The organism is Acidiferrobacter sp. (genome assembly GCF_054609335.1).
The window spans coordinates 1-41,352 of record NZ_JBTRWP010000025.1 but is presented as its reverse complement, the minus strand read 5'-3'; the positions used below and the strand labels follow the sequence as shown (position 1 = coordinate 41,352).

48 protein-coding genes are annotated in these 41,352 nt (G+C 62.6%); 38 read left to right on the top strand and 10 right to left on the bottom strand.

Annotated elements, in window-relative coordinates; translation table 11 throughout:
* The 6 genes from ACYCTF_RS08430 to ACYCTF_RS08405 all read left to right on the top strand — a co-directional run.
* Nucleotides 1-426: aminotransferase class III-fold pyridoxal phosphate-dependent enzyme (locus ACYCTF_RS08430; protein ID WP_461283518.1), on the top strand; the 426-nt coding region annotated here is incomplete at its 5' end.
* Nucleotides 427-606: 180 nt separating this feature from the next.
* The gene (gene bioD / locus ACYCTF_RS08425) at nt 607-1,311 is read left to right on the top strand and encodes a dethiobiotin synthase (RefSeq protein ID WP_461283517.1); all 705 of its coding nucleotides are present in this window, start codon (nt 607-609) and stop codon (nt 1,309-1,311) included.
* Between the two features lie 365 nt (nt 1,312-1,676).
* Nucleotides 1,677-1,949 (top strand): BrnT family toxin, encoded by a 273-nt coding sequence (locus ACYCTF_RS08420; RefSeq protein WP_461283516.1) that lies wholly within the window; start codon nt 1,677-1,679, stop codon nt 1,947-1,949.
* On the top strand, nt 1,909-2,178 hold the full coding sequence (locus ACYCTF_RS08415) for a BrnA antitoxin family protein (protein ID WP_461283515.1): 270 nt from the start codon (nt 1,909-1,911) through the stop codon (nt 2,176-2,178). Before ACYCTF_RS08420 ends, ACYCTF_RS08415 begins: the two co-directional genes overlap by 41 nt.
* A gap of 25 nt (nt 2,179-2,203) precedes the next feature.
* Entirely contained in the window at nt 2,204-3,289 is a 1,086-nt protein-coding gene (locus ACYCTF_RS08410; RefSeq protein ID WP_461283514.1) for an L-threonylcarbamoyladenylate synthase, read from the top strand.
* 471 nt (nt 3,290-3,760) lie between these two features.
* Nucleotides 3,761-6,238, top strand: a complete 2,478-nt coding sequence (locus ACYCTF_RS08405; RefSeq protein WP_461283513.1) for a DEAD/DEAH box helicase — start codon at nt 3,761-3,763, stop codon at nt 6,236-6,238.
* Nucleotides 6,239-6,283: 45 nt separating this feature from the next.
* Here the strand turns inward: ACYCTF_RS08405 and ACYCTF_RS08400 are convergent, their stop codons facing one another.
* On the bottom strand, nt 6,284-7,036 hold the full coding sequence (locus tag ACYCTF_RS08400) for a phosphatase PAP2 family protein (RefSeq protein WP_461283512.1): 753 nt from the start codon (nt 7,034-7,036) through the stop codon (nt 6,284-6,286).
* A gap of 397 nt (nt 7,037-7,433) precedes the next feature.
* Between ACYCTF_RS08400 and purE the strand changes: the two genes are divergently transcribed.
* Entirely contained in the window at nt 7,434-7,925 is a 492-nt protein-coding gene (gene purE / locus ACYCTF_RS08395) for a 5-(carboxyamino)imidazole ribonucleotide mutase (RefSeq protein WP_461283511.1), read from the top strand.
* The gene (locus ACYCTF_RS08390; protein WP_461283510.1) at nt 7,922-9,007 is read left to right on the top strand and encodes a 5-(carboxyamino)imidazole ribonucleotide synthase; all 1,086 of its coding nucleotides are present in this window, start codon (nt 7,922-7,924) and stop codon (nt 9,005-9,007) included. The genes purE and ACYCTF_RS08390 overlap by 4 nt, the downstream gene beginning before the upstream one ends.
* Here the strand turns inward: ACYCTF_RS08390 and ACYCTF_RS08385 are convergent.
* Together ACYCTF_RS08385 and ACYCTF_RS08380 are read right to left on the bottom strand one after the other, a co-directional pair.
* A complete protein-coding gene (locus tag ACYCTF_RS08385) occupies nt 9,004-9,531 on the bottom strand; it encodes a DinB family protein (RefSeq protein WP_461283509.1) in 528 nt (175 codons plus the stop codon). The two genes, ACYCTF_RS08390 and ACYCTF_RS08385, sit on opposite strands and share 4 nt — an antisense overlap.
* 119 nt (nt 9,532-9,650) lie before the next feature.
* Nucleotides 9,651-10,949 (bottom strand): sigma-54 interaction domain-containing protein, encoded by a 1,299-nt coding sequence (locus ACYCTF_RS08380; RefSeq protein ID WP_461283508.1) that lies wholly within the window; start codon nt 10,947-10,949, stop codon nt 9,651-9,653.
* 219 nt (nt 10,950-11,168) lie between these two features.
* Here ACYCTF_RS08380 and ACYCTF_RS08375 point away from each other — a divergent pair, with 219 nt between their 5' ends.
* Genes ACYCTF_RS08375 through ACYCTF_RS08360 form a run of 4 tightly spaced genes read left to right on the top strand, consistent with a single transcriptional unit; the run spans nt 11,169 to nt 13,617 of the window.
* Complete coding sequence (locus ACYCTF_RS08375) at nt 11,169-11,558, top strand: DsrE/DsrF/DrsH-like family protein (protein ID WP_461283507.1); 390 nt, start codon at nt 11,169-11,171, stop codon at nt 11,556-11,558.
* A 15-nt stretch (nt 11,559-11,573) separates the two neighbouring features.
* A complete protein-coding gene (locus tag ACYCTF_RS08370) occupies nt 11,574-11,804 on the top strand; it encodes a sulfurtransferase TusA family protein (RefSeq protein ID WP_461283506.1) in 231 nt (76 codons plus the stop codon).
* Nucleotides 11,805-11,838: 34 nt separating this feature from the next.
* The gene (locus tag ACYCTF_RS08365) at nt 11,839-12,975 is read left to right on the top strand and encodes an NAD(P)/FAD-dependent oxidoreductase (RefSeq protein ID WP_461283505.1); all 1,137 of its coding nucleotides are present in this window, start codon (nt 11,839-11,841) and stop codon (nt 12,973-12,975) included.
* A gap of 12 nt (nt 12,976-12,987) precedes the next feature.
* Nucleotides 12,988-13,617 (top strand): hypothetical protein, encoded by a 630-nt coding sequence (locus ACYCTF_RS08360; RefSeq protein ID WP_461284779.1) that lies wholly within the window; start codon nt 12,988-12,990, stop codon nt 13,615-13,617.
* On the opposite strand, the gene ACYCTF_RS08355 is transcribed toward ACYCTF_RS08360, so the two are convergent.
* The 5 genes from ACYCTF_RS08355 to nifA all read right to left on the bottom strand — a co-directional run bounded on the left by ACYCTF_RS08355 (nt 13,532) and on the right by nifA (nt 17,635).
* Nucleotides 13,532-14,260 (bottom strand): cupredoxin domain-containing protein, encoded by a 729-nt coding sequence (locus ACYCTF_RS08355; protein WP_461283503.1) that lies wholly within the window; start codon nt 14,258-14,260, stop codon nt 13,532-13,534. The two genes, ACYCTF_RS08360 and ACYCTF_RS08355, sit on opposite strands and share 86 nt — an antisense overlap.
* 52 nt (nt 14,261-14,312) lie before the next feature.
* The gene (locus ACYCTF_RS08350) at nt 14,313-14,684 is read right to left on the bottom strand and encodes a hypothetical protein (protein ID WP_461283502.1); all 372 of its coding nucleotides are present in this window, start codon (nt 14,682-14,684) and stop codon (nt 14,313-14,315) included.
* A gap of 76 nt (nt 14,685-14,760) precedes the next feature.
* Entirely contained in the window at nt 14,761-15,135 is a 375-nt protein-coding gene (locus tag ACYCTF_RS08345) for a DUF3024 domain-containing protein (protein ID WP_461283501.1), read from the bottom strand.
* Between the two features lie 83 nt (nt 15,136-15,218).
* Nucleotides 15,219-15,842: a 4Fe4S-binding leucine-rich repeat protein gene (locus ACYCTF_RS08340; RefSeq protein ID WP_461283500.1), complete on the bottom strand. Its 624-nt coding sequence runs from the start codon at nt 15,840-15,842 to the stop codon at nt 15,219-15,221.
* Between the two features lie 185 nt (nt 15,843-16,027).
* Nucleotides 16,028-17,635, bottom strand: coding sequence for a nif-specific transcriptional activator NifA (gene nifA / locus ACYCTF_RS08335; protein ID WP_461283499.1), 1,608 nt, complete (start codon nt 17,633-17,635; stop codon nt 16,028-16,030).
* A gap of 760 nt (nt 17,636-18,395) precedes the next feature.
* Between nifA and nifV the strand changes: the two genes are divergently transcribed.
* Genes nifV through ACYCTF_RS08305 form a run of 6 tightly spaced genes read left to right on the top strand, consistent with a single transcriptional unit; the run spans nt 18,396 to nt 23,464 of the window.
* Nucleotides 18,396-19,541, top strand: a complete 1,146-nt coding sequence (nifV, locus tag ACYCTF_RS08330) for a homocitrate synthase (protein WP_461283520.1) — start codon at nt 18,396-18,398, stop codon at nt 19,539-19,541.
* Nucleotides 19,538-19,900: a nitrogenase-stabilizing/protective protein NifW gene (nifW, locus tag ACYCTF_RS08325; RefSeq protein ID WP_461283498.1), complete on the top strand. Its 363-nt coding sequence runs from the start codon at nt 19,538-19,540 to the stop codon at nt 19,898-19,900. The genes nifV and nifW overlap by 4 nt, the downstream gene beginning before the upstream one ends.
* Nucleotide 19,901: 1 nt before the next feature.
* Nucleotides 19,902-20,765, top strand: coding sequence for an electron transfer flavoprotein subunit beta/FixA family protein (locus ACYCTF_RS08320; RefSeq protein ID WP_461283497.1), 864 nt, complete (start codon nt 19,902-19,904; stop codon nt 20,763-20,765).
* The gene (locus tag ACYCTF_RS08315; protein ID WP_461283496.1) at nt 20,762-21,865 is read left to right on the top strand and encodes an electron transfer flavoprotein subunit alpha/FixB family protein; all 1,104 of its coding nucleotides are present in this window, start codon (nt 20,762-20,764) and stop codon (nt 21,863-21,865) included. Before ACYCTF_RS08320 ends, ACYCTF_RS08315 begins: the two co-directional genes overlap by 4 nt.
* A gap of 16 nt (nt 21,866-21,881) precedes the next feature.
* Nucleotides 21,882-23,180, top strand: a complete 1,299-nt coding sequence (locus tag ACYCTF_RS08310) for an FAD-dependent oxidoreductase (RefSeq protein WP_461283495.1) — start codon at nt 21,882-21,884, stop codon at nt 23,178-23,180.
* Nucleotides 23,177-23,464 carry a ferredoxin family protein gene (locus tag ACYCTF_RS08305; protein WP_461283494.1) on the top strand — a complete coding sequence of 96 codons (288 nt, stop codon included), beginning with the start codon at nt 23,177-23,179 and terminating at the stop codon, nt 23,462-23,464. Before ACYCTF_RS08310 ends, ACYCTF_RS08305 begins: the two co-directional genes overlap by 4 nt.
* 278 nt (nt 23,465-23,742) lie before the next feature.
* On the opposite strand, the gene erpA is transcribed toward ACYCTF_RS08305, so the two are convergent.
* A complete protein-coding gene (gene erpA / locus ACYCTF_RS08300) occupies nt 23,743-24,093 on the bottom strand; it encodes an iron-sulfur cluster insertion protein ErpA (RefSeq protein ID WP_461283519.1) in 351 nt (116 codons plus the stop codon).
* A gap of 487 nt (nt 24,094-24,580) precedes the next feature.
* On the opposite strand from erpA, the gene nifB reads away from it, so the two are divergent.
* The 9 genes from nifB to ACYCTF_RS08255 all read left to right on the top strand — a co-directional run bounded on the left by nifB (nt 24,581) and on the right by ACYCTF_RS08255 (nt 30,871).
* The gene (gene nifB / locus ACYCTF_RS08295; protein ID WP_461283493.1) at nt 24,581-26,134 is read left to right on the top strand and encodes a nitrogenase cofactor biosynthesis protein NifB; all 1,554 of its coding nucleotides are present in this window, start codon (nt 24,581-24,583) and stop codon (nt 26,132-26,134) included.
* Nucleotides 26,135-26,172: 38 nt separating this feature from the next.
* Nucleotides 26,173-26,391, top strand: coding sequence for a 4Fe-4S dicluster domain-containing protein (locus tag ACYCTF_RS08290; protein ID WP_461283492.1), 219 nt, complete (start codon nt 26,173-26,175; stop codon nt 26,389-26,391).
* A gap of 10 nt (nt 26,392-26,401) precedes the next feature.
* A complete protein-coding gene (locus ACYCTF_RS08285; RefSeq protein WP_461283491.1) occupies nt 26,402-26,764 on the top strand; it encodes a HesB/IscA family protein in 363 nt (120 codons plus the stop codon).
* 46 nt (nt 26,765-26,810) lie between these two features.
* On the top strand, nt 26,811-27,107 hold the full coding sequence (locus ACYCTF_RS08280; protein ID WP_461283490.1) for a nitrogen fixation protein NifZ: 297 nt from the start codon (nt 26,811-26,813) through the stop codon (nt 27,105-27,107).
* A gap of 46 nt (nt 27,108-27,153) precedes the next feature.
* Nucleotides 27,154-28,311: a cysteine desulfurase family protein gene (locus ACYCTF_RS08275; RefSeq protein ID WP_461283489.1), complete on the top strand. Its 1,158-nt coding sequence runs from the start codon at nt 27,154-27,156 to the stop codon at nt 28,309-28,311.
* A gap of 29 nt (nt 28,312-28,340) precedes the next feature.
* The gene (gene nifT, locus ACYCTF_RS08270) at nt 28,341-28,553 is read left to right on the top strand and encodes a putative nitrogen fixation protein NifT (RefSeq protein WP_461283488.1); all 213 of its coding nucleotides are present in this window, start codon (nt 28,341-28,343) and stop codon (nt 28,551-28,553) included.
* A 4-nt stretch (nt 28,554-28,557) separates the two neighbouring features.
* On the top strand, nt 28,558-28,815 hold the full coding sequence (locus ACYCTF_RS08265; RefSeq protein ID WP_461283487.1) for a hypothetical protein: 258 nt from the start codon (nt 28,558-28,560) through the stop codon (nt 28,813-28,815).
* On the top strand, nt 28,812-29,924 hold the full coding sequence (locus ACYCTF_RS08260) for a DegT/DnrJ/EryC1/StrS family aminotransferase (RefSeq protein WP_461283486.1): 1,113 nt from the start codon (nt 28,812-28,814) through the stop codon (nt 29,922-29,924). Before ACYCTF_RS08265 ends, ACYCTF_RS08260 begins: the two co-directional genes overlap by 4 nt.
* A gap of 68 nt (nt 29,925-29,992) precedes the next feature.
* A complete protein-coding gene (locus ACYCTF_RS08255) occupies nt 29,993-30,871 on the top strand; it encodes an SIR2 family NAD-dependent protein deacylase (protein WP_461283485.1) in 879 nt (292 codons plus the stop codon).
* 1 nt (nt 30,872) lies between these two features.
* Here ACYCTF_RS08255 and ACYCTF_RS08250 read toward each other — a convergent pair whose 3' ends face one another.
* Nucleotides 30,873-31,298 carry a hypothetical protein gene (locus tag ACYCTF_RS08250; protein WP_461283484.1) on the bottom strand — a complete coding sequence of 142 codons (426 nt, stop codon included), beginning with the start codon at nt 31,296-31,298 and terminating at the stop codon, nt 30,873-30,875.
* Nucleotides 31,299-31,686: 388 nt separating this feature from the next.
* Here ACYCTF_RS08250 and nifH point away from each other — a divergent pair, with 388 nt between their 5' ends.
* From nifH to ACYCTF_RS08195, 11 genes are read left to right on the top strand one after another with little or no spacing between them, the layout of a single operon-like run.
* Nucleotides 31,687-32,571, top strand: a complete 885-nt coding sequence (nifH, locus tag ACYCTF_RS08245) for a nitrogenase iron protein (RefSeq protein ID WP_461283483.1) — start codon at nt 31,687-31,689, stop codon at nt 32,569-32,571.
* A gap of 53 nt (nt 32,572-32,624) precedes the next feature.
* The gene (nifD, locus tag ACYCTF_RS08240; protein WP_461283482.1) at nt 32,625-34,085 is read left to right on the top strand and encodes a nitrogenase molybdenum-iron protein alpha chain; all 1,461 of its coding nucleotides are present in this window, start codon (nt 32,625-32,627) and stop codon (nt 34,083-34,085) included.
* A gap of 42 nt (nt 34,086-34,127) precedes the next feature.
* A complete protein-coding gene (gene nifK, locus ACYCTF_RS08235; RefSeq protein WP_461283481.1) occupies nt 34,128-35,684 on the top strand; it encodes a nitrogenase molybdenum-iron protein subunit beta in 1,557 nt (518 codons plus the stop codon).
* A gap of 52 nt (nt 35,685-35,736) precedes the next feature.
* Nucleotides 35,737-36,087, top strand: coding sequence for a 2Fe-2S iron-sulfur cluster-binding protein (locus tag ACYCTF_RS08230; protein ID WP_461283480.1), 351 nt, complete (start codon nt 35,737-35,739; stop codon nt 36,085-36,087).
* Between the two features lie 29 nt (nt 36,088-36,116).
* Entirely contained in the window at nt 36,117-37,511 is a 1,395-nt protein-coding gene (gene nifE / locus ACYCTF_RS08225) for a nitrogenase iron-molybdenum cofactor biosynthesis protein NifE (protein WP_461283479.1), read from the top strand.
* On the top strand, nt 37,508-38,935 hold the full coding sequence (gene nifN, locus ACYCTF_RS08220) for a nitrogenase iron-molybdenum cofactor biosynthesis protein NifN (RefSeq protein ID WP_461283478.1): 1,428 nt from the start codon (nt 37,508-37,510) through the stop codon (nt 38,933-38,935). Before nifE ends, nifN begins: the two co-directional genes overlap by 4 nt.
* Nucleotides 38,936-38,941: 6 nt before the next feature.
* Nucleotides 38,942-39,358: a nitrogen fixation protein NifX gene (gene nifX, locus ACYCTF_RS08215; protein ID WP_461283477.1), complete on the top strand. Its 417-nt coding sequence runs from the start codon at nt 38,942-38,944 to the stop codon at nt 39,356-39,358.
* Nucleotides 39,345-39,821 carry a NifX-associated nitrogen fixation protein gene (locus ACYCTF_RS08210; RefSeq protein ID WP_461283476.1) on the top strand — a complete coding sequence of 159 codons (477 nt, stop codon included), beginning with the start codon at nt 39,345-39,347 and terminating at the stop codon, nt 39,819-39,821. The genes nifX and ACYCTF_RS08210 overlap by 14 nt, the downstream gene beginning before the upstream one ends.
* A gap of 4 nt (nt 39,822-39,825) precedes the next feature.
* Nucleotides 39,826-40,047: a CCE_0567 family metalloprotein gene (locus ACYCTF_RS08205; RefSeq protein WP_461284778.1), complete on the top strand. Its 222-nt coding sequence runs from the start codon at nt 39,826-39,828 to the stop codon at nt 40,045-40,047.
* Nucleotides 40,040-40,357, top strand: coding sequence for a ferredoxin III, nif-specific (gene fdxB / locus ACYCTF_RS08200; RefSeq protein WP_461283474.1), 318 nt, complete (start codon nt 40,040-40,042; stop codon nt 40,355-40,357). The genes ACYCTF_RS08205 and fdxB overlap by 8 nt, the downstream gene beginning before the upstream one ends.
* Before the next feature lie 4 nt (nt 40,358-40,361).
* Nucleotides 40,362-40,898: a nitrogen fixation protein NifQ gene (locus tag ACYCTF_RS08195; protein WP_461283473.1), complete on the top strand. Its 537-nt coding sequence runs from the start codon at nt 40,362-40,364 to the stop codon at nt 40,896-40,898.
* Nucleotides 40,899-41,352: the final 454 nt, after the last annotated feature.

The window sequence follows — 41,352 nt, the reverse complement described above, 5'->3', positions numbered from 1 at the left end:
GCCGCGACTATGACGACCGCCGAGATCGCCACAGTGATTGGGCGTGGCGAGGCCGGCTGCCTCATGCATGGGCCGACGTTCATGGCCAACCCGCTGGCGTGCGCGGCTGCGGTGGCCAGCATCGATCTGCTGATTGCGAGCGATTGGCAGGCCCGGGTCGGGCGGATCGCCGACCAGTTGGCGCGCGAGCTCGACGCCTGTCGCGGACTGGCCGCGGTCGGTGATGTCCGGGTGCTGGGTGCGATCGGGGTCGTGGAGACCCGCGAAGCCCTCGATCTGGCCGCGCTTACGGCACGGTTCGTGGACGCCGGCGTGTGGTTGCGTCCTTTTGGCCGGCTGGTCTATCTGATGCCTCCCTATGTCATAAGTCCGGAGGATCTGTCGACCTTGACCGCGACTATCGCGGCCGTGCTGTCGGATATCTGATAGAGGGCGAAAAGCTGCATTCGTCGAGGCTAAGCATTCGGCCGCAATGCGCGGGATGCGGGGTTTTCTGGACAGCGGTTTCTTGATGGTGGGCCACGGTTGCTGAACGGTCCGCATGCGGGCCTGTGCGCAATGCCGTGGGGAGATTCAGTCATGGGTGGTCAAGAGCGGGGAGGTGCGATGCGGGGGGTGTTTATCACAGGGAGCGACACGGGCGTCGGCAAGACCGTTGTCGGTGCCGCGCTGGCTTGGCGATTGTCCCTCGAGGGTCTCGCCGTGCGGCCACGCAAGCCCGTGGAATCGGGCTGCACCGCGGAATCGGGCGGCGTCCCTTCCGGCGACCGCGAGGCTTATTATACGGCGATCGGGGGCCGGGAGGCGCTTGCGCGTATCGGGCCTTACCGGTTTCGCGCACCGCTCTCGCCCGAGCGCGCGGCAGCCTTGGAGGGGCGGACTCTGCGCCTGGACGACTTGATCGAGGCGTGTCGTGCAGAGGTCTGCCCTGGGGATTTTCTGTTGGTGGAGGGCGCTGGCGGATTCTATTCGCCGCTCACGGCCGATGCCCTGAATGCCGACCTAGCCGTGGCCCTCGGCCTGCCGGTGCTGATCGTAAGCGCCGACCGGCTCGGCGCCATCCACCAGGCCCTGCTGACCGTCGAGGCTGTCGCGCGTCGCGGGCTGGTCCTGGCCGGGGTCGTGTTGAACCAGACAACGCCGGGTGGCGACCCACAAATGGATAACGGTGCCGATCTTGCCCGTTGGCTTCGGATTGATCCGGTCGTCATCCCCTATCACGATACCGAAGGCGACACTGGAGTCTGGCGTGCAGTCGCCCCTTCCTTGACGGCGATTATCGCCGCACTCGCCCAGGGTACCCACGAATGACCCCGGTTCAGCTTGATGGTGCGCCAGGGCTCAGGCGCCGGATCAAACGTGTCCACGTTGCGGGCGGTGGAACGTCTCGACCCTTGCCGAAGGGCGCTGTTCCTGCGAACCCATGTCGCCTACGAAACCCAACGATATTCGATGGGGGCGCTGGTTACCATAGGAGCGGCACGAGCCGGTGGGAGGCGCGTCCCCGGTATTCGTTGTACCCATCGGGACACATACCTTGCCCAGCGCGACACCGGTCGAGCGGGAGCCGGTACTGGCGGGGGGCGGGCGCGACTGTACAGCTTGGGTGTGCGTCGTGGTGACAGCCACCGTTCATGAGTTGACGACCATAATTATTGTAACTACACTAATTGCTCATGGAGATCGATTTCGATCCTGACAAGCGCGACAAGACCATGATTGAGCGGGGCCTGGATTTTGCCTGTGCCGACGAGGTGTTCGCGGGGCGGCACTTCACAGCCGAAGATACCCGCGAGGACTACAGCGAGCCGCGCTACATCACGGTCGGAAAGCTGGATGGCCGGATGGTGGTCATGGTCTGGACGCCCCGCGGCGAAGCGCGCCGCATCATCAGCATGAGGAAAGCCAATGAGCGCGAACAAACACGGTACGCCCACCGAGTGGATTGATCCGGACGATGCGCCGGAACTGAGTGACGAGTTCTTCGAACAGGCAGACGAGTATGTCGGCGGCAAGCTGGTGCGCCGAGGCCGTCCGAAGGCCGAAGCGCCCAAGCTAGCATTAACGGTACGGTATGACGCTGATGTGATAGAAGCCTTCAAGGCCACTGGCAAAGGCTGGCAGACGCGCATGAATGCCGCCCTGAAGGACTGGCTCAAGACCCACTCCCCGGCCTGAGCTGGGACTTCCAGAGTACCGATGAATGAACCCGGTTCAGCTTGATGGTGCGCCGCGGCCCGGGTGCCGGGTCGTGGAATCGGAGATCGCGCGCGCCGCCGGAATCCTGGATCGCGGCGGTCTGGTCGCGTTTCCGACCGAGACGGTCTACGGTCTGGCGGCAGACGCGCATAACGCCCTGGCGGTGGCGCGCGTGTTTGCAGCCAAGGGGCGTCCGGCCGACCATCCTCTGATCGTCCATATCAGCGATGCCGATCAGATGCGCCACTACGCGCGTGACATCCCGCCTGTCGCTTGGCGGCTTGCCGAACACTTCTGGCCGGGACCCCTGACGCTGATTATGCGTCGTGCCCCAGGTCTCTCCGATAGCGTCACGGGGGGCCAAGACACGGTCGGTCTGCGCGTCCCGGCGCACCCGATGGCGCTTGCCCTGCTCAGGGTCTTCGGGCGCGGACTCGCCGCCCCCTCGGCCAATCCCTTTGGCGGCGTGAGCCCGACCACCGCCGCGCATGTCGCTTATGGCCTCGGGGGCGCGGTGGATATGATCCTCGATGGCGGCGCTTGTGCAGTCGGCCTCGAGTCCACCATTCTCGATCTCAGCGGACCCGTGCCGTACCTCCTGCGTCCGGGGGCGGTGGCGCCACGGGCGCTGGCCGCGGTCATCGGCCGGACACCGATATTATTAGCGATCGGCGGTCCACGCGCCCCCGGACGTCTCCCTTCCCATTACGCGCCCGCGACGCCCTTACGGCTCATCACCGACCCGGATCGCGAGTGGCGCCATGCGCCCCGGCCCCTGGCGGTGATGGCCCTCCATCCTCCGGCCCGGAGACCTGTGCGGTGCCGCTGGCTGGTGATGCCGCGGGCGGCCGACGCCTATGGTCGCGCGTTGTATGCGCGCCTGCGCGCGATCGATCGCTGGGCTTGCCGCGTGGTTCTGGTCGAGCGGCCGCCCGCCACCGAGGCATGGGACGCGGTCCGTGACCGCCTGGAGCGCGCCGCCAGGGGCGATTCCACCCGCGAGACTCGGGCGCGCCAGGGGTCCGGCGTGGCGCGCGGCCCGAGGGGTCACGGTTTTCATGGTCGCCCTATCCGATCGCCCAAAGAATAGTTGCGGGCTGCACCGGCGATGGCGGGGCTCGGCGCGATGGCCGCCAGGGGGCCTGATTGCGCCTGTGCTTGTGGGCCCTATCCGGCGGGCACCCCGGATCTTCGCTACCATGGGGCGGCCGGACCTCAAACAAGGCGCGCCCGGACCGGTCGCTTGTCTCCAGGGCGTCCCTCCTGGGCTGAGACATCGACGTGGCGGTCCTGGTTGTGCAATCCTCTGGGGGAACCGGTATCGTGCGCATGTCGCGTGGCAATAAGGAAGGCGGCGCCACGATCCTTGGATGATCGGGTCCGCCGCGAAGGAGATTGAGGCGCGCGGCACATACTGGACGTGGACCGTGCGGATGCGTGGTCTCGACCGCCGACCGCACGGTGAAGGGTCGGCTGAGACTGACACACTTGTCCGTGACATGGAATGGTCTGCATCACCCGACCCGTCGCCGACATCACGGATAAGCTTCCTGAGGAATCCATGAGAACTGAAAGTTCCAAGACCCGTTCGCGCCCCAAGAGGCGCGCGCCACCGAAGATATCCCACACCCACAAACCCGCCGACCTTACCCCCGCTGACTGGCAGCGCGCTTTGCGCCGGCAATTCGGGCGCGAGCAGGCGTTTCGCTGGGAAAATCTCGGGGATGAGCCGATATTCTCCGACTACCAGGTGACCAATCCGGCGAGTCGATCCCGCTATCGGGTAGCGATTCGAGGATTGGATGTGGACGACAACCGTTGCTCCTGCCCGGACTTCGCGACCAACGAGTTGGGCACCTGCAAGCATATCGAGTTCGTGCTCGCTAGGCTCCTGAAAAAGCGGGGCGCCAAGGCTGTCTTCGCGCGCGGCTATCGGCCGGCATTTTCGGAGCTAGTTTTGCATAATGGCGATCATCGGTGGGTCCGTTTTCGCCCCGGTACCGACTGCCCGACGGCTTTGCACAAGGAGGCTCGCCGATTTTTCGAGGAAACGCATGGGGACTTGCGCCCCGACCGTGTCGGCGAACTGGAGTCATTTATCGCCGCTGCGGCCAAGGTGGGGCATGAGCTGCAGGTCCCGGAGGAGGTTCGGGATTTTGTCGCCGGACTGCGCGATGCCGCGCGCAGGGCCCAGATTCTCGACCACCTATTCCCACGTGGCGCCGCCGATTGGGGTCGCGCGCGGCTCATGAAGCTTGCGCTTTACCCTTATCAGGTCGAGGGCGCTTTGTTCGCGGTGCGCGCGGGGCGCGCCCTGATAGGCGACGAGATGGGGCTTGGCAAGACCGCGCAGGCGATCGCCGCCGCCGAGATCCTGGCGCGGCACTTCGGGGTCTCGCGTGTGTTGGTGATCTGCCCTACGTCGCTCAAGTATCAATGGCAGGGCGAGATGCTGCGTTTCGCCGGCCGCAAGGCGTGCGTGATAGCGGGAGGCCGCGCGCAGCGGCAGAAGGATTATGCGCAGGACGACTTCTGCAAGATCACCAATTATGAAAAGCTCAACCCCGACCTCGAGCTTATCGCCGACTGGGCGCCGGAACTCGTTATCGTCGACGAGGCGCAGCGCATCAAGAACTGGAACACGATCGCGGCACGCGCCTTGAAGCGTATCGACAGTCCCTATGCCATCGTGCTCACCGGGACGCCACTCGAGAATAAGCTTGAGGAATTGATTTCGATCGTTCAGTTTGTGGATCAGCACAGGCTCGGGCCCACCTGGAGGCTATTACATGAGCACCAGGTGCGCGACGAGGTGGGACGGGTAACCGGCTATACCGGCCTTGAAAGAATTGGCCAGACGCTTGCGCCCATCATGATCCGGCGGCGCAAGGCCGAGGTCCTGCGCCAGCTTCCGGGCCGTACCGATAGCACTGTCCTCGTCCCCATGACGGAGGCGCAGCTGCGTTATCACGAGGAAAACGCGGACATCGTCGCGCGTATCGTTCAGCGCTGGCGTAAGACGCGCTTTCTGTCGGACAAGGACCAGAGACGTCTTACCTGCGCCCTGCAGAATATGCGCATGGCCTGTAACAGCACCTATCTCCTTGATCAGGAGAGCGATCATGGCGTAAAGGCCGACGAATTAGTAGCGCTGATAGACGACCTTGCGGCGCAAAAGGGCAAGGCCGTGGTCTTCTCCCAGTGGACGCGCAGTCATGACATCGTCATTCGCAGACTCAAGGCCCGCGGTGTGGGGTATGTGAGCTTTCACGGTGGGGTCCCCTCGGAGAAACGTCCCGCGCTCGTCCGCAGGTTCCGCGAGGATCCGGACTGCCGGGTTTTTCTGTCCACGGATGCTGGCAGCACGGGTCTCAACCTGCAACACGCCAGCACCTTGATCAACATGGATCTGCCCTGGAATCCCGCGATCCTCGAGCAGCGCATCGCACGCATACACCGTATGGGGCAAAAGCACCCGGTGCGTGTCGTGAATTACGTGGCCAAGGGGACCATAGAAGAGGGCATGCTCTCGGTGCTTGCGTTCAAACGCTCGTTGTCCGCCGGCGTACTGGACGGGGGAACGGGCGAGGTGTCGCTCGGCGGCTCGCGCCTCAACCGCTTCATGAAAGATGTCGAGAATGTCACCGGGCGTATGGGTGAGGCGGAGCAGGTGACGCCCGCCGAGGAGCACGCTTTCGAGAAGACGGAGCCGGAGGTGGGCGTGGGATCGGAGGCAGTCCATTCCAAAGATGGCGCCGACCGTCCGCAGGCGACGCGGGGCGGGGAGGCCAAGTCCAGTCGAGCCCCATCGGGTGTGGCGCGCGATCCCTGGACCGCGCTTATCGGTTTGGGGCGCGAATTTGTAACGGCTATGGCGGCCGCTCGCGATGACGGTCCGGCCCACCCGTGGGTCGAGCGCGACGTGGTTACGGGTCAGTCCTCGCTCAAGATACCGCTTCCGTCGCCCGAGACGACTCGTGAACTCGCCGCCGCACTTTCGCGATTGGCGGAAATGCTGAGTCCCCGCGAGACGTCCTGATGATTCATGTTGGCGATTTTCGGACGACGCGCCGAGCCTCTCAGCTTAGAAGGCGGTCTTCAGGCCCATGTAGAAGCCGTGCGGGAGCAAGCTCAATATGAAGGGGCTATGGCGTTCGTGGGCGTAGTAGCCGCTTAGCGCACCGATTGCCGCACCGGCTGCCACATCGGTTTCCCAATGTCCGTGGGCCTTGACCCGCGCCACCATGTCGAAGGCCGGGACCAAGGCGAGCGCCCAGATCGCGGGATCGCGTCGTTTGTAGGTGAGGATAAGCGGCGTGACCAGCGCTGTGATCGACGAGACGTCGCCGCTCGGGAAGCTTTGCGAGTGGAGGCCCTGAAACCAGAGGTTTGGATTGTTCGGGCTCTGCGAGGGGCGGTTGCGCTGGAAGGTGAATTTCAGGATCTGCGTGGAGACGCCGGCGAGCGCCGCGGCGTCAAGGCTTTGCCAGAGCGTGTGCCCCAGGCGCGTCTGACCGCCTTCCCAGATCGCGCCGCCGAGGGTCACCATGATGAGCTCGAACGGAAAATTTGGGGTTTTGGCGATCGCGTAGACGCCGTGATTGTCTTGCGCAACGGGGTGATCGAGATTGTGCAGGCCCGCATAATCCAGAAGGCCGAGACCCACACCCATCAAGGTTGTGTCGCCCAGGGCGCCGAGTGCCGAGGATGGGTGCGTGAAGTCCCGGGCGATGCTTTGGTTGGCGGAGGGTGCGGTTTTGGCCTGGGCAGGCGCGAAGGGCGCCGTCGCAAGATTCAACACGAGCACCCATGCGGCGAAGTAGCGAATGGTTTTCACAGGCATCCCTTCCCATTTCGTTCTGTCGAAGCAATGTCTTCCTTGACCGGAACCATAAAGCCTGCGGCCTCGACATGCAATCTGTCGCCGCGCACCGGGCCGACATTTCGGTCTTGCCACCCGCGTCGCGAGACCCCGTCGGGGGCCGGATGCGGTCCCGGGCCTGTGATCTTGCGCTTCCTGCGCACCTTGGGGCCCGGGGCCTGCGCGAACTGCGGGCCTGGCCTTTCGGCTGGGGCGTGGTATGGTCGACGGGCGACTCGCGGCCGTTTGGGTCCGGCCGTGGTTGATGCGTGGGGGACACGAAGGCGCGCCGTATGCCACAATATTGCCGATCCGTGGGTCCACAGTTCGTGGCGGACCGTCACGCTGGCCGGATTCGATTGGTGGGGGGGCTATGTCGGCGCTTGTGGGTATCATCATGGGATCGCGTTCCGATTGGGACACGATGCAGCATGCCGCGCAGATACTGACCGATCTGGGCGTGGCCCATGAGGTCCAGGTCGTCTCGGCGCACCGTACGCCCGACCTGCTCTTTCATTACGCCACGGAGGCCGCGGGGCGCGGACTCCAGGCCATCATCGCCGGGGCGGGTGGGGCCGCTCATCTCCCGGGCATGGTGGCGGCCAAGACCACCCTTCCGGTGCTGGGCGTGCCCGTACAGTCCCGGGCCTTGCAGGGGCTGGACTCGCTCTTGTCCATCGTGCAGATGCCGGCCGGCGTTCCGGTCGCGACCTTCGCCATAGGCAAGGCCGGGGCGGTCAATGCGGCCTTGTTCGCGGCGGCGCTTTTGGCCGCGCATGACACAACGATCCATGAGGCCCTTGCAGATTTCCGCGCGCGCCAGACCGAGACGGTGCTTGGGCACCCGGACCCGCGCGTCCCATGATTGTCGGTGTTATGGGCGGCGGGCAGCTTGCCAAGATGCTGGCCCTGGCCGGCCAGCCGCTCGGCATCCAATGCCTGTTTCTGGATCCAGCCGCTGATGCCTGCGCGCGTAGCGCGGGGGAACTCCTTCGCGGGGATTATGGTGACGAGGAGTTGCTCGATCAGCTGGCGCGCCGCGTCTCGGTTGTAACTTACGAGTTCGAGAATGTGCCGGAGGCGAGCCTGCGCCGTTTGGCGTCACGGGTCGCCGTGCACCCCGGCCCCAAAGCCTTGGCCGCAGCCCGCGACCGTTGGCACGAGAAGCGGCTCTTCGCCGATCTCGGCATTCCGACGCCGCCGTTTGTCGCAGTCGACACACGCGCCGACCTCGAGCGGGGACTTATGGCCGTGGGCAGGCCCGCGGTCCTGAAGACGCGGACCATGGGCTATGACGGCAAGGGGCAGCGGGTTTTACGCGATGCGGCGGATGCGGAGAGTGCGTTTGCGGCGCTCTGCGGGTCGCCCCTCATCCTTGAGGGTTTCGTGGCTTTTGATCGCGAGGTGTCCTTGATCGCCGTGCGGGACCGTTTAGGTGACGCGCGCTTCTATCCTTTGACGGAAAACGTCCACAGAAACGGCGTGCTGGTGCAATCCGTGGCGCAGCCCGGCGACCCGATGACGGCCCAGGCCTGGGACTATGCGCGGCGCCTTCTCGAGCATCTCGATTATGTGGGGGTCCTGGCTGTCGAGTTTTTTCAGAAGGGTCGTGATCTGATCGCCAACGAGATGGCCCCGCGGGTCCACAACTCCGGCCATTGGACGATCGAGGGCGCCGAGACGAGCCAGTTCGAAAACCATTTGCGCGCCGTTACGGGCCTGCCGCTTGGCGCCACGCGCCCTCTGGCGGCGGCGGGCATGGTCAATTTCGTGGGGTGCCTGCCCGAGGCCGCGGCGGTTCTCGCGGTGCCAGGGGCGCACCTGCATGTCTACGGCAAGGCGCCGCGCCCTGGCCGCAAGGTGGGGCATGCCACCGTGCGCGCGCCGGGGGAGGCCGAGTTGCGGGAGTCGTTGGCGCGGCTTGCTGCCCTCGGGGCCCTGGCCTAACCCAGGATCCGGTCCTTTTCACGCCATTCCATGTATTCGGGCGCCTCCAGGTCCTGTTGCCGCATCAGAAGATCCATCTGGCCCAGATGGTAGGCGTGGTGGCCCATCACCGACCACAAGAAGCCCATGCCAGTGTAGCGGCGCCCGGCGAACACGAGCGGCTTGCCGAGGTCCTTTTCGCGCAAGGCCGCGAGCCGACCCATGTTTTCTTGGTGCCGTTTTTCGTAGATCGCTATAAAACTCGGGACTGTCTTCACGGCCTCAATCGCGGGGTCTTTCTCCGCCATGGGCATACTGCCATTGTCGGGGACCTGCGGTAAGCGACTGATCCAGTGCGATTCGGCGGTCGCCAAGTGACGGGCCAGTGCCGCGATGGTGATTTTGTTAATGCGTGTGCCGAGATAGAGGGCCTCCGAGTCCCGCGGGATACCACGCCACTGCGACTCATCGATCAGTTGCAAATAATCGAAGGCGTGCAACACTTCTTGGTCGAAAAGCGACCGGAATCGTTCGAGTTCAGTCATGCGGCCTCCGTCTGCTGGGGTGGCATCTTCCTAGGTATACGCCTGAGGATAGTCCCGACATGGACCCGGGGCGACGGGCGATAGTCTCTTGTCCGGCGCGGGCCGCCATTAAAGGCGCCTTAGGCGTCTGTACTTCGCGTCGCGAGTTTGTGGCGCCCCAGGCGCCGATAAAGCGTGCGTTCGCTGACGCCCAGGGCATCGGCCATCGCCCGGCGGTTGCCGCCATAGCGTTCGGCGAGCGCCGCGAGCTGTTGGTGGTCGCCGTGGTTTCGGTCGGCCGCGGCAGCCGGCATCGTCGGCACGGCCTCTTGTTCGAGACCGAGATCTTCGGGCTCTATCGTTTGGCCGTGACAGAGTGCCACCGCGCGTTGCAGGATATTGCGCAATTCACGCACATTGCCCGGAAAGTCATGGCGCATGATGCGCGCCCAGGCCTGTTCACTTAGCCGGGCGTGGCGCCCGTTGGCGGCGTTGATGCGGGTTAGCAAGGCCTCGACCAAGAGCGGAATGTCGGCGCGCCGTTCACGCAGCGACGGCAGGCTGATGGTCACGCAGGCGATGCGGTAGTACAGGTCCTCGCGGAAGCGACCGGTGGCGACCGCGTTCTTCATGTCCCGGTTGGTCGCAGCCACGAGGCGAATGTCGGCATGCAGGATCTCGCGTCCTCCGACCCGGCGGAAAGTCCCCGTCTCCAGCGCTCGCAGGAGTTTGGCCTGCATGGCAAGCGGGATCTCGCCGACCTCGTCTAGGAAAAGAGTGCCGTCGCGCGCACCCTCGAACAGTCCGATTTTGCGGCCGACGCAGCCCGTGAAGGCGCCGACTTCATGGCCGAACATCTCGCTCTCGAAGAGACCCTCGGGAAGCGTCGTGCAGTCGACCGCCACAAACGGACCACTGCGGCGCGGGCCGCGGTCATGGAGATAGCGGGCCGCGAGTTCCTTGCCGACCCCGCTTTCGCCCGAGAGAAGGACCGGCGCTGGGCTTGCGGCCGCACGACTCAATTGATCGATCGCGTGCAGTAAGGGGCGCGACCTTCCGACCATGCGCATCTCTTCGCAGTCTAGTTCGCCGGGCGGCGCAAGCCGCTGGATCGATTCCCCGAGACAGGTCTCACCGTTGGGAAGCTTTACCGGGTACCCCTTGATTCCGACGTATTCGGGCCGGCCCTTCGCGTCGAAATGCGTGTGTACGACTCGTTGAATCTCGCCGCGCGCGAAGACCTGCTGATGCGGGCAATCCTCGCCATGCAGATGGCAAGGCGAGTCGCGGTGATGGGAGACCTCGTAACAATGGCGGCCGATCAGCTGTTCGCTTTTCAGTCCATAGGTGTTCCGGTAGGCGCGATTGGCCGCGACGATGCGATAGCTGCGGTCAATGAGCACTGCCGGGTGCTCATGCATGTCGATCAGCGATTGCACCGACTCATGCGTGGGGGGTAGGGAGCTCTCTGACATGGTGTCATGACACCACTGCCAGGGCTGTCATGTCAACCCGACCCACAAGACCTCGTCAGGCCCCACATATTGGGTTTTTGCGCCCTTCGGGCCCCAAGGGGTTCGTGGCACGGCAATTGCTCTCTGTGCGATGTCTCAATTGTCGCGCGACTTTCAGGAAGCGCGCAGTCTTTCGGGAGTCCCATGTCTGATCGCTTATGCATCATAGTTACCTCCGGTACCCGCGAGAAATTGCAAATGGCGGCCATGACTGCGGCCGTCGCCGCCGCCGGCGGCAGTGACGTGGGCCTGTTCGTGTCCATGAACGCGCTCGCGTTTTTTCGGCGCGAAGGTGCCCCCGAGGCGCCCGCCGAGGGCGAGGTGGGCCGCTTGCTCAAGGCGCGCCATGCGCCACGTTTCCAGGACCTGTTTGCGCAGGCCGTAGATCTCGGGTCCGTGAAGATCTACCCGTGCTCCATGGCCATGGACATCCTTTCCCTGGGGCCGGGCGATCTCCTGCCGTATCTCGATAAACCGACGGGGCTCACGAAGTTCCTGGCGGAACTGGAAGGCAGCCATGTCCTTACCTTTTGAGCGAATAGGGGAAATATGAGCGAAGCGAAGATTGTCGATGCCCGCGGGAGCTTCTGTCCAGGGCCCCTTATGGAGTTGATCGCCGCGATGAAGGCGGCGGGCGTCGGAGAGGAGCTCGAGGTGTTGTCGACGGATCGTGGCTCGGCCGAGGACATTCCGGAGTGGATCAAGAAGGTCGGACACACTTTGATATCAAGCTCGGAGGAGGCAGGCGTCTTCCGTCTGCGTGTTCGCAAGGCCAAGTGATTGGTGTTTCGGGAGCTGGAGGAGATCAAATCTCATGAAAAGAATACTCATAATCGGTGGTGGGACGGGCGGCACGATCCTGGCCAACAATCTGGCGCGCAGACTCCGTCGCGAGATGGACGCGTCGCACGTCTCTGTGACCGTCCTCTCCGCCAGCCCGCGCCATATGTATCAGCCGGGCCTCCTTTATGTCGCGTTTGGCAAGATGGCCGCGTCGGATCTTTATGTCGACCAGGAGACGCTCCTGGACCCGTCCATCCACTTCCATGTGGATCCGGTTGAAACCTTCGACTTGGACCACAACGAGGTGAAGGCCAAGAGCGGCAAGACGTATGGTTACGACTATCTCGCTATATGCACGGGGTCGCGGCCGACCCTGAATGCCGTCCCGGGCCTCATGGAGAGCGCGCACCATGTGTATACGGAGGAGGCGGCGCTCAAGACTGCCGAGGCCTTGCGGACCTTCGAGGGGGGGCGGATCGCGATCGTGACCGGTGTGCCCCACAAGTGCCCCATGGTGCCGCTCGAACTCACCTTTATGATGTATGACTATTTCAAGGATCGCGATCTGCTCGACAAGGTCAGCTTCAAGTACACCTATCCGATAGGACGCATCCATTCGCTCGAGAATGTCGCCAAATGGGCAGCGCCCGAGTTCGATCGTATGGGGGTGACCTACGAGACCTTGTTCAACGCCAAGGAGGTCGACGGTGCCCAGAGACGGGTCCATAGCGAGGAGGGGAGCGTCGTGGAATACGACCTGCTGATCGCGGTGCCGCCTCACAAGGGCATGGAAGTCGTAGAGCAGAACAAGCTCGGGGCGTCGGGCTGGATCCCCACCAACCGCGCCACACTCGCCATGGAGGGGCGCGACAACGTCTTCGTTCTCGGCGACACCACGAATCTGCCGATCAGCAAAGCCGGGTCCACCGCGCATTACGAGGCCGAGGTCTTGGGGGAGAACCTCGCGCAGCTTGCAACCGGGGGCGGACCGATGCGCTCCTATGAAGGAAAGGTCTTTTGCTTCATCGAGGCCGGCAAGGACCGCGCAACCTATGCGTCCTTTGATTACAAGAACCCGCCCAAGCCCCAGCCTCCGACGCGCGCCATCCATTGGTTCAAGCTTGCCTACAATCGCTTGTACTGGAATAGCGTACGCGGCCTTCTGTAAGGAGCGATCACCATGTCGACCGATAAGATGAACGCCGCAAGTGCCGCCGAGGTCTTGAGCGAGGCCGCTTTCGAAACCCTGACCGACGAGATGATCGGGCGACTGGCCCAAGCGGCAAGCCAGGGGCTGGATCTGCTTGACGATGTGCAGCGTCACAGGATCGCAGAGATCCTCCCGGTCTTGGGCCAACTGGCCGCCTCGGGAGACTTGGCGCGTCTTGCGCATCTCGCGCGACTCCTAGGTGCCGCGGAGGACGCCCTAACCGACGATCTCGTGGTCCGCCTCGCGGGCCTTGCCAGTCGGACTATGACGCTCATGGATCGCCTAGGACGGTTGGATGACGGCTACTATGCCCGCATGTGGGGACACATCGAGGAGCGCCTCACCCCGGCACTCCTTGATCGTGGTTTGCAGGCACTCCCCGTTGTATTGGACCTTCTCGAGCGTGCGTCGGAGGGTGGGGCGCTTGCGAATTTCGTCGATGCTGCCACCAAGCTCCCCCAAGATCTCGCCACCGTACCCCGGCCTTCGGGTGGCATCGCTGGGCTTTGGACGCTTATGAAGGACGCCGAGAATCAGAGGGTGTTACAGGCCTTGTTGCTGTATGCGCGTCGGGCTTTGAAGATCGGGGGCACGTCTTGAGGCCGGCCGGATAGACAATGAAGCGGCCATACATTCGAAAGGCCAGGGCATGGCCTGGGACCGGGCAGATGTAATAGTAGATCCCGGGGCGTCCGGCGATGAAGCGGACGGTCTGTTCGGCATAGCGCGCCGTCTGTAGGCGAGCGCGCGATCGGGGCGGCAGGGGCGGGATATCGGCCAGGACGTGAGGCAGGTGTCGCCTGAGTCGTGCGGGATAGGGGGGCTTGGCCGACGTAATGACAAGGCCGTGAGCCATCCCGGGACCGTAGTCCATGTTCATGACCTCGAGCGTCACTTGGGCGCCCTGCGATACGCAGAGGGTGGGGTTGGTGAGACCTCCGGTCTCGAAGCTCATGTCTGGATGGCGCGGGGCATGGGCGACGAGCGCGATGGCGACCCGTTTGCCCCGGAATATAAGCGTCCGGCCCCCATGATGGACGCCCGCGAGCTCGGAGTTACGCAATACCATCCGTCCCCGCCTCCAGGAGAGGCGCGAGCCCGCGACGGGCGCAGGGCCGCTGGTCGCCATCATCATGGGTGTCGCAGTGTTGGTGGCGCTCATGGCGGCGTGAACCCCTGTCACGGGGAAGGCGAGTATGGCGAGTATGGCGAGCAGGGCTTGGGTGTGCGAACGCGGGTTCATGGGAGACGTGGCGAATTATGGAGCGTCATCATAGCAACCCTCTTCGTGCCGGTCAATACGAGGCTAGGCCATAGTTTGCCAAGATCTGCGGCGGTTGCGCGTCGAGACCCAAAGCCCGGCGTTGCAGCGTGGCCTCGGTCGGTGGCGGGAGCGGGGCCTTGGCAACCAGCGTCTCGGCATCCTCTTCGCCCCCAAGCCGCCGACAGGCGGTGGTGAGAGAGTCTTTGGACAACCTTGTCCACAAGGAGCCCGCGGAAGAGGCGCGGCCCCCTACCATATAGACGCGCGGCAGTCCGCGCGCCGCGAGCGCCTTGAGTAAGTCTTTGCGCATCATTTGCGCATCCGGGTCCACCTTGCTCGTTTCTATGCCCGCCCCATGGGCTGCGCGAGCCTGGGCCGCGTCCAGGCGCGGACTGATCGCCATGATCGCGCCCGGGTGCGCGTCCTTAGCCGTCGCGCGCCATCGACTGGGACCAGAGGTTTGGCCCGGCAGAGGCCTTTCACGCCCAGAACACACGCGCCGGATCATTATTGAGTTCGGCTACGGCCTCGGTAAGGCTAGCTTGCGCGCTCTGGATCACCCAGGCCTCGGTTGCGTGATCGCGTCGGTAGAGGTGCCAGATGTTATGTTCGCTACGATAACGTAGCCACGCGATGTCTATCACGCCGCCGGTGCCGTCGATTCGACGTGAGCAGCAGGGGCTGCGCACGATGTAGCCGTCAGGGCCCGGAAGGACGACAGGCTGGGTATAGCGGTACCGGCGCCGATTCTTGAGAAGCCGTAGAATACGGCGCCTATCCACGTCATTCGGGTGGACAGGGCGCGTCGGCGGGCTTGGGGCCGACGTTTCGTGGGAGTGGCGGACGTCGTTCACGAGTCTATAAGCCAGCGGGCGGTTGCCGCTGTCCTTTCGATCTCCGTCGCGTACTCGAGGCGAAGCGCGGCCGCATTCATGGTCTACTCGAGGCGGGAGGCTTGCGCGGCCCATTGTAAACGGCCCGCGACTATGGCCCGAACGTCGGCGACGGGATCCTCCGCCAGGATCGTGAGCCAGGATGCATCTATGCGTCGTGCCAGGACGCGCCGGACATGGTGGTCTGTGTCGCTGAGCATGAGCGGCAGCATGTAGGCCGTGACCCGCGATGCCACGATGCGACGAATGGCGACCTCCGGGTCGTCCATCATAATAATGAGATCATGGCCCAGGAGCTTGCGCGCCACGGCGGCCCGGACGCCGGGGTCGCTATCCTCGCGCAGCGGCGCGATGTGTTCTCGCGCCGCGCGTTTGATCGCTTGGCGCCGTACATGACGATCCGGATCGTGGAGAAGCTCGGGTGCGAAATAGGGGTGGGCGCGGGCGGCCGCGGCGCGTCGCACCGTTTGTGGCCATTCGGCCGTGGCGCAACGCGTGCCGAGCAGCGGGTTGTATCGGAAAAAGCGGTGGACACCCCAGGGGTTCTGCGCGAAGAGGCAGGCGGATCCAGGTCGGCATTGTGGTGGCCAAGGCCAGCCGCGGGCGCGGCATGCCGAGCAGGCGTCCTCACCCTCCGTTACCGTGCTTTGCTCTCTATCGATCGTCATTGGCCCTCTCCACGACCGGTCATCCTCTGGGGAAGAGAAATTAAGCGTAGCCGGCGTGCGTGTTGCCACCGACAGGGGTCTACGCAGCAAATAGCGTACCAGGCAAGCAATCCAGGGCGGTCGTGCTAGGCGCGGGTGTGCCACGTGCGCGGGAAGTTTTCGACACGGGGGGGTTGGTGGTTACCTTACAGGCGTCGCAGCGGGATGGCGTATTTCTTCAGGGCGTAGCCCACCTGGCGCGGCGTGAGATTGAGGAGGCGCGCGGCCTTCGCCTGGACCCACCCGCATTGTTCGAGCGCCCAAACGAGGCGATCGCGCTCCGAGGCCGGCGATTGTGTGGGCCCGCCGTTTGCGCTCGCAAGTCCCGGCCGTCCATCCGTGCGCGTTAGGGGGTAGGCGGCGCCGCGGGTAGCCGAGCCCTCCTGTAGGGCACCCGAAAAACACTTTCCTTGCTGACAAGAAAGATCCGGCAGTTCGATGACGTCGCTCTGTGCCATGGTCGCAGAACGTTCCACGCAGTTCTCGAGTTCGCGCACATTGCCGGTCCAGTTGCACTTAAGGAGCGTACGCATCGCCTCGGGCGCCATGCGCACTTGTCGGCCGTTTTCCGTGTTGAATTTGTCGAGGCAATGTTCGACCAGGAAGGGGATGTCCTCATGGCGCTCACGCAAGGGCGGCAGAAAGATCGCCACAACGTTGATGCGATAATACAGGTCTTCGCGGAACGAGCCGTCGGTAACCGCCGCCTCCAGATCACGATTGGTGGCGCAGATCAGACGCACATCGACCCGGATCGACTTGTTGCCGCCGACCCGCTCGAACTCGCGCTCCTGGAGCACCCGCAGGAGCTTGGTCTGAAAGGCCGGTGAAATCTCACCGATCTCATCCAGAAAGAGTGTGCCGCCGTGGGCGGACTCAAAACGTCCTTTGCGTTCCTGCGAGGCACCGGTAAAAGCGCCCTTTTCGTGACCGAACAGTTCGGACTCGAGTAAGGTTTCAGTAAGTGCTGCGCAGTTGACGCGGATGAAGGGCTTATCCTTGCGTGGGCTCAGGTAATGAATGGCGCGCGCGATCATCTCCTTGCCGGTCCCTGACTCGCCGCGCAGCAACACGCTTGCGCGCCCGGGCGCGACTTTGTGGACCTCCGCAAACACCTCCTGCATGCGTTTGCCATAGCCTATGACGTTGTCGATGCTGTAGCGGCCCTTCAAGGCGGTCTCAAGCTGCTGCTTCTCGGACAGGAGTTCGGCCTTTTCGGCGGCGATGAGCCGGTATTGCCGGACTGCGTGGCCGATCAGAATGGCGATCATTTTGAGGAATCGCACGTCCTGCTCAAAGCGTGGGGATCTTTGCGCGGCATCGGTCTCGCGGTCTACGCTCAAGACGCCTATGGTGTCGCGGCCTGCTTTGATCGGGACGCAGATGAAGGCGATCGCGTGTCCTTTTCCCAGGTCGCGCGATCGTGTGCGGTTCAAAAAAAGCGGCTCGTCCGCGACATTCGGTATGACGATGGGTAGGCCGGTTTTGAGGGTTCGGCCGATGATGCCCTCGCCTTTCAGATAGCGTCCGCGTTCCTTTTCCTGGCAATTCAAGCCATGTGCGCTGACGGTCTGCAAGGCCCCATCGTCCTGTACGAGCGCCACCATGCCGCGCTGCATATGGAGATAAGACGCGAGAATCTCGAGCGTCGCGCGCAGGGTCTTGGTGAGATCGGCGCAGGCGTTCAGTGCCTTACCGATCTCATACATGGCAAGCACTTGCGCCGTCGCGTTACCTTCTGGCCGCTTGGTCATGACACCATCCCCATCGCGTGTCGAGTGCCCTTAAATAGTGATTCTACCGCTATCCAAGGCAATTTATGTACCGTCACGAGGGCTGCCCGCCATTCGCGTTGTTATGGGGGGTATTGAGTCCACTCGTGAAGGGCCAACGCGGTTTGCGAGGCGGGACCAGCACGCCAAGTGCCCCAGCGCTTCGAATCGGGCCTTGTCGTTTTTCAGACAAATAGCGCCACTTTGTCGAGATATTGTCGGCTTTACGACATAGGCCGTGGACTCCTATGACTTGTTGAGGCGGCACAAGACTTGCTCGGACGGGGTCGCGGGGTGAGCGGGGGCACGTGGTGGCAAGGGGCGCACCCATCGTCGCCGCTCCGCGCACCCCGCACCGCGCCCGAGCCAGACCCCTGCATCGAAGCCGAAAGGTCCCTCAAAAGGTCTATCGCTCAGACGCCTGCTGTGATCGAGCGCCCGCCAGGCGATCGGAGCCCCCCGCTCGGGGCGCGCGCGACTCAGGGTTTGGGAGGCTCCGTGTTTACGCCACGCGTCTGCCGAGCCTTCTTGTGGGCACCCGGGCCGGGCGCGGCCGGTTTTGCGCGCGCCCCCCTTCGATGGGCGGTACGTCCGGTTTGCGACAGACGTGTCGGTCGCAAAGCCCACATCGCGGGACTCCTTTACTGCGCGCTATGGCGGCGGCCCGCCTTTTCACGCCATTCCAGTCCTTGGCATGGGGCTTGCTATCGGGAGTTCGTGGGCGATCATGGGGGTTTGCGACATGGATCTTGCGGTAGGGATCAACGATACCACTTTGCGTGATGGGGAGCAGACGGCCGGCGTAGTCTTCAGTGCCGAGGAAAAGATCGCCATCGCCTGCGCCCTGGATCGCGCCGGAGTCGCCGAATTGGAGGTCGGCATACCGGCCCTGGGCCCCGAGGAACGCGAAACGATACGCGCGCTTGGTGCGCTCAAGCTCGGCGCGCGCCTTATGGTGTGGGCGCGCATGTGCCGCTCTGACCTCGACGCCGCCGCTCTTTGCGGGCCGGTACTCGTCCATCTTTCGATCCCGGCATCGGACATCCAGATCCACCGTAAGCTTGGGCGTAACCGCCTTTGGGTCTTGAAGACCGTGACGCGTTTCGTGGAAGACGGCGTCGATCGGGGCATGACGGTCTCGGTCGGGGCCGAGGACGCCTCGCGCGCTGATCCAGACTTCCTGCGTCGGATCGCCGATGCGGCGCAAAAGGCAGGGGCTTGGCGGCTACGATTTGCTGACACCCTTGGCGTGCTGGACCCGTTCACCACACACGAGCGCATCGCTGCGCTTGTTCACAATACCGACCTGCCGATCGAAATCCACGCGCACGACGACCTTGGCCTTGCCACCGCCAATACCCTGGCGGCGGTGCTTGCCGGCGCCCGTTATGCCAACACTACCGTAAACGGTCTGGGTGAGCGGGCCGGTAACGCGAGTCTGGAGGAGGTGGTGCTCGCGCTGCGCGTGATCCATCAACGCCCGACAGGTATCGACATGACGCACCTGCCTCTGATCTCAGAACTTGTCAGCCGGGCCTCCGGCCGCCCGACCCCCGCCCAGAAGAGCGTCGTCGGCGATGCAGTCTTCACTCACGAGGCCGGTATTCACGTCGACGGGCTATTGAAGGATGTCCGCACCTATCAGGGCTTCGACCCGGCGGAGGTGGGGCGCGCACATCGCGTCGTGCTCGGTAAGCACTCAGGTTCGCGCGCCGTGGCCTACATCTACGACAAGATGGGCATTGCGCTAAGCCGCGAGCAGGCGCAGGAGATCGTGACTTTGGTCCGTGCCCACGCCATGCGTACCAAAAACCCGCCGAGCGATCAGGATCTGCGCGGCTTCCTTGGCGAGACCGGCGCCCTGGTGGCGGCGATGGTAGCCATATGAGCGGCCCATCCCAGGGATCGGCAAGCCAGAGGCTCTTTCGTGAGTTGAGCCAATTATCGGCGGCCGAGGAGTTCTTCGAGTATTTGGCGGTGCCCTACGACAAACACGTCGTGAACGTGAACCGTCTCCATATCTTAAAACGTTTCCGCCAATATCTAGCGATTGCCCTCGACGACGCGTCTGCAGACGGCGAGGACCTGCACGCCTTGTGCGCGTCCCTCCTAGAGAGGGCTCATGGCGATTTCGTGCGCTCGAACGCACGCATCGAGAAGGTCTTCCGGGTTTTTCAGGATCAGACAGCGGAGGTCGCGGTCAAGACGATCGGGCGTACTCCCGCGGTGCGCCCTAAAGGAGAGTGAGATGCATATCCTGGTTTGCATAAAACAGGTCCCCGACAGCGCACAGATCCGCGTGCACCCGGTTACCAATACAATCATGCGCCAAGGGGTGCCTGCGATCGTGAACCCCTACGATCTCTATGCTCTCGAGGAGGCGTTGCGCCTGAAGGATCGCTACCGGGCGCGCGTGACTGCGCTATGCATGGGGCCGCCACCGGCCGAGGCGGCGCTGCGCAAGGCCCTGGCGTTTGGTGCCGACGAGGCCATCCTGCTGACTGATCGGGCCTTCGCGGGTGCCGACACCCTGGCCACGAGTTACGCCTTATCGGCGGCGATACGCCAGGTTCATAAGGGCCTGCCGGTCGATCTTGTCTTTGCCGGCAAGCAGACCATAGACGGCGACACGGCACAGGTGGGGCCTGGTATCGCCACGCGTCTTGATATGCAGTTGCTTACGTATGTGAGCAAGATCGTCTCCCTCGATCCGGCTGCCGGAGAGATCGTCGTGCACAGACGGTCCGAGGGCGGGGTGCAGGTTTTGAAGACCCAGTTGCCGGCGCTCATTACCGTGCTTGAGGGCATCAACGAGATGCGCTTCGCTTCCTTGACCGACATGCTTCGTGCCGAGCGCCATTCGCTCGCGATATGGAGCAAAGACGACGCCCATATCGATGATGCCACCAAGATCGGCCTGAAGGGGTCGCCGACTGCCGTCTCCAAGGTCTTTGCGCCTACTCCCACTAACCGTCGCGCGGAGATCATTGAGACGCAGAGCGGTCAGCCGATCGATCTGGCGGCGACCTTGGTTGCCAAGCTCTTCTCGAACCGCCCGGATGTGGCGCTTGCCATCAACCCTTCCCCCACGCCCGACGGGAGTTCCCTATGACATCCTCACCAGCACAACAAAAGCAGGCACCGCGAGCCGCCGGCCGCCGCGTCATGAAGCTTGACGAACGTCTGGCAGGCTATAAAGGGGTCTGGGTCTTTGTCGAATACGAGCGCGGGCAGGTCCATCCCGTATCCTGGGAATTGCTGGGCGAGGGCCGCAAGCTGGCCGATGCCCTGAATGTGGAGCTCGCAGCGGTCCTGCTCGGCTCCCCCAGTGACGCCATCCGGGGTTGCTGCGATCAGGCTATACACTTCGGCGCGGACGTCTGTTATCTCGCCTGTCATCCGGTCCTCAAAGACTATCGCAATGCCCCATACACGACCGTGCTCACTGAGCTTGTCAATCGCTACTGCCCGGAGATCTTGCTTCTGGGGGCGACGACGCTCGGTCGCGACTTGGCCGGCAGTGTCGCCACGACTCTAAAGACAGGGCTTACTGCCGATTGCACGGGCCTTGTGATTGACCCTGAGAACCGGGGTCTCGCGGCCACTCGCCCGACTTTCGGCGGCAGCCTCTTGTGCACTATCGTGACCTTGAACTACCGCCCGCAGATGGCGACCGTGCGCCCGCGCGTCATGGCCATGCCGGCCGCCGACGCCACCCGTACCGGCCGCGTGGTCGAGCATCCGGTTACGGCGGTCGAGGAGTCGATCGCCACAAAGATCCTGGAATTTATCCCTGACGACCGTGTCACAGAGGCCCAGCTCCCATTCGCCGACATCATCGTAAGCGGTGGGCGCGGCATGAAGCGCCAGGAGAACTTCCGCCTTATACACGATCTCGCGCGCGTACTGGGCGCGGAGGTGGGTGCGAGCCGTCCGGTGATCCAGGCGGGATGGGTGGGCGCCGAGCGGCAGGTGGGGCAGTCTGGAAAGACAGTTCGGCCGCGGCTCTACATCGCGGCGGGTATATCGGGGGCCGTTCAGCATCGCGTCGGCATGGACAAGTCCGACGTGATCGTTGCAATCAACGAGGACGCCAACGCCCCGATATTCGAGTTTGCGCACTACGGCATCGTCGGCAACGCCATGACCATCCTGCCGGCCTTGACCCAGGCGTTTACGGAGCACTTAAGGGCCCGGAAGCGGGCCGGCTGACGGTTAAGGAGGTTTTATGTCGGAACATTTCGATGCCATTGTCGTAGGCGCGGGCCCCGCCGGAAACAGTGCCGCCTATACCCTGGCCCAGGCCGGCCTCAAGGTCCTGCAAATCGAGCGCGGCGAGTACTCAGGGTCCAAGAACGTGCAGGGGGCCATTCTCTATTCTGATGCCCTGGAGAGGATCATACCGGACTTCCGCGAGGATGCGCCGCTGGAGCGTCATGTCATCGAGCAGCGCATGTGGGTCTTGGATGATGAATCCTATATCGGCGGCACTTATCGATCGGCCGATTTCAGCAAGCCCCCCTATAACCGCTACACCATCATCCGTTCCCAGTTCGATCGCTGGTTCTCCAAAAAAGTCCGCGACGCTGGGGCGCTCGTCGTTTGCGAGACCACGGTGCTCGACCTGCACATGGATGGGCACCGCGTGGTGGGGGTCCGCACCGACCGTGAGAACGGTTCGGTGTATGCCGACATTGTTATTCTGGCTGATGGCGTCAATTCCCTCCTTGCACGCAAAGCGGGATTCCATGGCGAACTGAAACCCAAAGATGTGGCCCTAGCCGTCAAGGAGATCCACTTCCTACCCGAGCAGACGATAGAGGACCGTTTCAACGTCAAAGGGACCGAGGGTGTCGTCATCGAGATGGCTGGCAAGATTACCCAAGGCATGGTGGGCACAGGCTTCCTCTACACAAACAAAGAGTCTGTGACGATCGGAGTCGGTTGTCTGCTCTCCGACTTCAAAAAGAGCAAGATTGCCCCTTATGCTTTGCTCGAGCGCATGAAGGCCCATCCGGCCATAAGGCCGCTGCTCGAAGCGGGCGAGATGAAGGAATATACCGCGCATCTGATTCCAGAAGGCGGCTACAACGCCATCCCAGCCGTTTACGGCGACGGCTGGCTCATGGTCGGTGACGCCGGCATGTTCGTTAATGCCGTGCACCGGGAGGGGTCGAATCTGGCCATGACCACCGGGCGCCTTGCGGCCGAGACTGTCATCGACCTAAAGGCACGGAACAAACCCATGACTGCGCAGAATCTGGCGGCGTACCGCAAAGCTCTGGATGAAAGCTTCGTCATGAAGGACATGAAAAAATATAAAAATGTCCCGAGCGTCATGGACAAGAACCGGCAATTTTTTATCGACTATCCTCATCTCGTAAGCCAGGCGGCTCATACCCTCTTGACGGTAGATGGGGTTGACAAAAAAACCAAGGAGCGCGCGATTCGCCAGGAATTCACGCGCGCGCGATCGAGATTTGGGTTGTTCGCCGATGCGTTCAGGCTGTGGAGGGCGTTCGAATGATGCGCATAGAGGAAAAGCTCTTCCAGAACCGGTACCGCGTGGACGCTGGACGCGCCCACATCGAGATCACCGATGGGGACATCTGCGCCGTTCATTGCAAGGAAAAGCCTTGTACCTTCTGTTGCCCGGCGGGATGCTATGCAGAGGACAATGCCGGCCGCGTGACCTTGATCACCGATGGCTGTCTTGAGTGTGGGACCTGCCGCGTCATATGTGGCGAGCACCGCAACGTTCGTTGGGAATACCCCCGAGGGGGCTACGGCATATTGTTCAAGTTCGGCTGATATCGAAGCTGGGCGTGGCCCCTTGACGGGGCCGACCCGGGGAGGGGATCTTCGGGAGTTTGCGGCAAGCCGTGCCGCGGTATAAGCCGCTGCCCGCGTGCCTTTCCTGTCCTTGCGCTCCCTAGAGCCCCACCATGGCTGCACCGGCCTCTGCGTACAAGGCTCCGCGGGGGGCGGTCCCCCGGTCGGCTCGCAATTTCAAAGGCGCGTTATCTTTACGAGAAAAGGCGGCGCCACCATCCGCCCAAAGCGGCCGGATGGCGCGACGCATCCCCAATTTAGGCCGAAAACGAGTTACCGCAGCCGCAGGTCGAGCGCGCGTTGGGGTTCTTCACAACAAAACGGGCCCCTTTAAGGTCGTCTCGGTAGTCGATGTCGACTCCCATGAGGTAGGGAAGACTGAGCGGATCGATCACGACGCGCACCCCGTCTTTGTCGATCACTCGGTCGCCCGGCTCGGTCGTGCCCTCGAAGCAGAAGCCGTATTGGAATCCGGCGCAGCCTCCGCCACCGACCCATATCCGCAGATAGACATCCCCCAGACCCTCCTCGGCCATAAGCGTCCGCATCTTCCCAAGCGCATCGGTGCTCACCGTAATAGGGTCACAGATGCCGCCGACCGGACCCATCTCTCCTATCGGATCCGGGCTTTTCTGCAATGCCTTCTGAGCCATGTTCTCACCTCCGTTTTTTGACCGCGGGGGCACAATGCGAGTCTTTCGTGTCACCCGGCGAACAACCCATCCGTCTCCCTGGAAGGGCGGGAGTCTCGGTTTGTGTAACCAGCAAGTCCCATGCCACATGAGTGTTCCTCTTGGCGTGCGTCCACCACATCCGTTCTGATCGTCCGTGGTTACACGGAACGTCGGGGCAAGCCGCCTCGTGCGGCGCAATCCCGCACGTCCCCGTGCATGTCGCATAAGCGACGAATCGGGCGTTTTTGTTCGGCTTCGTCGCTAATCCGACACATCCGGCCCATCCCGCCCGCCGAAAAACGCCCGTCACGACACGCCCGCGCGTTCCAATAGACGCTGGCACGGCGTTTGCTGAAGGACCGATGTGAATAATGCGCCACCGCACAGGCTGCGGTTCTTTCACTGCCAGAGGAATCGTTCCATGGAATCAAAAGACATTTCGGATACGACCCGGCCGCAAGCCTCTTTGGAGGGCGTAGCCGTTGCGGCCTCCGAGCATAAGGGTTGCGGCGCCTCGGGTGGGTCCGGTAAGGCCGGCTGCGGCTCGTCCATGGCGCCCGAGGACATGGCCCCAGGCGTTTGGGAAAAAGTCAAGAATCACCCTTGTTACAGCGAAGAGGCTCACCACCACTATGCGCGCATGCATGTGGCTGTGGCACCCGCTTGCAACATCCAATGCAACTACTGTAACCGGAAATATGACTGCGCCAACGAATCTCGCCCCGGCGTTGTCAGCGAGCGATTGACGCCTGAACAGGCCGCCCGCAAGACCTTGGCAGTGGCAAGCGCCATACCGCAGATGACCGTCCTCGGAATAGCCGGACCGGGGGACCCATTGGCGAATCCCGAAAAGACCTTCAAGACATTCGAGCTCATAGCCCGCGAGGCCCCGGACATAAAGCTGTGCCTGTCTACGAATGGGCTCGCCTTGCCCGACTATGTCGACCGGATCAAGGGTCTCAACGTCGATCACGTGACGATTACGATAAATATGGTCGATGTGGAGGTGGGCGCCAGAATCTACCCGTGGATCTACTATCGGCATAGGCGCTACACCGGACGCAAGGCCGCGCAGATCCTTCATGAGCGGCAGATGCAGGGTCTTGAGATGCTTACCGAGCGCGGCATCCTCTGCAAGGTCAACTCTGTCATGATCCCGGGGATCAATGATCAGCACTTAGTCGACGTCAATAAGGCCGTGAAGTCACGGGGTGCCTTCCTGCACAACATTATGCCGCTCATCTCGGCGCCGGAGCACGGGACGGTGTTCGGTCTAAACGGGCAGCGTGGCCCTACGGCGCAGGAACTGAAGGCCCTGCAGGATCGTTGTGAGGGGCAGATGAACATGATGCGGCATTGCCGCCAATGCCGTGCCGATGCCGTGGGACTGTTAGGCGAGGATCGCTCTGCGGAGTTTACCACCGAGAAGGTGATGGAGATGGAGCTTTCCTACGATGGTGCAGCGCGTCGCGCCTATCAGGCGACCGTGGAGGATCAGAGACAAGAAAAAGCGGCCGCCAAGGAGGTTTGGCTCGAGGGGCTGCGCGAGCGCCAGTCCGACATCGCGATTCTGGTGGCGGTTGCCACCAAGGGTGAAGGGCGTGTGAACGAGCACTTTGGGCACGCCAAGGAATTCCAGATCTATGAGGCGGGCGCCGGTGGCGCGAAATTCGTGGGTCATAGGCGTGTCGATCTGTACTGTCAGGGTGGCTACGGGGAGGAAGATGCCTTACCGACCATTATCCGGGCCCTAAACGATTGCACCGCGGTCCTGGTGGCTAAGATCGGCGGGTGCCCGCGGGCTTCGTTGAAGGAGGCCGGAATAGAGCCAGTCGACTCCTGTGCTCACGAGTTCATCGACGCGGCGGTACTGGCCTACTACAAGGGCTATGTCGACCGGGTGGAGAGGGGCGATATCACGCATGCGCCGAAAGGCGACGCGGCGATTCGCCAAGGGGCTTACGTCGCCGCCTAAGTCCCGTGCGACGCTATCGAAAACACAAGGAGAGATCCATGCCATACAAGATCATAGGCTCGCAGTGCACCGCGTGCTCGGCCTGCGAGCCGGAATGCCCCAACAACGCCATCCGCGAAAAGGACGGAACATACGTCATAAAGCCTGAAAAGTGCACCGAATGCATCGGGTATTTCGATGACCCCCAGTGTGTTGCCGTGTGTCCGGTCGAGAACACCTGCGTGATCGACACAAGCGTCGCACGCTACCAGGCTTGAGGGCGCGCCTATGTGCATGACGATCACACCATCAGCTCTCAAGTTTATGCGCCGTATGTTGCGTATGAGTGGCAACCCGGCGCACGGCTTCCGTCTACTCGCGGCCCCCGGAGGATGCTCCGGCATGAGCGTCGAATTCACCGTGGAGGCGGCGGCCCCCGCGGGCGACGTAACGATGCAGTACGAGGACGTCACGCTCCATATGTCACCTGCGACCCAGGCGCTCCTCGAGCGCTGCACTCTGGACTTCTCCGACGCGGCCCACTCGTCTGGCTTCACGGTAATGGATCCGAAAGGCAGCGGATGCGGTTGCTCAAGCGCCGGTGCCGGCGCGGCCGTAGTCGACATAAGCGCCCTGAAGCGTCGGTCCTAGGGCTTCCGAAAGTCGCGCGCAAGCGGTCACGAAAGGGGGAGCGAATATGAAGATCAGCCGCGATAGCGACACGGTCGAATTGAACGGGCCGCCGCGATTCGATTATGGAGAAAAGGTCCGATCGCGCAAGACCGTGCGCAATGACGGGACTTTCCCTGGCAAGGACATAGGCGATGTTCTCGTGAAAAAGGGCGATGAGGGCTACGTGACGAGCATAGGAACATTTTTGCAGCAGTTCTATATCTACGGCGTGGACTTCGTGGCCAACGGCTATCGGGTCGGCATGAAGGGGCGGGAACTCGAGAGCGCCGCGCCGGCCGAAGGGTCTGACCCGGGGTGTTGATGGCGCCGGGCCCGGCCGGTGATCCGAAGACCAGGGGGGTTAGGCGATGACCGAAAAGGGCTCGGCCCATGTCTATCTCGACTACAGCGCGACCGGGCTCGTGGCGCGGGAGTGTCTGGAGGCGATGCTTGCCTGTCTGCGATCGGGTATCGGCAACCCGTCGAGCGCGCACGCTGCGGGCATGCGCGCAAAGGGTCTTCTGCGCGAGGCGCGCGCCGAGGTAGCAGGGCTTGTGGGCGCGCGACCCCAAGAGATCGTTTTCACGAGTTCGGGGACCGAGGCGAACCACACAGCCATTTTGGGGACACTGGCCGCGCGCGCAGGCCGCAGGCATATCGTCGCAAGTGCCGTCGAGCACCCCTCGACCCTGATGTTGTTGCGTCATCTGGAGGAGACGGGCATAGCCGTGACCTATCTGCCTGTCGACAGCGAAGGGCGGCTGGCTGCGGGCGCGGTGCGGGATGCTGTCACCGACGATACCGCGCTTGTGACGCTCATGTGGGCCAATAACGAGACCGGCGTGCTCTTTCCGATCCCCGAGATCGCGGAGACTACGCACGCCTTGGCTGTGCCGTTCCACGTGGATGCCGTGCAGGCGGCCGGCAGGATACCGATTGACCTTAAAGAGCTACCCATAGAAATGCTGTCCCTGTCTGGCCACAAGCTGCATGCGCCGCCTGGGGCGGCTGCGTTGTTTGTGCGTAAGGCCTTCAAGATCACGCCCCTGCTTTGGGGCCACCAGGAGCGCAGGATGCGTGGTGGCACCGAGAATCTTCCGGCGATCGTAGGCTTTGGGAGCGCCTGCGCCCTCGCCCAGGAGGATCTGGAGGGGGAAGCCCTCCGTATAGGCAGGCTGCGCGCCGATCTTGAGCGCGGCATCGTTGAGCGCTTCCCGGCGGCGCGGATCCATGGGGTGGAAGCACCGCGGCTGCCCAATACCAGCAACATCAGTTTTGGGACTTTGGATGGTGAGCGGATCATGGCGGCCCTTGATCGCCGAGGCGTGGCGGTCTCTCTGGGGGCGGCGTGCGCCGCCGGCGGGATGGATCCATCGCATGTGTTGACGGCCATGGGGCTCGATCGGCGCGTGGCCCTGGGCGCGATCCGGTTTTCGTTCGGGCGTTACAACAGTGAGGCATGCGTGGGACGGGTCTTGGCCCTGCTTCCTGAAATCCTGGGCGAGGTGGCCGCGCGCGCGGCTTAAGGGTACACGAGGATGCAGGGGGATAGGCAATGAAGGTGATGATACGCAGAAATCGCGAGGGTGTGTTGTCGGTCTATGTCGCGAAGAAGGATCTGGAGGAGCCGATCGTGGCCATGGAGCAGCCGGCCATGTGGGGTGGGCGCGTCACGCTTGCCAACGGCTGGCAGCTGGAGTTGCCCGCGTTGGCGGTGGAGACGACCTTGCCGATCACAGTCGATGCGCGGCGGATTGCGGAGGCATGAAGCCATGAGGGAATCCGATTGGCACCGCCTGCAGGGTCTCCTCGACGCCGACGCCGGCCCGCCTCTTTCAGTCTTACGGCGTGAGTTCCCGGAGCTTGCCTTCGTGTTTTGTGATGCCGTGGATATGGTCGGAAGCCAGCCGTTTCGGGTCACCCCTGCGGCCGATATCTATCTCGTGGACGGGCGCGACCATTGCGTGGCGGTGACGCCTGATCTGGCCGCGGCCACCGGTCTACTCATAGCCGTGCGCGAGCGGGCATGAGCGCCCTCAAGATCCGGACCGAAGTTTGGGATATCGCCGCCGCCGATCGCGAGCGTATGCGGGCGGCGGAACAGGCAAGCCCGGCTGTGCAGGCGACCATCATCTCGGCCTTCGAGGCGCGCGTCGCCACGCAGCTTGCGAGGCGCCACGCCGTGGCGTGCGCAAGCGCCACAGGCGGTCTTCAGCACGTCTTCGAGGTCTACGGGCTTGGGCCCGGCGACGAGGTCGTGGTCTCGGCCTATTCCTGGCACGGGATCGCCCGCGCGGTGTGGCGGGTGGGCGCGACACCGGTATTCGCCGACATCGATTATTGGTCCGGCACACTCAATCCCGAAAAGGCCGCTGCCAAAATCGGGCCCGCCACGCGCGCCATTCTGGTTGGTAATACCAATGGCCACCCCGCCGATTGGACGGCCTTCGAGGAGCTGCGCCTGCGCCACGATCTTATCCTCATTGAGGATTCGACGGAGGCTATCGGGTCCACGTACGAGGGAAGGCCGGTCGGCTGTTTTGGTGACGTGAGCCTGTTCGATTTTCAGGCACGGGGCCCAGTCGCAGGCGGCGCGGGGGCGCTCGTCTTGACCGATGATGTGCGACTTGCGCAGGCCTTAGGCGAGCATATGACAGCTGGTCGCAAGGCTGATGTCATGAGCGCCTCCACCGCGGCCTTGCTGGATGCGCAGTGGGGGCGCTTGGAGGACACCTTGGCCGCGCGTGCTTCGGTCGCGGCGCTCTACGGGCGCCACATCCGCTCCTTCGAGGGCATTAAAGACCCCTACACCGGGCCCCGGGTAAGCGCCCACCACGCGTTTACCTTTCTCGTCCATTTGGGTGCGCGCTTCAGCCGCCAAGCGCGCGATGCCATTGTCGACGATCTGTGCGAAGGTGGCATAGAGGCGCGCGCCTATGCCATACCCCTTTATCGCGATGAGGAGTGCCGGCGTAGACGGCTTTCGGGGGCCGGTTGCGGATTGACCGACAAAATCGCCGACCGCGGCATCGTCCTCCCGTTCTATGCCGGGCTTGCCGAGGAAGAGATCGCGCGGATCGTCGAGTCCTTGAAGGACGCCTCCATTAATGTCGGCGCGGGGTCTGCGATCTATCTCTAGAGGGGCGGAAAATACGGCGAACATGGCTTGCAGTCCCTACGCTCAATGATGAAAAGGAGTCTTCGATCATGATCATACCCAACGACTTGCGCGCGGCCCTGGCCGCAGGACACATCATCCCCTACGTGGGCCCGAGTGCGATCGCCTTGGACGGCGCCTGTCCGTTGCCTGCGACCCCGGAGGATCTGGTCTTGCGTTTTACGAGCAAGGTCGCGGTTCCCCACAAGATCCGAGGAAATCTCACCGCTGCCGCCCAGTTCATAGAAAACTTCAAGCACCGAAAGACCGTCAACACGCTCATGCGGGATGCCTTCGCCGCGCAGGCTGCGCCCAACATCCTGCACGAGTGGCTCGCCGCGCGGGGTTTTCCGGTGATAGTCCACGCCTGGTATGACGACCTGTTGCGACAGGCCTTGGAGCGACGGTCTGACGAGTGGGGGTTGCTGCAGGCCGTGAGCCAGGCCGAGCATTACGGCACGTGGGTGCACTCGTTCCGACACGACGGCACGCGGGCGATGCCGGGCGACGAGGTCCTCTGGGCTACGCTTCTCTACGAACCGCTTGGCGCCATTCATCCGGCGTGCAATTTTCTCGTGTCGGATTCTGACTTTGTCGAAGTCTTAACAGAGATCGACATCCAGACCCCGATCCCGGCTCGAGTGCAGGAATTGCGTACCGACCGCGGTTTTCTCTTTCTTGGATGCCGCTTCACGACCCAGCTCGAGCGTGTGTTCGCGCGCCAGATCATGAAGCGCTCACAAGGGCCGCACTGGGCGGTCTTGCCAGACCCCCTCACGCGCAACGAGGCCCGCTTCCTCAGCGAGCAGTCGATTACGCCCATCGCTCAAGATCTCGCAAGCTTTACTCGCGCGCTGGCAGCTTATGCGCCGCTACCCCATACCCACAGCGCCTCGCAGGCGCCCCCTATGGTTGGGGCCGCGTCCTAAACTAACTGGTCTCCACTCCTATCCCGATCGCCGCGCGCAACCCCAGGGCCAGTCGCACTTTGCGGCGGACCGCCTCCACCGTAAGAGTCTGGGGCAGGAGGCTGTGGGCCCCTTGGGCAAGCCAGCGCGCTCCCTCCGGCTCGCCTGCCTGCCCCACCAGGACCACGACGCGGGTCTTGGGGCTCATTTTTCGGATTCGATCCATAAGCCCCACATCGGCGTCCCCAAGCTCAATCCTATCCACGATCGCCACGTCGGGCAGGCGCTCGCGTATCCTGTCGAGCGCCTGATCAAGTCCGCTCCATTCGTGGGTCTCGTATTCGTCCTGCAGCATGAACTGCAAGGCTGTGCGCTTGATCTCGCAAGGCGAGATGACGAATACACAAAAATTTGCCACTGCCGCGTCGCTCGTCACGCCGATTTGCATGCCAGAGCCTCCTTAAGGTCGGTCGTGAGCTGCGCAGCAAGTTTCGTTCCGACCCGCATCCCACGCGCAAGCTTTGGGTTCCGCGCTTCATTGGGGACGGCGTACCTCCGCCATCCGACGTTTCTGTTGCATTTGAGACAAGTCCCACAGTCCAACCCCGATTTTGTCGTAAGGCCGACAGGGTCGTTCCCAAAGAACCACGTTTTTGCCGCGTTTGCGTATGGCACGGCATTTGCTCTTGATTCGCCCGTACGGCACGCCGCTGCGGGATGCCAGGAACCAAGGCGCGAACGTGGCGGCCACCATGACGTTTCTCAGACCAAAAAGAGTTTGAAGCGGATTGGGCAGCCAGAGCCACGAAGAGCTTCCTCATTAAAGGAGATCGGAAATGACAGGATTACGGCAAATCGCGTTTTACGGAAAGGGCGGCATCGGCAAGTCGACGACCTCCCAGAATACGCTCGCCGCCCTTGCGGAGATGGGCCAGAAGATTCTCATCGTAGGCTGTGACCCGAAGGCGGATTCCACCCGCCTCATCCTGCATGCCAAGGCGCAGGACACAATTCTGAGCCTGGCTGCGGCGGCGGGTAGTGTCGAAGATCTGGAGCTCGAAGACGTCATGAAGGTGGGGTATCGCGACATTCGATGCGTGGAATCTGGCGGTCCCGAGCCTGGGGTTGGGTGTGCCGGCCGTGGCGTCATCACATCGATCAACTTCCTCGAGGAAGAGGGCGCCTATGAGGGCGCGGACTACGTCTCCTACGACGTGTTGGGCGATGTCGTGTGCGGGGGTTTTGCGATGCCGATCCGCGAGAACAAGGCCCAGGAGATCTACGTCGTGATGTCGGGCGAGATGATGGCCATGTACGCCGCCAACAATATCTCAAAGGGCATCCTGAAGTACGCCAATTCGGGCGGTGTGCGCCTGGGCGGGCTTGTCTGCAACGAGCGCCAGACCGACAAGGAGTACGAGCTCGCCGAGTCCCTGGCGAAGAAGTTGAATAGCAAGCTGATCCACTTCGTGCCTCGCGATAACGTCGTGCAGCACGCGGAGCTGCGCCGCATGACGGTGCTTGAGTACGCGCCCGATTCCAAGCAGGCCGACGAATATCGGACCTTGGCCCGGAAGATTCACGAGAACGTGGGCCAGGGCACCATCCCGACGCCCATCACCATGGACGAGCTCGAGGATCTGCTCATGGAGCACGGCATCATGAAGGCGGTGGATGAGTCCATCGTAGGAAAGACCGCCGCCGAGTGCGCAGTGGCCTGACGACGTTGACGCTGGCCGGGGCGTGGCCCCGGCCGCACTGACAGGAGTTCGCTATGGATCTGACACTGGATGAAGTAAAGGCCCGCAACGCCGAGATCATCACCGAGGCGCTTTCCATCTACCCGGACAAGACCGCCAAGAAGCGTGCCAAGCACCTGAACGTTTATGAGGGCGATAAGCCCGACTGCGGTGTGAAATCCAACATCAAGTCGGTACCCGGTGTCATGACGATCCGCGGCTGCGCCTACGCGGGCTCCAAGGGGGTCGTGTGGGGGCCGATCAAGGACATGATACACATCTCCCATGGACCGGTCGGATGTGGCCAGTACTCCTGGGCGGCGCGGCGCAATTATTATATCGGCGTCACAGGGGTCGACACCTTCGTGACCATGCAGTTTACGTCCGATTTCCAGGAGAAGGACATCGTCTTCGGGGGCGACAAAAAGCTCGACAAGATCGTAGACGAGATCCAGACCCTGTTTCCGCTGAACCACGGCATAACGATCCAATCCGAATGCCCGATTGGCCTCATAGGTGACGACATCGAGGCGGTCGCAAAGAAAAAGTCCAAGGAGTACGACGGCAAGACCATAGTGCCTGTGCGCTGCGAGGGATTCCGGGGCGTATCGCAGTCCTTGGGCCATCATATCGCGAACGACGCGGTCCGTGACTGGGTCTTCGAGAGGCCGGGCGAGAGACCCGTCTCCTTCGAGAGCACCCCTTACGACGTCGCCATCATCGGCGATTACAACATCGGCGGCGATGCCTGGTCGTCGCGCATCCTGCTCGAGGAGATGGGTCTTCGGGTCATCGCCCAATGGTCCGGAGACGGCAGCCTGGCGGAGCTCGAGAACACGCCCAAGGCTAAGCTCAACATCCTGCATTGCTATCGCTCCATGAACTACATATCGCGCTACATGGAGGAGAAGTTCGGAATTCCCTGGGTGGAATACAACTTCTTTGGTCCGTCCAAGGTAGCCGAGTCCTTGCGTGCCATCGCCAGCCATTTCGATGACCACATAAAGGAGGGGGCGGAGCGTGTGATCGCCAAGTACCAGCCGCTCATGGACGCGGTCATCGCCAAGTATAAGCCGCGCCTTCAGGGCAAGAAGGTCATGTTGTACGTGGGAGGGCTGCGTCCCCGACACGTCATAGGGGCCTACGAGGATCTCGGTATGGAGGTCATAGGCACAGGCTATGAGTTCGGCCATAACGACGACTATCAGCGCACCACGCATTACGTGAAGGATGGGACGCTGATCTATGACGACGTGACCGGCTACGAGTTCGAAAAGTTCGTCGATCGTCTGCAGCCGGATCTTGTGGGCTCGGGCATCAAGGAGAAGTACGTCTTTCAGAAGATGGGCGTGCCGTTCCGGCAAATGCATTCCTGGGACTATTCGGGGCCCTATCATGGTTACGACGGTTTCGCGATATTCGCCCGCGACATGGATATGGCGATCAATAACCCAGTATGGGGTCTCGCCAAGGCCCCCTGGAACGCGGGGCAGTAGTTCGGTAGCCCACGTCCTTAATCGAGCGAATGGAGAGTTTGTATGAGCCAGAATGCTGACAAAGTCCTCGACCACTTTAGCCTGTTCCGGTCCCAGGAATATGTGGACATGTTCGAAAATAAAAAGGCCTTCGAGAACGCGGTGCCTGTGGCCGAGCTTCAAAGCGCCGTCGACTGGACCAAAACCCGGGAATACCGCGACCTGAACTTCGCTCGCGAGGCCTTGGTGGTAAACCCGGCCAAGGCCTGCCAGCCGTTGGGTGCGGTGTTTGCGGCCGTGGGCTTCGAGGGGACCTTGCCGTTCGTGCACGGCTCGCAGGGCTGCGTCGCTTATTATCGCAGCCACTTCAGTCGCCACTTCAAGGAGCCTACGTCGTGCGTGTCGTCATCGATGACCGAGGATGCGGCGGTGTTCGGCGGGCTGAACAATATGATCGACGGTCTGGCCAACGCCTACAACCTCTACAAGCCGAAAATGATCGCGGTGTCGACGACTTGTATGGCGGAAGTCATAGGCGATGACCTGAACGCCTTCATCAAGACTGCCAAGGAGAAGGGCTCGGTGCCCGCGGCGTTCGACGTCCCGTTTACCCACACGCCGGCCTTCGTGGGCAGTCACGTCACGGGTTACGACAACACCATGAGGAGCATCCTGGAACATTTTTGGGACGGCAAGGCCGGGACCGAGCCGCCACTCGTGCGCGAACCACGAGATAGCATAAACCTCATCGGCGGATTCGATGGCTACGCGGTGGGCAACATGCGCGAGGTGAAGCGCCTGTTCAGTCTTATGGGCGTCAACTATACGATGCTCGGGGACAACAGCGACGTCTGGGATACGCCCACCGACGGTCACTTCCGCATGTATGACGGCGGCACCAAGCTTGAGGACGCGGCCGCCGCCGTTCACGCCAAGGCTACGATCTCCATGCAGGAGTTCTGTACCTTGAAGACGCTCGCCTATGCGGCGAAGAAGGGGCATGAAGTCGCGGCCTTCAATCACCCGATCGGGGTGGCCGCAACCGATCGCTTCCTCATGGAGGTCGCCCGTCTTTCGGGGCGCCCGATCCCGGAGGAGATCACGCGCGAACGCGGACGTCTGGTGGATGCCATTGCCGACTCTTCGGCGCATATCCATGGGAAGAAGTTCGCGCTCTATGGTGACCCGGATCTGACGCTTGGGCTTACGGGCTTCCTGCTCGAATTGGGCGCGGAGCCCGTGCATATCCTCGCGAGCAACGGGACGCCGGACTGGGAGGCCCGTGTGCAGGCCCTTCTGGATGCTTCGCCGTTCGGCAAGGGGTGCCACGTCTACCCGGGGCGCGATCTCTGGCATATGCGGTCCTTGCTCTTCACTGAGCCCGTCGATTTCCTGATCGGCAACACCTACGGGAAATTCCTCGAGCGCGATACGCGTACACCTCTGATCCGCATAGGCTTCCCGATCTTCGATCGTCATCATCACCACCGCTATCCGCTGTGGGGTTACCAGGGAGCCATGAACACGCTGGTGAAGATCCTGGACAAGGTTTTCGACGTGACCGATGCCGATACGATGATTCCGGGCAAGACCGACTATAGCTTCGACATCATCCGCTAAGGGGCTCCGCCCTCACAGGGCAGCCGCAAAGGTCCCGGCTAGGAGATGACTTATGGGCAATGTGACGTTTATCGCTCCACCGTTCGATGTGGAGCGCGTGATCAAGCTCGAACCGTGCCATGGCGCGACGCTGCTTATGATTGCGCGCGAGATACCGTGGCCTGCCCATAAGACCTGCGGCCAGGGCCTCTGCGGGGCCTGCGCCGTCAAGATCGTGTACCGGGACCGGGGCCGTGCTGCGGCGCGGGTGATCTTAAGTTCGGACGAAAAGACGGTTCTCTATCAAGCGGGCAAGCTCACAGACGCCGAATACCGGGCCCAAGACATCGCGGCCCATCCGGCACTCTGGCGACTGGCTTGTCAGTACGTGGTGGAAGACGAGGATATTTTGGTCTTCGCCTAGCAAGGCGCTGCTGAACGTCTGGAGGCGACATGGATAGCTTGGCGAATACCGTGCAGCAGGTCTTCAATGAGCCCGCTTGCGGCAAGAATCTGACGAAGGGCGACCGGGAGCGCAAGAAAGGCTGCACGCAGGCCCTGCAACCCGGCGCGGCGGCTGGCGGTTGCGCCTTCGACGGGGCCAAGATTGCCTTGCAGCCCATCACCGATGTCGCGCACCTGGTGCATGGACCCATTGCCTGCGAGGGCAACTCCTGGGACAACCGCGGGGCGAAGTCCTCCGGGCCGCTCCTCTACCGGACCGGATTCACAACCGACATCAACGAGACAGATGTGGTGTTCGGTGGGGAAAAGCGCTTGTTTCGCGCCATAAAGGAGATCCTCGCCAAATACGATCCGCCGGCGGTGTTCGTTTATCAAACGTGCGTGACGGCGCTCATAGGAGACGATATCGAGGCTTTGTGTAAGGCCGCGAGTACCCGCTTCGGAAAGCCCATCATCCCGGTCAATGCGCCAGGTTTCGTCGGCAGCAAGAACTTAGGCAACAAACTTGCGGGCGAGGCACTGCTCGAATACGTCATAGGAACCGAGGAACCCGGGTACACGACGCCTTACGACATTAACATTATCGGCGAATACAATCTGGCCGGCGAGCTCTGGCAGGTCAAGCCCCTGCTTGCCGAGCTTGGTGTTCGGGTTCTGGCGTGCATCAGTGGCGATGCGCGTTATCACGAAGTAGCTTCGTCCCATCGCGCCCGCGCGGCCATGATGGTGTGCTCCAAGGCCATGATCAATGTGGCGCGCAAGATGGAGGAGCGTTACGGCATCCCGTTCTTCGAGGGTTCATTCTATGGCGTGTCGGATATGAGCGAGGCGCTGCGCGAGATCGCGCGCCTGCTTGTGGCGCGTGACGCACCTGCGGATCTTGCAGAGCGCGTCGAGGTTCTGGTCGCCCGCGAGGAGGCACGTGCCTGGGCGCGACTTGAAGCCTACCGACCGAGACTGCAGGGCAAGCGCGTACTTTTGATCACAGGTGGCGTGAAGTCCTGGTCGATGGTTGCGGCGCTCCAGGAAATCGGCATCGAGATCGTCGGCACGAGCGTCAAGAAATCGACCAAGGAGGATAAGGAGCGCATCAAGAAGATCATGGGTGATGAGGCCCATATGATCGAGGACATGACGCCGCGCGAGATGTACAAATTACTGAAGGACGCGCGCGCCGACATCATGCTGTCGGGTGGACGCTCGCAGTTCGTGGCCTTAAAGGCCAAGGTTCCATGGCTCGACATCAATCAGGAGCGTCATCATGCCTACGCCGGTTATGATGGCATGGTGGCCCTGGTGGCCGAGATCGATAAGGCCCTCTACAACCCGATCTGGGGGCAGGTGCGCCGTCCGGCGCCGTGGGATGCGGAAGTGGTGTCATGACCGTCCCGGCCGCCATCCATGAGCGCGCCGCGCGGCCCGCGAGCAAAGCCTGCACGGTCAATCCCCTGAAGATGAGTCAACCCCTTGGGGCGGCGCTTGCCTTTCTTGGCGTCGCCGGGTCCATGCCAGTCTTTCACGGGTCGCAGGGATGCACGGCCTTCGGTCTGGTCTTGTTCGTCCGCCACTTTCGCGAGTCCATTCCGCTGCAGACGACTGCCATGAACGAAGTCACAACTATACTCGGCGGCGGTGAGAACATCGAAAAAGCGCTTCTCAATATCCACAAGCGCGCGAAGCCAGCGTTCATCGGTATCGCCTCGACAGGGCTTACAGAGACCAAGGGTGACGACGTCGCGGGTGATCTGCGGGCGATCAAGGGGGCGCATCCGGAACTCGACATGCCGATCGTCTATGTCTCGACGCCCGATTATCAGGGGGCCTTCCAGGATGGTTGGGCCAAGGCCGTGACCGCCATTATCGATTCGCTCGTAGCGCCCGTGGCGACCATCAAGGGTCAGGTGACCATTCTGCCCGGGTGCCATGTGACCCCGGGGGACATCGCGGCGTTGCGCGCCATCGTCGTCGATTTCGGCTTGTCGCCGCTCGTGCTGCCCGATCTGTCCGGTTCACTCGATGGCCACGTGCCGGTGGACTTCAGCCCCACGAGTCTCGGTGGCACCACCTCCGCGGATATCGCACGGATCGGGGCGTCGGAGGCCGCTATCGCCATTGGCGAACAGATGCGGCCGGCGGCCCGAGTCCTGGCGGAAAAGACGGGGGTCCCGACTCGGATCTTCGATCGCCTCACAGGACTTGCAGCCACCGACGATTTCTTGGCGTATTTAAGCGCCTTGTCCGGGCGCCCGGTGCCCGACAAATATCGTCGTGAGCGCAGCCAGCTTGTGGATGCCATGCTCGATGCCCACTTCTTCTTCGGCGGCAAACGTGTCGCCATCGGTGCTGAACCGGACCTGCTGTGGGCCTTGGGGGCGTGGTGCAAGGATATGGGATCCGAGCTGGCCGCAGCCGTCACCACCACTGAGTCCCCGGTGCTCGCGTGGCTTGCGGCGGAAGGCGCGTGCCTGGGTGATCTTGAGGACCTGGAAGCGCGGGCCTTTGGTTGTGACCTTTTGATCACTCACTCGCACGGACGCCAGGCAGCGCAGCGCCTGGGTATTCCGTTCTTGCGCATGGGCCTGCCGATTTTTGATCGCCTGGGGGCCGCGCACCGCGTCATCGTGGGCTACAAGGGTACGCGCGATCTCGTCTTCGAGGTCGGCAATATCTTTCTCGCCCATGGTCATGAGTTGCGGCCGGCCGACGCGGACTCCGGTATCGCGCAAGACCCCTGCCACAAGCCCGCGATGGGAGACGTGACATGCGCCGGCTCCTGTCGCAGCCATCATTCCATAAGGGAGACTTGAATCGCCATGAAGATCGCGTTCGCAACACAGGATATGAAGCGCGTCGACGCCCATTTCGGTTGGGCCAAGAACATCGCCGTCTATGAGATATCGGAGGACGGCTACGAATGCGTGGGGGTGCATGAATTTGACGGCGAACTCAATGAGGATGGCAACGAGGACAAGCTCGGGCCCAAGCTCGCGGCGGTTGCCGATTGCGCCATTCTTTATGTCGCCGCCATAGGGGGATCGGGTGCGGCGCGCGTGGTCGCGAAGAATGTGCATCCGATCAAGGTCTCGAGCCCTGAGCTGATCGATGATCTCCTGGCACAGTTGCGCAAGGTTTTGGCCGGCACGCCCCCGCCATGGCTGCGTAAGGCCTTATTGAAGGGTCGGGAGCGCACGTTTGCTTTGGATGAAGAGGTGGGCCATGGCGCACAGTGAGACTGTTTTGGAAGACGAGGCCGTCCTTCAGTTGCCCTTTGTCCAGGAGCTCGTGAAGCAATGGCGGGCGCAGGACACTCATGGGGCCTGGGACGGAAAGACCGAGTTCGACCTGCTCGAGCCCTATGTGGTCGACAAGGCCAAGCGCAAGGAGATGCCCATCATCGGCGACCCGGACCCAGAGACGCTCTGGCGCCTCGAGCTTTTCTATAATGCCGTGGGACTCTGTGTTGAGCGCCGCACCGGCGTCATGGCCCAGCCCATGATCAAGATGCACCATGAGGGGTTCGGACGCCTCGTGCTGCTCGCCGGACGCCTCGTGGTCGTGAACAAGCACTTGCGTGACGTGCACCGCTACGGCTACCCGACGCTCGCTGCTCTCGGCGCGGAGGGCGAGAAGATCGTCGCGGCCGCGGTCGCCATGATTGAGCAATATCCCGATCTGGCCAACTATGGAGGCTGAAGCCATGAGCGCAGGGCTTGCCGACGACACCGAATCCCTGAAGAAGCGCATCAAGAAACTGAGCGCCCAGGCCATCGAGCACAAGATGCGGCTCCACGACCTCGCCGAGGAGCTTCCGATCGCATGGGAGACAATCCGCGAGGTGGCCGCCTGCACCCATGAGGCTTACCAAGCCCTGGCTGCGGCACGCACCGAACTCGCGGGGGTGGGAGGCGATAGTGGCTGACATCGCGGTCACCATGCCGGACGGACGGAGTTGGGTCCCCCGGTTCGTGCAGGGCTTGAACCGCGACAAGTGTATAGGCTGCGGGCGTTGCTACCGGGTGTGCGGACGCGACGTCCTGCAACTCGTGGGCGTGACCGACGAGGGCGCGACCGTAGCGCTCGCTGTCGGGGCGGACGACGATGACGACGGGGAATACGAGAAGAAGGTCATGACCATTGCGCAGCCAAGAAACTGTGTGGGCTGCGAGGCGTGCGCGAAGATCTGCCCGAAGAAGTGCTATACCCACACACCCATGCAGGACGGAGGATAGGGCCATGGCGACAGTCGGACATGGGCATGAAGCGTCTTGTGCAGCGACGGGCGCGATCGACAGCGCATTGGTACGTGCCTTTGCGGGCGTGACTGCGCGTTTCCGGACGCTTGGTCTCGCGCCGCAAGAGTTCGCGGCCCTAAGACGGCAATATTTAGGCGAACGGTTCCATCTCGACGAGACGGTTGTGGAGACTGGCGCATGCGTAGCCTTGCGCGCCGACGAGCACGGCGAACTTGTGGAGCTTCTGCTTGTGTCCCGTGCCGATGATTCAAAGGAGACGTTCTGGCTTGCTAACACGATCGCCACCGCTTGCCTGGGCGACAATCACCTTTGGCAGGACATGGGGCTTGCGGGGCGCGATGAGTTGTCCTGGCTCCTGCAACGACACTTTACTTCGCTCTACGAAAAGAATGTCGATAACATGAAATGGAAGAAGTTCTTCTATAAAGAGCTCTGTCGGCGAGAGAGGGTGGTCTTGTGCAAGGCCCCAAGTTGTGGCGTATGCGCGGACTACGCAGCCTGTTTCGGCGCCGAGTGAAATAAAGCGCCCTGAAGCCGCAGGTTTTGTTCCAGAGAGCACGTAATGCCTCGATCACGGGGCATGTCGGAGCTTACCATGGAGGCTTGGTCGCCCGGCCCGATATATCTCGGTCGCGTTCGACCGGCGGTCGGATCGGCCGGCGGGCTCGCTTCCTATACATCTGCCTCAAGGCCTTAAGCTTGCCCGGCCATTCCTCCTTATCCACTCGCCTCGGCATGCCCTGCAGGCGATACAGTCAATGGAGCGCAATCCCTCCCGCGACTAAAGTCGCAGGCTGCTCGGGGCTTACTACGATGGCGCAAAGAGGCCGCGCAGGAGATTTTTGGGGGCCCGAAAAAGGGCACGATGGGTGGATACGCGGCCCGGCGGTCAGGTGTACCGTGTAGCGCGTTTGGTCGGCGTCTCGCGGGCCGTGCCACTTGCTTGCGGAAGCCATCGTGGGGGAGTTCGA

Coding starts and splice junctions, on each gene's coding strand:
- bioD (WP_461283517.1), top strand. CDS start 607: ATGCGGGGGGTGTTTATCACAGGGAGCGACACGGGCGTCGGCAAGACC.
- ACYCTF_RS08420 (WP_461283516.1), top strand. CDS start 1,677: ATGGAGATCGATTTCGATCCTGACAAGCGCGACAAGACCATGATTGAG.
- ACYCTF_RS08415 (WP_461283515.1), top strand. CDS start 1,909: ATGAGCGCGAACAAACACGGTACGCCCACCGAGTGGATTGATCCGGAC.
- ACYCTF_RS08410 (WP_461283514.1), top strand. CDS start 2,204: ATGAACCCGGTTCAGCTTGATGGTGCGCCGCGGCCCGGGTGCCGGGTC.
- ACYCTF_RS08405 (WP_461283513.1), top strand. CDS start 3,761: ATGAGAACTGAAAGTTCCAAGACCCGTTCGCGCCCCAAGAGGCGCGCG.
- purE (WP_461283511.1), top strand. CDS start 7,434: ATGTCGGCGCTTGTGGGTATCATCATGGGATCGCGTTCCGATTGGGAC.
- ACYCTF_RS08390 (WP_461283510.1), top strand. CDS start 7,922: ATGATTGTCGGTGTTATGGGCGGCGGGCAGCTTGCCAAGATGCTGGCC.
- ACYCTF_RS08385 (WP_461283509.1), bottom strand. CDS start 9,531: ATGACTGAACTCGAACGATTCCGGTCGCTTTTCGACCAAGAAGTGTTG.
- ACYCTF_RS08375 (WP_461283507.1), top strand. CDS start 11,169: ATGTCTGATCGCTTATGCATCATAGTTACCTCCGGTACCCGCGAGAAA.
- ACYCTF_RS08370 (WP_461283506.1), top strand. CDS start 11,574: ATGAGCGAAGCGAAGATTGTCGATGCCCGCGGGAGCTTCTGTCCAGGG.
- ACYCTF_RS08365 (WP_461283505.1), top strand. CDS start 11,839: ATGAAAAGAATACTCATAATCGGTGGTGGGACGGGCGGCACGATCCTG.
- ACYCTF_RS08360 (WP_461284779.1), top strand. CDS start 12,988: ATGTCGACCGATAAGATGAACGCCGCAAGTGCCGCCGAGGTCTTGAGC.
- ACYCTF_RS08355 (WP_461283503.1), bottom strand. CDS start 14,260: ATGAACCCGCGTTCGCACACCCAAGCCCTGCTCGCCATACTCGCCATA.
- ACYCTF_RS08350 (WP_461283502.1), bottom strand. CDS start 14,684: ATGGCGATCAGTCCGCGCCTGGACGCGGCCCAGGCTCGCGCAGCCCAT.
- ACYCTF_RS08340 (WP_461283500.1), bottom strand. CDS start 15,842: ATGACGATCGATAGAGAGCAAAGCACGGTAACGGAGGGTGAGGACGCC.
- nifA (WP_461283499.1), bottom strand. CDS start 17,635: ATGACCAAGCGGCCAGAAGGTAACGCGACGGCGCAAGTGCTTGCCATG.
- nifV (WP_461283520.1), top strand. CDS start 18,396: ATGGATCTTGCGGTAGGGATCAACGATACCACTTTGCGTGATGGGGAG.
- nifW (WP_461283498.1), top strand. CDS start 19,538: ATGAGCGGCCCATCCCAGGGATCGGCAAGCCAGAGGCTCTTTCGTGAG.
- ACYCTF_RS08320 (WP_461283497.1), top strand. CDS start 19,902: ATGCATATCCTGGTTTGCATAAAACAGGTCCCCGACAGCGCACAGATC.
- ACYCTF_RS08315 (WP_461283496.1), top strand. CDS start 20,762: ATGACATCCTCACCAGCACAACAAAAGCAGGCACCGCGAGCCGCCGGC.
- ACYCTF_RS08310 (WP_461283495.1), top strand. CDS start 21,882: ATGTCGGAACATTTCGATGCCATTGTCGTAGGCGCGGGCCCCGCCGGA.
- ACYCTF_RS08305 (WP_461283494.1), top strand. CDS start 23,177: ATGATGCGCATAGAGGAAAAGCTCTTCCAGAACCGGTACCGCGTGGAC.
- erpA (WP_461283519.1), bottom strand. CDS start 24,093: ATGGGTCCGGTCGGCGGCATCTGTGACCCTATTACGGTGAGCACCGAT.
- nifB (WP_461283493.1), top strand. CDS start 24,581: ATGGAATCAAAAGACATTTCGGATACGACCCGGCCGCAAGCCTCTTTG.
- ACYCTF_RS08290 (WP_461283492.1), top strand. CDS start 26,173: ATGCCATACAAGATCATAGGCTCGCAGTGCACCGCGTGCTCGGCCTGC.
- ACYCTF_RS08285 (WP_461283491.1), top strand. CDS start 26,402: ATGTGCATGACGATCACACCATCAGCTCTCAAGTTTATGCGCCGTATG.
- ACYCTF_RS08280 (WP_461283490.1), top strand. CDS start 26,811: ATGAAGATCAGCCGCGATAGCGACACGGTCGAATTGAACGGGCCGCCG.
- ACYCTF_RS08275 (WP_461283489.1), top strand. CDS start 27,154: ATGACCGAAAAGGGCTCGGCCCATGTCTATCTCGACTACAGCGCGACC.
- nifT (WP_461283488.1), top strand. CDS start 28,341: ATGAAGGTGATGATACGCAGAAATCGCGAGGGTGTGTTGTCGGTCTAT.
- ACYCTF_RS08265 (WP_461283487.1), top strand. CDS start 28,558: ATGAGGGAATCCGATTGGCACCGCCTGCAGGGTCTCCTCGACGCCGAC.
- ACYCTF_RS08260 (WP_461283486.1), top strand. CDS start 28,812: ATGAGCGCCCTCAAGATCCGGACCGAAGTTTGGGATATCGCCGCCGCC.
- ACYCTF_RS08255 (WP_461283485.1), top strand. CDS start 29,993: ATGATCATACCCAACGACTTGCGCGCGGCCCTGGCCGCAGGACACATC.
- ACYCTF_RS08250 (WP_461283484.1), bottom strand. CDS start 31,298: ATGCAAATCGGCGTGACGAGCGACGCGGCAGTGGCAAATTTTTGTGTA.
- nifH (WP_461283483.1), top strand. CDS start 31,687: ATGACAGGATTACGGCAAATCGCGTTTTACGGAAAGGGCGGCATCGGC.
- nifD (WP_461283482.1), top strand. CDS start 32,625: ATGGATCTGACACTGGATGAAGTAAAGGCCCGCAACGCCGAGATCATC.
- nifK (WP_461283481.1), top strand. CDS start 34,128: ATGAGCCAGAATGCTGACAAAGTCCTCGACCACTTTAGCCTGTTCCGG.
- ACYCTF_RS08230 (WP_461283480.1), top strand. CDS start 35,737: ATGGGCAATGTGACGTTTATCGCTCCACCGTTCGATGTGGAGCGCGTG.
- nifE (WP_461283479.1), top strand. CDS start 36,117: ATGGATAGCTTGGCGAATACCGTGCAGCAGGTCTTCAATGAGCCCGCT.
- nifN (WP_461283478.1), top strand. CDS start 37,508: ATGACCGTCCCGGCCGCCATCCATGAGCGCGCCGCGCGGCCCGCGAGC.
- nifX (WP_461283477.1), top strand. CDS start 38,942: ATGAAGATCGCGTTCGCAACACAGGATATGAAGCGCGTCGACGCCCAT.
- ACYCTF_RS08210 (WP_461283476.1), top strand. CDS start 39,345: ATGGCGCACAGTGAGACTGTTTTGGAAGACGAGGCCGTCCTTCAGTTG.
- ACYCTF_RS08205 (WP_461284778.1), top strand. CDS start 39,826: ATGAGCGCAGGGCTTGCCGACGACACCGAATCCCTGAAGAAGCGCATC.
- ACYCTF_RS08195 (WP_461283473.1), top strand. CDS start 40,362: ATGGCGACAGTCGGACATGGGCATGAAGCGTCTTGTGCAGCGACGGGC.